General features: G+C 72.2%; 51 protein-coding genes and 1 pseudogene (1 of these 52 running past the window's edge). 15 read left to right on the top strand and 37 right to left on the bottom strand.

The annotated features are described in order from the left end of the window. Window positions 1-392, bottom strand: the beginning of a protein-coding gene (locus tag ACFYW7_RS19545) for a DUF5685 family protein (protein WP_389503861.1). The gene continues 865 nt to the left of window position 1, outside the view; only the first 392 of its 1,257 coding nucleotides appear in the window; it begins with the start codon at window positions 390-392; the stop codon falls past the left edge of the window. 289 nt (window positions 393-681) lie between these two features. Between ACFYW7_RS19545 and ACFYW7_RS19540 the strand changes: the two genes are divergently transcribed. Then, window positions 682-1,119 carry a cell division protein SepF gene (locus tag ACFYW7_RS19540; RefSeq protein WP_389503859.1) on the top strand — a complete coding sequence of 146 codons (438 nt, stop codon included), beginning with the start codon at window positions 682-684 and terminating at the stop codon, window positions 1,117-1,119. A 50-nt stretch (window positions 1,120-1,169) separates the two neighbouring features. Here the strand turns inward: ACFYW7_RS19540 and ACFYW7_RS19535 are convergent, their stop codons facing one another. After that, window positions 1,170-2,360 carry an acyl-CoA dehydrogenase family protein gene (locus ACFYW7_RS19535; RefSeq protein WP_389503857.1) on the bottom strand — a complete coding sequence of 397 codons (1,191 nt, stop codon included), beginning with the start codon at window positions 2,358-2,360 and terminating at the stop codon, window positions 1,170-1,172. 170 nt (window positions 2,361-2,530) lie between these two features. Beyond that, entirely contained in the window at window positions 2,531-4,150 is a 1,620-nt protein-coding gene (locus ACFYW7_RS19530; protein ID WP_389503854.1) for an MFS transporter, read from the bottom strand. A 256-nt stretch (window positions 4,151-4,406) separates the two neighbouring features. Between ACFYW7_RS19530 and ACFYW7_RS19525 the strand changes: the two genes are divergently transcribed. Further along, entirely contained in the window at window positions 4,407-5,588 is a 1,182-nt protein-coding gene (locus ACFYW7_RS19525; RefSeq protein ID WP_389503850.1) for a glycosyltransferase family 39 protein, read from the top strand. 249 nt (window positions 5,589-5,837) lie between these two features. Next, a complete protein-coding gene (locus ACFYW7_RS19520) occupies window positions 5,838-6,875 on the top strand; it encodes a phosphatase PAP2 family protein (RefSeq protein WP_389503848.1) in 1,038 nt (345 codons plus the stop codon). A 165-nt stretch (window positions 6,876-7,040) separates the two neighbouring features. On the opposite strand, the gene ACFYW7_RS19515 is transcribed toward ACFYW7_RS19520, so the two are convergent. The 4 genes from ACFYW7_RS19515 to ACFYW7_RS19500 form a co-directional block, all read right to left on the bottom strand. Further along, on the bottom strand, window positions 7,041-7,256 hold the full coding sequence (locus tag ACFYW7_RS19515; protein ID WP_389503846.1) for an I78 family peptidase inhibitor: 216 nt from the start codon (window positions 7,254-7,256) through the stop codon (window positions 7,041-7,043). Between the two features lie 353 nt (window positions 7,257-7,609). Further along, window positions 7,610-8,611, bottom strand: a complete 1,002-nt coding sequence (locus ACFYW7_RS19510) for a helix-turn-helix transcriptional regulator (RefSeq protein WP_389503844.1) — start codon at window positions 8,609-8,611, stop codon at window positions 7,610-7,612. A 391-nt stretch (window positions 8,612-9,002) separates the two neighbouring features. Continuing rightward, window positions 9,003-9,599, bottom strand: a complete 597-nt coding sequence (locus tag ACFYW7_RS19505) for a transglycosylase family protein (RefSeq protein ID WP_389503841.1) — start codon at window positions 9,597-9,599, stop codon at window positions 9,003-9,005. A 117-nt stretch (window positions 9,600-9,716) separates the two neighbouring features. Next, on the bottom strand, window positions 9,717-10,427 hold the full coding sequence (locus ACFYW7_RS19500; protein ID WP_389503838.1) for a transglycosylase family protein: 711 nt from the start codon (window positions 10,425-10,427) through the stop codon (window positions 9,717-9,719). A gap of 542 nt (window positions 10,428-10,969) precedes the next feature. Here ACFYW7_RS19500 and ACFYW7_RS19495 point away from each other — a divergent pair. Together ACFYW7_RS19495 and ACFYW7_RS19490 are read left to right on the top strand one after the other, a co-directional pair. Next, window positions 10,970-11,743: a hypothetical protein gene (locus ACFYW7_RS19495; protein ID WP_389503836.1), complete on the top strand. Its 774-nt coding sequence runs from the start codon at window positions 10,970-10,972 to the stop codon at window positions 11,741-11,743. Between the two features lie 283 nt (window positions 11,744-12,026). Continuing rightward, the gene (locus ACFYW7_RS19490; RefSeq protein WP_389503834.1) at window positions 12,027-12,365 is read left to right on the top strand and encodes a hypothetical protein; all 339 of its coding nucleotides are present in this window, start codon (window positions 12,027-12,029) and stop codon (window positions 12,363-12,365) included. Between the two features lie 67 nt (window positions 12,366-12,432). Here the strand turns inward: ACFYW7_RS19490 and der are convergent, their stop codons facing one another. The 5 genes from der to aroH all read right to left on the bottom strand — a co-directional run bounded on the left by der (window position 12,433) and on the right by aroH (window position 17,091). Next, window positions 12,433-13,911, bottom strand: a complete 1,479-nt coding sequence (gene der / locus ACFYW7_RS19485; protein ID WP_389503832.1) for a ribosome biogenesis GTPase Der — start codon at window positions 13,909-13,911, stop codon at window positions 12,433-12,435. Between the two features lie 78 nt (window positions 13,912-13,989). Beyond that, window positions 13,990-14,703 (bottom strand): lysophospholipid acyltransferase family protein, encoded by a 714-nt coding sequence (locus tag ACFYW7_RS19480; RefSeq protein WP_389503830.1) that lies wholly within the window; start codon window positions 14,701-14,703, stop codon window positions 13,990-13,992. Then, window positions 14,661-15,356, bottom strand: a complete 696-nt coding sequence (gene cmk, locus ACFYW7_RS19475) for a (d)CMP kinase (RefSeq protein WP_389503828.1) — start codon at window positions 15,354-15,356, stop codon at window positions 14,661-14,663. Before cmk ends, ACFYW7_RS19480 begins: the two co-directional genes overlap by 43 nt. Before the next feature lie 290 nt (window positions 15,357-15,646). Further along, entirely contained in the window at window positions 15,647-16,732 is a 1,086-nt protein-coding gene (locus tag ACFYW7_RS19470; protein ID WP_389503826.1) for a prephenate dehydrogenase, read from the bottom strand. Then, window positions 16,729-17,091, bottom strand: a complete 363-nt coding sequence (gene aroH, locus ACFYW7_RS19465; RefSeq protein ID WP_389503824.1) for a chorismate mutase — start codon at window positions 17,089-17,091, stop codon at window positions 16,729-16,731. The genes ACFYW7_RS19470 and aroH overlap by 4 nt, the downstream gene beginning before the upstream one ends. 259 nt (window positions 17,092-17,350) lie before the next feature. On the opposite strand from aroH, the gene ACFYW7_RS19460 reads away from it, so the two are divergent. From ACFYW7_RS19460 to ACFYW7_RS19445, 4 genes and pseudogenes are all read left to right on the top strand, one after another. After that, complete coding sequence (locus ACFYW7_RS19460; RefSeq protein ID WP_389503822.1) at window positions 17,351-18,043, top strand: hypothetical protein; 693 nt, start codon at window positions 17,351-17,353, stop codon at window positions 18,041-18,043. A 24-nt stretch (window positions 18,044-18,067) separates the two neighbouring features. Continuing rightward, complete coding sequence (locus ACFYW7_RS19455) at window positions 18,068-18,652, top strand: DUF6529 family protein (RefSeq protein ID WP_389503820.1); 585 nt, start codon at window positions 18,068-18,070, stop codon at window positions 18,650-18,652. Next, a complete protein-coding gene (locus tag ACFYW7_RS19450; RefSeq protein WP_389503818.1) occupies window positions 18,649-19,059 on the top strand; it encodes a Rieske (2Fe-2S) protein in 411 nt (136 codons plus the stop codon). Before ACFYW7_RS19455 ends, ACFYW7_RS19450 begins: the two co-directional genes overlap by 4 nt. A 21-nt stretch (window positions 19,060-19,080) precedes the next feature. Next, window positions 19,081-19,785 (top strand): annotated as a pseudogene (locus ACFYW7_RS19445) (DNA polymerase beta superfamily protein); the annotation flags it as partial. A gap of 75 nt (window positions 19,786-19,860) precedes the next feature. On the opposite strand, the gene ACFYW7_RS19440 reads toward ACFYW7_RS19445, so the two are convergent. From ACFYW7_RS19440 to ACFYW7_RS19370, 15 genes are all read right to left on the bottom strand, one after another. Beyond that, entirely contained in the window at window positions 19,861-20,676 is an 816-nt protein-coding gene (locus tag ACFYW7_RS19440) for a DNA polymerase beta superfamily protein (RefSeq protein ID WP_389503816.1), read from the bottom strand. A 3-nt stretch (window positions 20,677-20,679) separates the two neighbouring features. Continuing rightward, on the bottom strand, window positions 20,680-21,702 hold the full coding sequence (locus tag ACFYW7_RS19435) for an ADP-ribosylglycohydrolase family protein (RefSeq protein ID WP_389503814.1): 1,023 nt from the start codon (window positions 21,700-21,702) through the stop codon (window positions 20,680-20,682). Next, window positions 21,702-22,457: an NUDIX domain-containing protein gene (locus tag ACFYW7_RS19430; RefSeq protein ID WP_389503812.1), complete on the bottom strand. Its 756-nt coding sequence runs from the start codon at window positions 22,455-22,457 to the stop codon at window positions 21,702-21,704. The genes ACFYW7_RS19435 and ACFYW7_RS19430 overlap by 1 nt, the downstream gene beginning before the upstream one ends. A gap of 180 nt (window positions 22,458-22,637) precedes the next feature. Continuing rightward, on the bottom strand, window positions 22,638-24,116 hold the full coding sequence (locus ACFYW7_RS19425) for a DHA2 family efflux MFS transporter permease subunit (protein ID WP_389503810.1): 1,479 nt from the start codon (window positions 24,114-24,116) through the stop codon (window positions 22,638-22,640). Between the two features lie 24 nt (window positions 24,117-24,140). Beyond that, complete coding sequence (locus ACFYW7_RS19420) at window positions 24,141-24,731, bottom strand: TIGR03086 family metal-binding protein (protein WP_389503808.1); 591 nt, start codon at window positions 24,729-24,731, stop codon at window positions 24,141-24,143. Beyond that, the gene (locus tag ACFYW7_RS19415) at window positions 24,728-25,696 is read right to left on the bottom strand and encodes a sigma-70 family RNA polymerase sigma factor (RefSeq protein ID WP_389503806.1); all 969 of its coding nucleotides are present in this window, start codon (window positions 25,694-25,696) and stop codon (window positions 24,728-24,730) included. Before ACFYW7_RS19415 ends, ACFYW7_RS19420 begins: the two co-directional genes overlap by 4 nt. A gap of 170 nt (window positions 25,697-25,866) precedes the next feature. Further along, complete coding sequence (locus tag ACFYW7_RS19410; RefSeq protein ID WP_389503804.1) at window positions 25,867-27,141, bottom strand: pseudouridine synthase; 1,275 nt, start codon at window positions 27,139-27,141, stop codon at window positions 25,867-25,869. Then, window positions 27,141-27,797, bottom strand: coding sequence for an SMC-Scp complex subunit ScpB (scpB, locus tag ACFYW7_RS19405; protein ID WP_389503802.1), 657 nt, complete (start codon window positions 27,795-27,797; stop codon window positions 27,141-27,143). Before scpB ends, ACFYW7_RS19410 begins: the two co-directional genes overlap by 1 nt. Then, the gene (locus tag ACFYW7_RS19400) at window positions 27,794-28,777 is read right to left on the bottom strand and encodes a segregation and condensation protein A (RefSeq protein ID WP_389503800.1); all 984 of its coding nucleotides are present in this window, start codon (window positions 28,775-28,777) and stop codon (window positions 27,794-27,796) included. The genes scpB and ACFYW7_RS19400 overlap by 4 nt, the downstream gene beginning before the upstream one ends. Before the next feature lie 603 nt (window positions 28,778-29,380). Beyond that, complete coding sequence (locus ACFYW7_RS19395) at window positions 29,381-29,959, bottom strand: hypothetical protein (protein WP_389503798.1); 579 nt, start codon at window positions 29,957-29,959, stop codon at window positions 29,381-29,383. Next, window positions 29,944-31,080 (bottom strand): ParA family protein, encoded by a 1,137-nt coding sequence (locus tag ACFYW7_RS19390; RefSeq protein ID WP_389503796.1) that lies wholly within the window; start codon window positions 31,078-31,080, stop codon window positions 29,944-29,946. The genes ACFYW7_RS19395 and ACFYW7_RS19390 overlap by 16 nt, the downstream gene beginning before the upstream one ends. A 424-nt stretch (window positions 31,081-31,504) precedes the next feature. Then, entirely contained in the window at window positions 31,505-32,620 is a 1,116-nt protein-coding gene (gene ald, locus ACFYW7_RS19385; protein WP_389504629.1) for an alanine dehydrogenase, read from the bottom strand. A 171-nt stretch (window positions 32,621-32,791) separates the two neighbouring features. Then, window positions 32,792-34,873, bottom strand: a complete 2,082-nt coding sequence (locus ACFYW7_RS19380) for a tetratricopeptide repeat protein (RefSeq protein ID WP_389503794.1) — start codon at window positions 34,871-34,873, stop codon at window positions 32,792-32,794. A gap of 156 nt (window positions 34,874-35,029) precedes the next feature. After that, a complete protein-coding gene (locus tag ACFYW7_RS19375) occupies window positions 35,030-35,656 on the bottom strand; it encodes an NUDIX domain-containing protein (protein ID WP_389503792.1) in 627 nt (208 codons plus the stop codon). 111 nt (window positions 35,657-35,767) lie between these two features. Then, a complete protein-coding gene (locus ACFYW7_RS19370; RefSeq protein ID WP_389503790.1) occupies window positions 35,768-37,435 on the bottom strand; it encodes a CTP synthase in 1,668 nt (555 codons plus the stop codon). Between the two features lie 547 nt (window positions 37,436-37,982). Here ACFYW7_RS19370 and ACFYW7_RS19365 point away from each other — a divergent pair. The 3 genes from ACFYW7_RS19365 to ACFYW7_RS19355 all read left to right on the top strand — a co-directional run bounded on the left by ACFYW7_RS19365 (window position 37,983) and on the right by ACFYW7_RS19355 (window position 43,149). After that, window positions 37,983-39,785 (top strand): glycoside hydrolase family 15 protein, encoded by a 1,803-nt coding sequence (locus ACFYW7_RS19365; protein WP_389504627.1) that lies wholly within the window; start codon window positions 37,983-37,985, stop codon window positions 39,783-39,785. Between the two features lie 111 nt (window positions 39,786-39,896). Further along, entirely contained in the window at window positions 39,897-41,288 is a 1,392-nt protein-coding gene (locus ACFYW7_RS19360; RefSeq protein ID WP_389503788.1) for an FAD-binding oxidoreductase, read from the top strand. A gap of 232 nt (window positions 41,289-41,520) precedes the next feature. Continuing rightward, window positions 41,521-43,149, top strand: coding sequence for a PucR family transcriptional regulator (locus ACFYW7_RS19355; protein WP_389503786.1), 1,629 nt, complete (start codon window positions 41,521-41,523; stop codon window positions 43,147-43,149). 81 nt (window positions 43,150-43,230) lie between these two features. On the opposite strand, the gene ACFYW7_RS19350 is transcribed toward ACFYW7_RS19355, so the two are convergent. Beyond that, on the bottom strand, window positions 43,231-44,358 hold the full coding sequence (locus ACFYW7_RS19350) for a glycosyltransferase family 4 protein (RefSeq protein ID WP_389503784.1): 1,128 nt from the start codon (window positions 44,356-44,358) through the stop codon (window positions 43,231-43,233). A 360-nt stretch (window positions 44,359-44,718) separates the two neighbouring features. Here ACFYW7_RS19350 and ACFYW7_RS19345 point away from each other — a divergent pair, with 360 nt between their 5' ends. Further along, complete coding sequence (locus ACFYW7_RS19345; protein ID WP_389503782.1) at window positions 44,719-45,108, top strand: signal peptidase I; 390 nt, start codon at window positions 44,719-44,721, stop codon at window positions 45,106-45,108. 174 nt (window positions 45,109-45,282) lie between these two features. Here the strand turns inward: ACFYW7_RS19345 and recN are convergent, their stop codons facing one another. From recN to ACFYW7_RS19325, 4 genes are all read right to left on the bottom strand, one after another. Beyond that, window positions 45,283-47,025 carry a DNA repair protein RecN gene (gene recN / locus ACFYW7_RS19340; RefSeq protein ID WP_389503780.1) on the bottom strand — a complete coding sequence of 581 codons (1,743 nt, stop codon included), beginning with the start codon at window positions 47,023-47,025 and terminating at the stop codon, window positions 45,283-45,285. A gap of 157 nt (window positions 47,026-47,182) precedes the next feature. Next, the gene (locus tag ACFYW7_RS19335; RefSeq protein WP_389503777.1) at window positions 47,183-48,088 is read right to left on the bottom strand and encodes an NAD kinase; all 906 of its coding nucleotides are present in this window, start codon (window positions 48,086-48,088) and stop codon (window positions 47,183-47,185) included. Continuing rightward, a complete protein-coding gene (locus tag ACFYW7_RS19330) occupies window positions 48,085-48,900 on the bottom strand; it encodes a TlyA family RNA methyltransferase (RefSeq protein WP_389503774.1) in 816 nt (271 codons plus the stop codon). The genes ACFYW7_RS19335 and ACFYW7_RS19330 overlap by 4 nt, the downstream gene beginning before the upstream one ends. A 90-nt stretch (window positions 48,901-48,990) precedes the next feature. After that, entirely contained in the window at window positions 48,991-49,299 is a 309-nt protein-coding gene (locus ACFYW7_RS19325) for a hypothetical protein (RefSeq protein WP_389503772.1), read from the bottom strand. A 42-nt stretch (window positions 49,300-49,341) separates the two neighbouring features. On the opposite strand from ACFYW7_RS19325, the gene ACFYW7_RS19320 reads away from it, so the two are divergent. Further along, on the top strand, window positions 49,342-49,689 hold the full coding sequence (locus ACFYW7_RS19320; RefSeq protein WP_389503770.1) for an SCP2 sterol-binding domain-containing protein: 348 nt from the start codon (window positions 49,342-49,344) through the stop codon (window positions 49,687-49,689). On the opposite strand, the gene ACFYW7_RS19315 is transcribed toward ACFYW7_RS19320, so the two are convergent. The 4 genes from ACFYW7_RS19315 to ACFYW7_RS19300 all read right to left on the bottom strand — a co-directional run bounded on the left by ACFYW7_RS19315 (window position 49,673) and on the right by ACFYW7_RS19300 (window position 54,035). After that, a complete protein-coding gene (locus ACFYW7_RS19315; protein WP_389503768.1) occupies window positions 49,673-50,614 on the bottom strand; it encodes an ABC transporter ATP-binding protein in 942 nt (313 codons plus the stop codon). The two genes, ACFYW7_RS19320 and ACFYW7_RS19315, sit on opposite strands and share 17 nt — an antisense overlap. After that, complete coding sequence (locus ACFYW7_RS19310) at window positions 50,611-51,687, bottom strand: FecCD family ABC transporter permease (RefSeq protein WP_389503766.1); 1,077 nt, start codon at window positions 51,685-51,687, stop codon at window positions 50,611-50,613. The genes ACFYW7_RS19315 and ACFYW7_RS19310 overlap by 4 nt, the downstream gene beginning before the upstream one ends. Before the next feature lie 11 nt (window positions 51,688-51,698). After that, window positions 51,699-52,742, bottom strand: a complete 1,044-nt coding sequence (locus tag ACFYW7_RS19305; RefSeq protein WP_389503764.1) for a FecCD family ABC transporter permease — start codon at window positions 52,740-52,742, stop codon at window positions 51,699-51,701. A gap of 264 nt (window positions 52,743-53,006) precedes the next feature. Then, window positions 53,007-54,035: an HAD hydrolase-like protein gene (locus ACFYW7_RS19300; RefSeq protein WP_389503762.1), complete on the bottom strand. Its 1,029-nt coding sequence runs from the start codon at window positions 54,033-54,035 to the stop codon at window positions 53,007-53,009. Between the two features lie 72 nt (window positions 54,036-54,107). Here ACFYW7_RS19300 and ACFYW7_RS19295 point away from each other — a divergent pair, with 72 nt between their 5' ends. Then, complete coding sequence (locus tag ACFYW7_RS19295; protein WP_389503759.1) at window positions 54,108-55,400, top strand: DUF1015 domain-containing protein; 1,293 nt, start codon at window positions 54,108-54,110, stop codon at window positions 55,398-55,400. A gap of 88 nt (window positions 55,401-55,488) precedes the next feature. Here the strand turns inward: ACFYW7_RS19295 and ACFYW7_RS19290 are convergent, their stop codons facing one another. After that, window positions 55,489-56,409, bottom strand: a complete 921-nt coding sequence (locus tag ACFYW7_RS19290) for a hypothetical protein (protein WP_389504625.1) — start codon at window positions 56,407-56,409, stop codon at window positions 55,489-55,491. Between the last annotated feature and the right edge of the window lie 480 nt (window positions 56,410-56,889).

The raw sequence follows: 56,889 nt of genomic DNA, 5'->3' as shown, positions 1-56,889 counted from the left end.
CTGTCCCAGCTCGCGGCGACCCGGCGCGCGGCGACCGCCACCGGCCCGCGCGCCAGGAGCCCGTCCCCGTCGGCGACGTGGTCGCGCACCTTCGCGGAGGCGAGCACCAGCGAGACGGCGGCGGCGAGCCGCGCGCCCTCGCCCCGGGCGACGGAGGCGGTCCGCATGCCGCGCAGCGGACAGGGTCCGGCGGTGCGCCGCCATCCCGTCGCACGCTCGGCCTGAGCCTCCGTCAGAACCGATATCAGCAGCCCGTCGTAGTTGGTGACCACCCGCGCGAACTGGCCGTGGTCCCCGCGCAGTGCGAGACACAGCCCGCACAGATGGGCCATCCACTGCGTCTTGAGTCCCTCACCCAGGCGGTGACTGCATGGCCTCACGATTCCGAACACGACACTCCCCCGTGACACGTACGACGTTGAGGTGCGGCATCGTATCGACGGTCCCGTTCACCCGTACGCACCGCCCGTCACCCGATCGCCGCCAGAAATCATATTTCACTCTCAGTCAGCAGCCTTACCCCGTACGACCCTTGGGGCACGCGGGCTCTCGACGGATTCGCTGTGCACCAGTACCGTCACGAAACCCCAGCGCGGCGTCTATCCACTTGGCGCGACATCCGCATCATGGTCGACCATGGGGATGCGGAAGCACGAAAGACCGCTGTGAGAGGAGGCGTCCATGGGATCGGTGCGCAAGGCGAGTGCCTGGCTTGGCCTCGTCGACGACAACGATGACGAGCGTTACTACGACGACGACTACAACGAGGGTCAGGACTCCGGCAACGCCTGGGTCACCGACCCGCGCGTGAAGGTTGCTTCCGAGACGGCGGAGGAGAAGGGCCGCCGGATCGGCACGGTCACCCCGGACAGTTTCCGGGACGCACGCGGGATCGGCGAACTCTTCCGGGACGGCGTCCCGGTCATCATCAACCTCACGGCCATGGAGCCCGCCGACGCCAAGCGCGTGGTGGACTTCGCGGCCGGCCTGACCTTCGGACTGCGCGGCACCATCGAGCGGGTCGCGACCCGGGTCTTCCTGCTGACCCCCGCCCACACGGAGATCGTCAGCGGCGAGGCCGCGAGCCGCCCGGCGGACGGCTTCTTCAACCAGAGCTGAGGCAGGGCCGCTCACCGGCCCTGCCCTGCCGGGGCCCACGAGCGGGATCTTTACCTGAAGGCGTCGAGCCCGGTGAGCGCCTTGCCCAGCACGAGCTGATGCATCTCGACGGTGCCCTCGTAGGTGAGCACCGATTCGAGGTTCGTGGCGTGCCGCATCACGGGGTACTCCAGCGAGATGCCGTTGGCGCCGAGGATCGTACGCGAGGTGCGGCAGATCTCGATGGCCTCCCGTACGTTGTTGAGCTTGCCGAAGCTGACCTGCTCGGGGCGGAGCCGTCCCGCGTCCATGCGGCGGCCCAGGTGATGGGCGAGCAGGATCCCCTTGTGCAGTTCGACGGCCATGTCGGCGAGCTTGGCCTGGGTGAGCTGGAAGCCGCCGATGGGGCGCCCGAACTGCTCACGCGTCTTCGCGTACGCCACGGCGGACTCGAAGCTGGACCGTGCCGCGCCCATCGCTCCCCACACGATCCCGTAGCGCGCGTGCGACAGACAGCCGAGCGGACCCTTCAGACCGACGACGCCGGGCAGGACGGCGTCCTCGGGCAGTCGTACGTCGTCGAGGACCAGCTCGCTGGTCACGCTCGCCCGCAGTGACCACTTGTGCTTGATCTCGGGGGCGGAGAACCCGGGCACGTCGGTGGGCACGACGAAGCCGCGGATGCCGTCGTCGGTCTGCGCCCAGACGACGGCGACACCGGCGACGGATCCGTTGGTGATCCACATCTTGCGGCCGTTCAGGACCCAGTCCGTGCCGTCGCGCTTGGCGTGCGTCCGCATGGCGCCGGGGTCGGAGCCGTGGTCGGGCTCGGTCAGTCCGAAGCAGCCGATGGTCTCGCCGGCGGCCATGCCCGGCAGCCAGGCGAGCTTCTGCTCCTCGCTGCCGAACCGGTGGACGGCGTACATCGCGAGGGAGCCCTGCACGGAGACGAGCGAGCGGATCCCGGAGTCGGCGGCTTCGAGTTCCAGGCAGGCGAGGCCGTACTGCACGGCGCTCGCCCCGGCGCACCCGTACCCCTCCAGCGACATGCCGAGGGCGCCGATCGCGCCCAGCTCGCGCGCCAGCTCCCGGATCCCGGGCAGCTCGCCCTTCTCGTACCAGTCGGCGACGTACGGCAGCACCCGGTCGGCGGCCCAGTTCCGCACGGTGTCGCGGACGGCCAGGTCCTCCGCGTCGAGCAGGTCGTCGATCCCGAGCGGATCGGCGGGGTCGAAGGGCGGGAGCTTCGAGGACGCGGACATACGACAGCCTCCGGCAAGGTGATAACTAGCACCGCTAGTCAGAATCTCGGCCCGACGTTACGACGCGGTGTCCCGCAAGTCCAGGCCGCTGCGGCGCGCCCCGCGGGCGGGTCACCGGAGGGGCGGACGTCGGGGGAACGGCGAGGAGAGGGGGAAAGGCACGGGCTGACCTACGCGGAGACGCGGGTCTCGGCGACGTCCCGGGGGCCCGGGATCTCGGCCGGGATCGCGGCCGGACCCGTCTCGGGTACCTCGCAGTCCATGATCCTCGGCAGCCGCAGCGCCATCACGGCGCCCAGCAGCAGCAGCCCCGCGCTCACCAGCAGCGTCACGTGCAGTCCGTGCACGAAGGAGTTCCGGGCGGCCTGCCGCAGGGCGTCGCCGGACGCCCCTCCGAGGCGTGCCGCGACCTCGTACGCCTCCCCCAGCGAATGCCCGGCCGCCACCGAATCGGCCGCGGGGACCCCGGGCACGGAGGACAGTCCGGGCGCGTACGCCCGGTTCATGACGCTCCCCAGCAGCGCGATCCCTATCCCGGCGCCCAGCTGGTACGAGGTCTCGCCGATCGCCGAGGCGCCGCCCGCCTGTGCCTGGGGTGCCTCGCTCAGCATCGACTCGTACGCCCCGAAGAGGGTCGTCTCCAGACCGAAGCCGAGCAGCACGAAGCCGAAGAGCAGCAGCGTGGTGTTGTCGTTCTGGCCCATCGCGGTCAGCGTGACCACGGCCGCCGCGGTGAGGCAGAAGCCGAAACAGACCATCGCGCGCGGCCCGAACCGGCGCAGCAGCTTCGCCCCCGCGAGCCCGGCGGCCATCGCCGCGACGGTGAGCGGCAGCAGCCGCAGTCCGGTCTGCAACGGTGAGAGTCCGAGCACGAGCTGCAGGTACTGCGCGGCGATCAGTTCGAGGCCGACCAGGGCGAGCATGGCGAGGACGATGCACCCCACCGACGTACTGAAGGCGGGCCGCGAGAACATGCGCAGGTCCACCAGGGGATGCTCGCGCCGCCGCTGGCGCCGTACGAAGCCGGCCGTCAGCACACCGCCGACGAGCAGCGGCGCCAGGGTGAGGGGGCTGAAGGGGGCCTCGCCGCCGCCGAGGCGCTTCACCCCGAGGACGAGTCCGAACAGGCCGGCGGCCGCCATGAGCGCCCCGACCACGTCCCAGGGACCGTCACGGTCACCGCGGGACTCGGGCAGCAGCAGCCGTCCGACCGGCAGGCTGACGATCATCAGCGGGATGTTGATGAGGAAGACCGATCCCCACCAGAAGTGTTCGAGGAGGAAGCCGCCGAGCAGGGGGCCGACCGCCGCGCCGACGGCCGCGACCGCGCTCCAGATGCCTATCGCGAGCGCCCGTTCGCGCCGGTCGGGGAAGACCTGGCGCAGGATCGACAGGGTGGCGGGCATGATCATCGCGCCGCCGACCCCGAGCAGGGCGCGGGCGCCTATCAGGACCTGGGCGTTGTCCGAGAGGGCGGCGACACCGGAGGCGACTCCGAAGAGGGCGTACCCGAGGAGGAGGACACGGCGGCGGCCGACGCGGTCACCGAGCGTGCCGAAGAGGATGAGGAGCGAGGCGCAGACGAGCGGATAGACGTCGACGATCCAGAGCAGTTCTATCGCGCCGGGCTTCAGGTCCTCGGTGACGGCCGGCACCGCGACGTGGAGCACGGTGGCGTCGAGGGCGACCAGCAGCAGGCTGACGCACAGCACGACGAGGACGACCCAGCGGTTGGCACCGGCCCCGGTCTCCCGACGGCATCGCGCAGCGGCCGTGGTCGTCCCGGACATGTACGTACCTCCAGAGGTTCCCTCGCGATCGGCGGATCCGCAGGGTGGGGACTCCCTGGGGGCTGCGGCCCGAAGAGTGGAATCCCGGGCCCACGCAACAAAGGCGAGTGAGCCGTCAGCGTACGCGAGTTCCCCCCGATGACACGTGGTGGACCTCTCACGTTCTCCGGCCGCGGGTGTGGTGTACGCCACGCTCCCGCACGTCGCCACGCCCCGCGCGGCAGCCCGGTTACCGGGCCCGCCGATAATCGGCCCCGTGACCGATCTCGAGACGCCCGTCGCGACACCGCCCCGCGCGAGCGCCCTGCGCCGTGCCGCACCCGCCCTCCTCGGGTACGCGGCCGTCCGCGCCCTGGGCCTGCTCACCCTCGTCGTGTGGAGCGCGGCGCGGGGCACGAGCGCCCACCGGCTGCTGTCGGCGCGCTGGGACTCGCTCTGGTACACCCGGGTCGCCGAGCTCGGCTACGGCTACGAGGTCCGCCTCCCGAACGGCGACGTGCACGCGAACCTCGCGTTCTTCCCTCTGCTGCCCTGGCTGGAGCGACTCGGGGCGGCCGTGACACCGCTGTCGTCCGCGGACACCGGCCTGCTGGTCTCCGCGGTGGCCTCGCTCGCGGCGGCGTGGGGGATCTTCGCGGTCGCCGACCACCTCCACGGCCGCCGGGCCGGAGTGTGCGCCGCGCTGGTGTGGGCGGTCCTGCCCATCGGCGTCGTGCAGTCGATGGCGTACAGCGAGTCCCTGTTCACGGCGCTCGCCGCGTGGTCGCTCTACGCGGTGCTGACCGGCCGCTGGCCGACGGCGGGCCTGCTCGCCGCGCTCGCCGGGCTGACCCGGCCGGTGGGGATCGCCGTGGTCGCGGCCCTGTGGGTGACGGCGATTACCTCGTTCGTGGGAGAACGCCGGCGGAACGGAAGCACGCCCGGGACGGACGGCGCACGCGTGCGGGAGCGCGCCCTGGGCATGATCATCGCGCCGCTCGGCGCCGCCGGTTACGTGCTGTGGGTGGGCCACCGGACGGGGAAGGGACCGCTGGGCTATCTCGACGTCCAGGCGGGCTGGCGCAACGGCTTCGACGGGGGGTACGCCTTCGCCCGCTTCGTCGCCGGGAAGCTCGCCTCCTTCCCGTCCGCCCTGGCCGGCCTCGGGCTGATCCTCGGCGTCGCGCTGCTCCTGTGGCTCTACGTGACCTGCGTCCGGCAGGGGCAGCCGCTGCCGCTCCTCGTCTACGCGGGGGTCGTGGTCGCGCTCGCCCTGTGCGCGTCGAGCTACTTCGGCTCGAAACCCCGCCTCCTGCTGCCCGCCTTCCCCCTCGTGCTGCCTCCCGCGCTGGCCCTGGCCCGGCTGCGCACCTCCAGGTCGGCGCTGGTGCTCGGGTGCGCCGCGGTGGCGTCGGCGGCCTACGGGGCCTTCTGGCTGAACGGCTCGGGTCCTCCGTGACCGGCCCCGGCGGGGCCCGCGGGGGCCGGTGAGCGGCCGGATAATTCCACACCATCATTCGGTGAACGAATATATAAGCGCCATAAAACCGAAGCCCCGCGAGATCAAAGGAATTAAAGGTTCCGCGTACCAGGGATTAGGGATTCATTGGAAATGAACATGATCCTGAGAGGAATCCCACATCACATCGTCATCACAAACCGAGTGAATCGTCCTGGAACGCAGCTCACTCGCTGTAACGTCGATTGGGTGCGTACCGAACGAAACCTCACCCGTCTGGACCGGGTCTTCGCCCGGCTGGACCGTGAGCCGGAACGGCCGGCCAACATCGACGTGCCGAGGATGAGTCGGCACAGGGTCGTCCTCTTCGCGGCGACCCTGGCCTTCTACCTGGCGATCGTGTGGGCCGTGGCGATCACGTCGTGGCTGGTCCGGTTCGACTGGCAGGTCATGTTCTTCCGGCCCTACCAGCAATGGCCGGAGATCCACGCGTTCCTGGACTACTACGTGGTGCTCGGCCAGCGCGGCCCCACCGCCGTGATGGTCGCCTCCTGGCTGGGCTGGCGCGCCTGGCGGCAGCACACCCTGCGTCCCCTGCTCACCCTGGGCGCGTCCCTGCTGCTGCTCAACCTCACGGTCGGCGCCGCGAAGCTCGGCATGGGCCGTCTCGGCCCGCACTACGCCATCACCATCGGCTCGAACGAGATGGGTCTGGGCGGCGATATATTCCCTTCCGGCCACACAGCGAACGCCGTCGTGACCTGGGGAATCCTGGCCTATCTGGCGTCGACCCCGAGAGCCAGGCGCTGGCTCTCGGCCCTGTCCGCCGTGACCTCCCTGGGCGTCGGCCTCACCACCGTGTACCTGGGCACGCACTGGCTGAGCGACGTCCTGCTGGGCTGGGCCGCAGGCCTGCTGATCCTGCTGGCGCTCCCCTGGGTCGAGCCGCTGATCGCCCGCGCCGAGGCCCTGATCTTCTCGCTGCGCGACATCTGGCGCGCCCGTCTGCGCGGTACGGCACCCGCGCCCCTGCCGGTACCGGCCCCCTCTCCGGTCGGCGTACCCGTCATGGCCACGCGGCCCTCCGCCGTGGACGGCGAGGTGCCGGCCCGCGAGACCGTCGCGTCCCGGCCGGGCAGGTCCTCCGTCCACCTGGCCCCGGGTCCGCACACCGCCCGCTCGGAGCGCACCCCGGTCACACCGGTGGGCAGCCGTCGCCCGCCGCACCCGGACCGCGCCGCGCGCGCCGCCACGGCCGCGACGGCTCGCCCCCTAGCCGGCGGCTGAAAGAGCGCGGGGTCGGTACGCACAGACTCTCCCCGCACCGCGAAGGCCCCGGCTCATCGAGCCGGGGCCTTCGCGCTTCCCGTCGCGGCGTCCGGTGTCAGGTCACGTTCCATCGGGGCGGCGACACGACCGTGACCCGGCTCCCGCGCGGGCCTTCCGTGGTGCTCAGCCCTTCCAGCAGCGCGTCACCGTGCCGTCCGTGACCTCGAAGTTCAGCCGCCCCACGAGGTACTCCATCGTGATGATCGCGCCGGGCGGCAGCGAGCGCACCGAGGACCATCCGCGCTCCCGCGCGCGCTCCTCCGCCCCGCCCACCTCCAGCCCGACGTAGCTCTCCGGACTGTCCTGCGGCTCTGCGTGTGAGGGGTGAATGGGTGCCATGACCGCCACGTTAGGCGGCGCGTCCCGGCGGTGGAAGCCCGATCGGCAACCATGCGTCACCTATCCGTCGCCGGTCACACTTTTGTCACAGGATCACGACACGTGTTTCGCCGAACTCCGTCACACGCATGAGGGGCCCGCTACGTGTTTCGCACGCCTTCGAACGTAATTCCGAGCAGGGCGAGAAAACTCCGAATACCTCTGCGAAATGCGCGGATCCGTACGTCCCCCGACGCCTTTCGATTCCGGCCCGCTCCGATTCCACCGCGCGGCGATAAAACTGACGGCACATAAGAAATACACGGTTCCGGCACAGAACCGCCGCACGGCTTCCGACGGATCCCGGGAGTCCGCTACCGCGCCGCGCCGGTGATCGTCCGCGGCCTGGGCCCCTGCCTCTCCAGCGCCCTGGACAGCCGGTCCCGGGCCGTTCTGATCGCGTCACCGAGCTCGGCCGGTTCGATGATCTCGAACTCGAATCCCGTCATCGTCACGTGGATGACCATGACGTCGAGGGTCGCCGCCCCGGTGCGCAGGACGCAGCTGTCCTCCCCGGAGGCCTCCAGGGTGCCGGCCGAGGGGGAGATCCGCGCGGCGGCCTCCTCCAGCGGCACCAGCAGCCGGACGACCGCCTCCGTGGCGTAGGCACGGGTGGAGACGCCCTTGGAGACGTACGCGGCGAGATCCTCAGCCGGTGGCGTGCGGGGGGTGAAGCGCGGTCCGTGCGGCGGCCGGGGCGTGATCCGGTCGGCCCGGAACGTACGCCAGTCCTCCCGGTCGGTGTCCCAGGCGACCAGGTACCAGCGGCGTTCGGTGCAGACCAGCCGGTACGGCTCGACGGTGCGGCGGGTGGCGGAGCCCTCGTGGTCGCGGTACTCGAACCGCAGCCGCTCGCTGTCGCGGCAGGCGTTGGCCAGTTCGGTGAGGACGGCCGGATCGACGGGGGACGGCTCCGGACCCCGCAGCATCGGCACGGTGAAGGCGTTCAGGGCGCCGACCCGGCGCCGCAGCCGGTTCGGCAGGACCTGCTCCAGCTTGGCGAGGGCGCGCACCGAGGACTCGCCGATGCCCTCGATGCCCTGCCCCGCCGCCGTGCGCAGTCCGACGGCCACCGCGACCGCCTCGTCGTCGTCCAGCAGCAGCGGGGGCAGCTCGGCCCCGGGACCGAGCTGGTAGCCGCCGCCCGTCCCCGGGCTGGCGTTCACGGGGTAACCCAGTCCGCGCAGCCGGTCGACGTCCCGGCGGACCGTGCGCGGGGTGACGCCGAGCCGCCCGGCGAGGTCCGCGCCCGACCATTCGCGGTGGGCCTGCAGCAGGGAGAGAAGGCGCAGCAGTCGTGCGGAGGTCTCCAACATGCGCCCGAGTCTGGCACCCCTCGCGGACAGCCACTGTCCGCGATCCCGCGCCGCGAAGCGGTCGTAACCGGCGCGGGGAGCGGCCGAGGAACGCTGCGCGGAGGGGCCGGGGAGCGGCGCAAGGCGGGGCGCCGGGTCCGGGGCCCGGACCGGACGGCGGGGGCCCAGGCCGGCCACCGGGGGCCGCCAGCCTGGCACCGGGGGCAAGGCCGGGCACAGCGGGGGCCCGCCAACCTGGCACCAGGGTCCCAGGCCGGCCCCTGAGGGCCGTCGGCCGGGCTCCGGGCTCCGGGCTCCGGGCTCCGGGCTGCTGACTCCCGGCTGCTGACTCCCGGCTCCCGGCTCCCGGCTCCCGGCTCCCGGCTCCCGGCTCCCGGCTCCCGGCGGCCGCCTACGGGATGACGAGTCGGAGACCCTTCCTCAGTCGGTCCGGGCTGCGGCCGATCTTCTTCTTGTTGGCCTTGTACAGCGCCTGCCAGCCGCCCTTGACCCGGTGCTTGCGGGCGATCGACACGAGCGTCTCGCCGGTCTTCACGACATGGACGGCCACCTGCAGCGCGTACACCTTGGAACAGGCGGGCCAGGCCCTCCACCCCTGGACGGCCTGCACCTTCTTGGCGACCTTGATCTGCTGCGCGCGGGTGGCGAGATCGGCGCGGGGAGCGTAGGCGAGCCCCCCGAACTCCACCCAGGTGGGCTGCCAGAACTGAAGCCCCCCGTAGAGGCCGTTCCCGGTGTTCGCGTGCCAGCGCCCGCCGCTCTCGCACTCGGCGAGACAGCCCCAGGGCCATTCGTCGTCCGCGCAGTCCTGCGGCACCACCGCCGCGCGGGGACCGGCGGACGGCGACGCCTCCACGGCGGCCGCGCCCTGCGGTACGAGAGCGGCCAGCAGGGCGGCGACCACGGCCGCGTACCGGACGCGTCCGCTCGGCAGCCGGGCCACGGTCCACGTGGTCGGCGGGGTCCGGCTGCTCTGCGTGGGAGGCATCGGGCCACGCTAAGCAGCGCGGCCCGCCCGCCCGTCCAGCCACGCCCGGCGGGCAGGGGGCTCCACCCGGTCGGACGACCGGGTGGAGCCCCCTGCCCGGGACGACGGGAACGGGGCTCAGATGTCGAGCCGCTGCCCGGGCACGATCAGATCGGGATCATCGCCGATGACGGCCTTGTTGGCTGCGTAGATCTTCTGCCAGGTGGTCCCGTGCCGCGCGGCGACGGCACTCAGGGTGTCGCCCTCGCGGACGGTGTAGTCGCCGCGGGACGAGCCGCGGCCGGTGTGGCCCGGGGAACGGTCCGGCGTCTTCGCCGGCTGCTCCGCCGGGGCGGACTTCGGTGTCGGCTTCGGGTGCGACTTCGGTGTCGATCCGGTGGCCGACCCCGTGGTCGCCGAACCCGCGGCCGACCCGGCGCCCGCGGCGGGCGCGTTTCCGTAGGCTCCGGCGCGGGCCGAGCAGGTCGGCCAGGCACCCCACCCCTGCGCGCGCTGGACCTTGCTCGCCACGGCTATCTGCGCGCCCCTGGACGCCTTGTCGGCGGTCGGCGCGTAGGCCGTCCCGCCGTAGGCGCGCCAGGTGCCCGCGGAGAACTGGAGCCCCCCGTAGTAGCCGTTGCCGGTGTTGATGTGCCAGTTGCCGCCGCTCTCGCACCGGGCGATGCGGTCCCACACTCCACTGTCCGCCGCGGCGGCCTGGCCGGTCGCGGCGAGCAGTCCGAGCGGGGCGAGCAGTGCCGCCCCGGCCAGGACCGCCGTCGTACGCGTCTTGTTCGGCGTACGAGCCTTGTGACTGTTCTCGTGAGTGCTGTCGGCACATACGGACATGTAATTCCCTCTCGAAACACCCGGGATCCCCCAAGGCCGGGACGCGACGGCCCGCGTGTAGGACACGACCGTCGCGCTCCGCCCCCGTCCGCCGAAGGTGGTGCTGTGCTGCGATCTGCTGTGGTTCGGCCGGCGGACCCGCCCGAGCGGTGCTCTCTGCACACGGCGAAGGAATCTAGGGAGCCGGGCGCCCCGATATCAACCAACTCCTTGTCATTCGAGGCCAGTTCGCCGTTACCGTGGGTATCGTCGATTTTCAGCCACCCGTTTCATTGGGTGATTTCCGGATTTGTCGACCAGTGACCCTGGTGATCTGTGACCCACTTCACCCAATCAACTTCCCTACGACTCCTTGAAGTTGACTTGGAGTAACCAATTCCGGGGGCGCTCTCACCCTCGGCGTCGGATGGTTCGATTCCGTTCGCTCCCGAGCGTGACTCCGGCCACAGATCACCCGTTGACATCTTCATGAGCCGGGAACCCCCGGCCCATGGGCCGGGAGCCACCCGGCACCGCCACGCACCGCATCCCGAGGAGCCACCGTGCCGCGCATGCTCGACGTCAGCGACGACGTACGCGCCGAGATCGGCGACGAAGAAGCCGACCGGCTGCTCGCCGGAGAGAACGCCCCGGGCAGTTACGACTGCACGTCGTGCCGCACCCAGGGCGACTCGGAACAGGAGCGCACCAGCACCGTCCTGTTCATCGGCGACGAGACCGCCGTCCTCGCCTTCGCCCACGCCACCTGCCTGCCCTCCCAGGTCGTGCAGGTCACCGAGGAACAACTCCAGGGCGCCGTCCGCTCGATCCACCCCGACGGCCCACCCACCGACTCCACCCCCGAGCAGGCCGTGCTCGGTGTCACGAGCGGACTCGTCCTGATCAAAGGCGAGTTGCACCCTGCGCTCGTCGTCGAACCGACCGGGCCGATCGTGCGCCCCGGCTCGACCGACATCGGCGACGACTTCCTGCCCCTGCTGATCGAGCAGGGCTTCATGCCCGCGATCGAACTGAACTCGGTGCCGCCGGTCCTGCACGGCTGGTCCGTCCTGCTCGCCGCGGGCCAGCTGCACGCCGTGCTCCAGCCGGGCACCGGCGGCGGCTCCCCCGTCGCCTGGTGGCAGGCCCACCAGGCGCTCCAGGTCACCGACAGCTGGCGTGCCGCCGCCAACAAGCACCAGCAGGTGCTCCTGTTCGCGGCACCGGTCGGCTCGATCGGGCGTCAGCCCAGGGAGGACCTGCTGCGCGACGCGCTCGACAAGGCGGCGGCCAACGGCAAGCTGGTCGCGGCCGCGATGCCGCTGGCCGGCACCTGAGGTCACCGCGGCACGCGCACGCCCGGCGGGGTTCGCCGGGGAACCGAGGACAACCCGACCTGCTCCGGCAGGAAGGGTCGCTTGACCGGTTCCCCGCGCCCCCGCGCGCGCCGCTCGCTCCCGGTGACCTGCGAAATCACCGTTCCGACCGCATCTGTTGGGGGACGGGGTCGTTGGCACGTACGTGCACACCTACGACGTCCCCGGCCGCCGGCCCTTCCAGCCGGTCCCTCCCTCGGGCACTCCCGTCCGCTCGAGCAGAGAGGTGCCGGCGTCGCGACCGGTGCAGAACCCTCAGGGCGGCCCGTCCCCCACACCGATCTACGACGCGATCTACGCCGAGTGGGTCAGTTCCTTCCGGACCCTGCCCGGCGACCGGTACGGCGAGGAGGATCTCGGCTTCAAGGCCTTCGGGATCCTCGGGCGCGGTTCGAACTCGTACAGCTCGTCGAACTCGTACAGCTCGTACAGCGCGGGAGCGCACACGGCCCGGCAGATCGCCGCGCAGCACGGACCGACCACGACGACGACCGCCGCGTGGCAGCCGGGCACGCGTCAGCACGGCACCGGGATGCACCACATCCCGGCCGCCCTGCCGCCCGCGCCGCGCAGGGGTCATTGAGCGGCGGGACCTGAACGACGCGAAGGGGCGGCTCCCGTGGGAGCCGCCCCTTCGCGTCGTTCAGGCGTTACTTCTTCTTGTTGGCGCCGCGCTTCTCGCGCACCCGCACCGAGATGTGGATCGGCGTGCCCGCGAAGTCGAACTCCTCGCGCAGGCGGCGCTCGATGAAGCGCCGGTACCCGTGCTCGATGAAGCCGGAGGCGAAGAGCACGAACCGCGGGGGCTTGGTGCCCGCCTGCGTGCCGAACAGGATGCGGGGCTGCTTGCCGCCGCGGACCGGGTGCGGGTGGGCGGCGACCAGCTCGCCGAGGAAGGCGTTCAGGCGGCCGGTCGGGACGCGGGTCTCCCAGCCGTCCAGGGCCGTCTCGATCGCCGGGACCAGCCTCTCCATGTGACGGCCGGTGCGGGCCGACACGTTCACCCGGGGCGCCCAGGACACCTGGGCGAGCTCGGTCTCGATCTCCCGCTCCAGGTAGTAGCGGCGCTCCTCGTCGAGGGTGTCCCACTTGTTGAAGGCGAGGACGATGGCACGGCCCGCCTCGACCGCCATGGTGACGATCCGCTGGTCCTGCACGGAGATGGTCTCGGACGCGTCGATCAGGATGACCGCGACCTCGGCCTTCTCGACGGCGGCGGCGGTGCGCAGCGAGGCGTAGTAGTCGGCGCCCTGCTGGAGGTGGACCCGCTTGCGGATGCCCGCGGTGTCGATGAACTTCCAGGTGATGCCGCCGAGTTCGATGAGCTCGTCGACCGGGTCACGGGTGGTGCCCGCGATCTCGTTGACGACCACGCGGTCCTCGTTCGCCACCTTGTTCAGCAGCGAGGACTTGCCGACGTTCGGGCGGCCGATGAGCGCGATACGGCGGGGGCCGCCGACCGCGGTGCCGAAGGTCTGCGCCGGGGCCTCGGGCAGCGCCTCCAGGACGGCGTCCAGCATGTCTCCGGTGCCGCGGCCGTGCAGCGCGGAGACCGGGTGCGGCTCGCCGAGACCGAGGGCCCAGAGGTACGAGGCGTCGGACTCGCCGCTCAGGCCGTCGACCTTGTTGGCGCACAGGACGACGGGCTTGGCGGCCTTGCGGAGGAGGCGGACGACGGCCTCGTCGGTGTCGGTGGCGCCGACCTTGGCGTCGACGACGAAGACGACCGCGTCGGCGGCCTCGATCGCGTACTCGGCCTGCGCGGCGACGGACGCGTCGATGCCGAGGACGTCCTGCTCCCAGCCGCCGGTGTCGACGAGCTTGAAGCGGCGGCCCGCCCACTCGGCCTCGTAGGTCACCCGGTCACGGGTGACGCCGGGCTTGTCCTCGACGACGGCCTCGCGGCGGCCGATGATGCGGTTCACCAGGGTCGACTTGCCGACGTTCGGGCGGCCGACGACGGCGAGAACGGGCAGCGGGCCGTGGCCCGCCTCACCGATCGCGCCCTCGACGTCCTCGACGTCGAAGCCCTCTTCCGCGGCGAGCTCCATGAACTCCGCGTACTCGGCGTCGCCAAGCGCCCCGTGCTCGTGCGCAGCCGAGCCGTCGGGCTGGATGTGGTCGTTCATGAAGTCCGTACCTCGTCGTTCATTCGTGGTGATCGGTGGAGCAACCGCAAACCGGCTGATCCACTACTCAAGTGTCGCCTAACGCCCGGCGGGGCGCCCGACGTTTTCCGGGCGTCCGGTCAGACGCCTGGCGTGGTCCAGGTGGGCGCTGAGCTGCTTCTGGATGCGGCCGGTGGCCTCGTCCAGTGCCTTGCGCGTACGCCGTCCGCTGCCGTCGCCCGCTTCGAAGGGGTCGCCGAAGACGACGTCGACCTTGCTGCGCAGCGGGGGCAGCGCCTTTATCAACCGGCTGTTCTTCTCGGAACTTCCCAGTACCGCCACCGGGACGATCGGGGCTCCGCTGCGCACCGCGAAGTACGCGAGCCCGGCACGCAGCGAGGCGAAGTCGCCCTCGCCCCGGGTGCCCTCGGGGAAGATCCCGAGGACGCCGCCGGCCGCCAGGACGCCGAGGGCGTCGGTGATGGCCGTGCGGTCGGCGGTGTGACGGTCGACCTTCAGCTGGCCGATGCCCAGCAGGAACGGGTCGAGCGGGCCGATGAACGCTTCCTTCTTGATCAGGAAGTGCGTCGGCCTGGGCGCCACACCCATGACCATCGGCCCGTCGATGTTGTGCGAGTGGTTCACGGCCAGGATCGCCGGACCGGCCGCGGGAACCTTCCAGGCGCCCAGAACACGGGGCTTGAACAGCCCGTACATCAGGCCGACGCCGATGCGGCGGCCCACCTCGGCGCCTCTCTCGGAAGGTGCGGTCACTTGGCGTCCCGCTTCTCCTCGACGAGGGTGACGACGCACTCGATGACCTGCTGGAGCGTGAGGTCGGAGGTGTCCACCTCGACCGCGTCGTCGGCCTTGGCCAGCGGGGAGGTCTTACGGCTGGAGTCGGCCGCGTCCCGCTTGATCAGCGCCTCACGGGTCGCGTCGATGTCCGCGCCCTTCAGCTCACCGCTGCGGCGGGCGGCACGCGCCTCCGGGGAAGCGGTGAGGAAGATCTTCAGGTCGGCGTCGGGCAGCACGGTGGTGCCGATGTCCCGGCCCTCGACGACGATGCCGAGGGGAGCGGACCCGGCGAGGGCGCGCTGCAGCTCGGTGATCCGGGCGCGGACCTCGGGCACGGCGCTGACCGCGCTGACCTTGGAGGTGACCTCCTGGGTGCGGATCGGGCCCGCGACGTCGGTCCCGTCGACCGTGATGGTCGGCGCGGCCGGGTCGGTACCGGAGATGATCTCCGGCTTGCCGGCCACGTCGGCGATCGCCGCGGGGTCCGTTATGTCGATGCCGTTGCTGACCATCCACCACGTGATCGCGCGGTACTGCGCCCCCGTGTCCAGGTAGCTCAGGCCGAGCTTCGCGGCCACGGCCTTCGAGGTGCTCGACTTGCCCGTGCCGGAGGGGCCGTCGATGGCGACAATCACAGCCGGAGCGGTACGGGCGGCGCCGTTGTCCACGGTGGGAACACCTTCCTGGTGCGGGATGGAGGTCTGTGCGGAGCGCGAGCGCGCCCCGCACAAGGTTACTGGCTCCGCGGACCCCGTATTACTGGCCCGTCCCGGGAGCGGTCGCCGAGCCCCGCCGCCACGGTGCCCGGCCCCTCCCCGATTCCCCTCACGCCGGGCTCGCGCCTCCGGGCGCCCGGCGCCTCGGCGCCCTCGCCCGGACCCGCCGCCCACGGCCGACGGAGATCACCGGCGGCGGGCGCACGACCCGCCGGGCGGGCCGCCCGGGGCGGCCCCGGCGGTCACTGCCGCAGCGCCCAGCCCCGGTCCCGCAGCGCCGCGGCGAGCACCGGCACCGCCTTCGGCTCGACCATGAGCTGCACCAGACCGGCCTGCTGACCGGTCGCGTGCTCGATGCGCACGTCCTCGATGTTGACCCCGGCCATCCCCGCGTCGGCGAAGATGCGGGCCAGCTGGCCGGGCTGGTCGTCGATGAGGACGGCCACGACCTCGTACGTACGGGGCGCGGAACCGTGCTTGCCGGGGACCCGGACCTGGCCCGCGTTGCCGCGGCGCAGGACCTCCCCGATGCCGGTGGCGCCCTCGAACCGCTTGGCCTCGTCGGAGGACTGGAGGGCGCGCAGTGCCTGGACCGTCTCGTCCAGGTCGGCGGAGACGTCCGAGAGGAGGTCCGCGACCGGTCCCGGGTTCGCGGAGAGGATGTCGATCCACATCCGGGGGTCGGACGCCGCGATCCTGGTCACATCGCGGATGCCCTGCCCGCAGAGCCGTACCGCCGACTCCTCCGCGTGCTCCAGGCGCGCGGCGACCATGCTCGACACCAGGTGCGGCATGTGCGAGACGAGCGCCACGGCACGGTCGTGGGCGTCCGCGTCCATCACGACGGGGACCGCGCGGCAGTGCGACACCAGTTCCAGGGCGAGGTTCAGCACCTCGGTGTCCGTGTCCCGGGTCGGCGTGAGCACCCAGGGGCGTCCCTCGAAAAGGTCGCCGGTCGCGGCCAGCGGGCCGGACTTCTCCCGGCCCGACATGGGGTGCGTGCCGATGTAGGGGGCGAGGTCGAGGCCGAGCGCCTCCAGCTCGCGGCGCGGACCGCCCTTGACGCTGGCGACGTCCAGGTAGCCGCGGGCGAGACCGCGCCGCATGGCGTCCGCGAGGGTCGCGGCGACATGCGCGGGCGGTGCGGCGACGATCGCGAGGTCGACGGGTCCCTCGGGCGCCTCGTCCGTCCCGGCGCCCAGCGCGGCGGCCGTACGGGCCTGCTCCGGATCGCGGTCGGTGAGGTGGACGGTGACGCCGCGGGCGGCGAGCGCGAGGGCCGCGGACGTGCCGATCAGCCCTGTTCCGATGACGAGTGCGGTCCTCACTGGGCGATGTCCTTGCGGAGCGCTCCCGCGGTGCCCAGGTAGACGTGCGCGATGTCGGCGCGCGGCCGGTCGGACTCGATGTGCGCGAGAACACGGACGACCCGGGGCATAGCGCCCTCTATGTCCAGTTCCTGCGCGCAGATCAGGGGGACGTCGACGATGCCGAGCCCCCGCGCCGCGGCGGCCGGGAAGTCGCTGTGCAGATCCGGTGTCGCCGTGAACCAGATGCTGATCAGGTCGTCCGTGGTGAGCGCGTTGCGCTCCAGGATGGCGTTGAGCAGCTCGCTGACCTGCTCGTCCATGTGGCCGGCCTCGTCCCGTTCCAGTTGGACGGCGCCCCGGACCGCTCGTACCGCCACGGTGATACTCCTCGCTGATCTGCGTACACGTCGTGTCCCACCAGCGTAGTCAGCCCCTCACCCGGGGGCGCGGGCCGCCCGCCTGACGAGACGGCCCCGCGCCGGGTTCCGAGGCCGTCACCGGCCGGTCCCGGACTCCGCCGATGTCACTTGAATCGCCCTGTTCCGCTACTTTTGGTGAGAACACGCCCGTACGCCTCTGGACGTGGGCGCGACGGTCCGTTCTCATTGCAGGAGACTCGCCTCGGGGGAGGCTCGAATGAAGCGTCCAGGACCCCTTCTCACTCTTCTCGCGGGGCTTGTGCTCGGCGTGTTCCTGTTGTCGCTCAACGCGACGACGGGGACGAAGAACGCGTCGTCGTACCAGGAGGAGCCGCCCGGCGCCTCCGTGTCACCCGGCGCGCCGTCGGCCTCCGTCTCCGCGTCGGCCTCGGCCTCGCCGTCTCCCGGAGTGTCGCCCAGGCCGTCGCCGACCCGCGGGGCCGTGGCCAACGCCGACTACGCGGGCCGTACCGACGACGACTCCTCGGCGGTCGCCGTGTCCGTGCGCGGCGGCAAGGCGATCGCGTACTTCTGCGACGGCCACGACAAGGAGTCCTGGCTCAAGGGTGACGTGAAGGACGACGGCACCATGAAGCTCACGGGCGGCCACGGCGACGTGCTGGACGGAAAGCTCCGGGACGGCAAGCGGATCGACGGCACCGCCGCGGTCGGCGGGCAGCGCTACGGCTTCAGGGCGGACAAGACGGTCAAGCCGTCCGGGCTGTACCGGGCGACGGCCACCGTGCGCGGCGCGAAGGTCGACGGCGGCTGGATCGTGCTGCCCGACGGAAAGCAGGTCGGTGTCGTCGAGCGCGACGGCACGCCGTCGGCGGCACCGGAGATCGACCCGGAGACCGGCGCCGTGACGATCGACGGACAGAAGATCGTCGCGCGTCCCGTCGTCCCCTGACCCTCTTCCGCAGGGAGCAAGTTCATGACCGTGGACCCGAACTCCGCCACCCAGGGCTTCCCCTCCGCACCACCCGGCCGGGACGGCCCGAGCCCGGCCCGCTATCTCGTCCCGGCCCTGGTCGCCGCGGCGGTCGCGGTCGGCCTCGGCGCCTACGGCAAGGCGCACGACCCGGCCGGGACGGCCTTCAACCTCGCCGGCTTCAGCAGCACCGGCGCCGTGAAGTCATGGCTCGCGACGACGGCGTTCTTCTTCGCGCTCGTCCAGTTCGTCTCGGCGCTCATGATGTACGGAAGACTGCCGGGCCCTGGCTGGGCGTCGACCCTGCACCGGTGGTCGGGGCGGATCGCGTTCCTGGTGGCGGTGCCGGTCGCGGTGCACTGCCTGTACGCGTTGGGCTATCAGACGTACGAACCGCGCGTTCTGTGGCACTCGCTCCTGGGTTGCTTCTTCTTCGGTGTCTTCAGTGCCAAGATGCTGCTGCTCCGCTGGGAGCGCCTGCCCGGCTGGCTGCTGCCGATCGTCGGCGGCCTGGTCTTCGCCGTACTCACGGCCCTCTGGCTGACGTCCGCCCTCTGGTTCTTCCGCACCTTCGGAGTGACGACATGACCGACCGCTCGACGCGACGCACGGTGATTCTCGCGGCGGGGGCGTCCGCGCTGCTCGCCGGGTGCAGTTCGTACGGCGAGGGCGACAGCTCCTCGGACTCCTCCCCGAAGGCCTCCAGCGGCGAGCGGCTCGCCGCCACGAGCGAGATCCCGGTCGGCGGCGGCAAGATCTTCAAGGACCGGAAGATCGTGGTCACCCAGCCGGTGAAGGGCGACTTCAAGGCGTTCTCGGCGATCTGCACGCACCAGGGATGCACCGTGGACACCGTCGCGGACGGAACCATCGACTGCCCTTGCCACCAGAGCAGGTTCAGCGTCCAGGACGGGGCGGTGAAGGGCGGTCCCGCGCCGCGTCCGCTGCCCGCGGAGAAGATCACCGTGGAGGGGGACTCGATCCGGCTGGCGTGAGCCGGCCCGTACGCTCCGGGCATGCCTTCCGAGCCTCGCGCACCCCTGGCGCCCCCGTCGTCGACCGCGTCCCCGGCGGCGGGGCCCCACGGGTCCACAGCGCCGTCCGGGTCCTCCTCGCCCGCCCTCTCCTCCGTGCCGGGCGGCCTGGTGCGGGACCACACGGTCTACTCCTGCGTGATGGGGTCACGCGCGTTCGGGCTGGCCACGGACGACAGCGACACGGACCGCCGGGGCGTCTTCCTCGCCCCGACCGCCCTCTTCTGGCGTTTCGAGAAGCCGCCGACGCATGTCGAGGGGCCGGCCGAGGAGCAGTTCAGCTGGGAGCTGGAGCGGTTCTGCGCGCTCGCGCTGCGCGCCAACCCGAACATCCTGGAGTGCCTGCACTCCCCGCTGGTCGAGTACGTGGACGACACGGGAGAGGAACTCCTCGCCCTGCGGGAGGCGTTCCTCTCCCGGCAGGCGCACGAGACGTTCGCCCGGTACGCCGTCGGCCAGCGGAAGAAGCTGGAGGCGGACCTCCGCACGCACGGCGCGCCGCGCTGGAAGCACGCCATGCATCTGCTGCGCCTCCTGATGAGTTCGCGCGACCTGCTGCGCACCGGTTCCCTGACGATCGACGTACGGGAGCAGCGCGAGCCGCTGCTCGCGGTGAAGCGGGGCGAGCTCTCCTGGGGCGAGGTCGACACCTGGATGTCCCGGCTGGCGGCGGAGGCCGCGGAGGCGGCCGACCGCAGCCCGCTCCCGCCGGAGCCGGACCACGCGCGCGTGGAGGACTTCCTGATCCGGGTGCGCCGCGCCTCAGCGCTCCAGGACGCCGAAGCCGTCCTCGCGGATGCCCGGACCGGCCGCCCCGCCCCGGACGCCGTCGCGGCGGACCCGGACGACGAAGTCGTGCAGGGCGTCGTACGCGGACGGGGCGTCCGGCAGCGCTGAGGCGTCCTGCGCCTCGTCGAGGAGGGTGTGCAGCCGCGCCATGTCCTGCTCCACGCGTGCCCGGGGGACGTCGGCGGCCCCGTGCTCCCGCTCGGCCTTCGCGGCGATCAGGTCCGGCAGGTAGGCGGGCGAGGAGATCTGTCCGGCCAGCGTCGGCAGGTCCGCTTGGACCTCGCCGGTTCGCATGAGGTGGATGCCGGTGAGCAGCACGCGGAACGTGTAGAGCAACGGCTTGAGTTCGCCGGTCCTCTCGAAGAGCCGCCACTGCGTGGTGGCGAAGCCCCGGTAGTGGTGGGCGTGGTGGCGGGTGAGCACGCCCGGCGCGAACGAGATCAGCTCGCGGTGGTCGTCGCCGGTGCGCACGACGAGCGGGGAGAGCAGCTGCTCCAGCACGTATCCGTTGCGCCGCAGCATCAGGCGTACGAACTTGCGCAGGTCGTGGGTGACCAGGTCCATCTCGACCCCGGCCTCGTCCCACATGCGCGACCGGGTCTCCTCCGGCTCGCGGAGCCCGACCAGGTCGGCCGTCGGCAGCAGGTGGACGCCGCGCAGGTCGACGTCGGAGTCGCGCGAGGGGAAGCCGTACAGGTGCGCCCCGGAGACGGTGGCGAAGAGCACGGGGTCGGGCTGTTCGCCCACCAGGCTCGCGAGGTCGGTACCGATGCCGAGGACGTCTGTCATCCCTCAAGCGTCCCAGAGCGCCCCCAGTGACATCAGGTCGCCCTGGTACTCGATGCGGTCGGCCCAGGACGTCGGCCAGGCGTCCGAGCCGTGGTAGGCGCCCGCGAACGCCCCGGTCAGGCAGGCGATCGAGTCGGAGTCGCCCGAGGTGCAGGCGGCCCGGCGCAGGGCCGTGACGGGTTCGTCGACGAACAGCAGGAAGCACAGCAGGCCGGTGGCGAGGGCCTCCTCGGCGACCCAGCCGCCGCCGGTGGCCATGCAGGGGTCGGTCTCGGGCGAGACGGTGCGTACGGCGTGCCGGAGGTTGTCCAGGGCGCCGAGGCACTCGTCCCAGCCGCGGGAGATGTACTGCTCCGGCGTGCCGTCCTCGCTGAAGGTCCACAGGTCGCCGAGCCAGCGGGAGTGGTAGCGGTGCCGGTTCTCGTACGCGTACGAGCGCAGCCGGCCGACCAGCCCCATCGGTTCGACGCCCTGGGTGAGCAGCCAGACCGCGTGCGCGGTGAGGTCCGCGGCGGCCAGCGCGGTGGGGTGGCCGTGGGTCAGCGCGGCCTGCAGCTGCGCGGCGCCCGCGCGCTGTTCGTCGCTGAGCCCGCGGACGAGTCCGACGGGGGCGACGCGCATGTTGGCGCCGCAGCCCTTGGAGCCGATCTGGCTGGCCTCCTGCCAGCGGCGCTTCTCGTTCTTGAGGAGGTTGCAGGCCACGAGGCACGTCCGGCCGGGGGCGCGGTTGTTCTCGGGCGACTGGTACCAGTCCACGAACTCCTCGCGCACCGGCCGCTCCATCCGCAGCGGACCGAGCAGGCCGCGGTTCATCGCCGTGCGCAGCCCCCGCGCCAGCGCCAGCGTCATCTGGGTGTCGTCGGTGACGATCGCGGGCCGGGGCAGCGCCATCTGCCGCCAGGGGCCGCACTTGTCGAGGATGGCGGGCACGGAGTTGAACTCGGTCGGGAACCCGAGCGCGTCACCGAGGGCCAGGCCTATCAGGGATCCGGTGGCGGCGCGCTTCGCGAGGGTCGTGGTGGTCATCAGGGCCGTCCTTCCGAGGTGGGTCGCAGCAGGGGTGGGTGCAGGACTTTGGCGCCGCCCGCGCGGTAGAGGGCGGCGGGCTTGCCCCGGCCTCCGGTGAGGCGCGCGGCGCCGGGGATCTGTTCGACGAATCCCGGCGTCGCGAGCACCTTGCGCCGGAAGTTGGGCCGGTCGAGCACGGTGCCCCACACGGTCTCGTAGACCTGCTGCAGTTCTCCGAGGGTGAACTCGGGCGGGCAGAAGGAGGTGGCGAGGCAGGAGTACTCCAGCTTGCCGCCGACGCGATCGTGGGCGTCGGCGAGGATCCGGTCGTGGTCGAAGGCGAGCGGGCCGAGCGCGTTGAACCGCAGCCACTGGGCCTGCGCCGCGTCACCGCCGCCGTGCGGCTCGGGGGCGTCGGCCAGCAGCGCGGCGAACGCCACGGAGACGATCCGCATACGGGGGTCGCGGTCGGGTTCGCTGTAGGTGCGCAGCTGCTCCAGGTGCAGGCCCGAGATGTCCGACAGGCCGGTCTCCTCGGCGAGTTCGCGGCGGGCCGCCTCCTCCGCGGACTCGTGGGGCAGCACGAAACCGCCGGGCAGGGCCCAGCGGCCGGCGTACGGTTCCTGGCCCCGCTCGACGAGGAGCACCTGGAGTGCGCCCGCGCGCACCGTCAGGACGGCCAGGTCGACGGTGACGGCGAAGGGCTCGAAGGCGTACTTGTCATACCCCTCGGGCGCCGAACCGCCCGGCGCGCGACCTTGTCCTGTCGGCACTCCCCGCCCCCTTTATGGTCACACTGACTATGGTCAGTACGACTATAAAGGGGGCGGGAGGATACCAACAAGGTCCTCAACTCGGGAAGTTGCGGTTTCTCGAACGCGCGCCGGGAAAATCGTGGGCGTCTGCGGCGGGGGCGACGGAAGGTGTGCGGCGACGGCCGGAGACCGTTCGCGTCACCCCTGGACCCTGGCGCGCGACACCTCCGGCCGCCGGACCTCGGCACGGCGCGCGCCTGACTCCCGCGCCCGGGTGCGCGCCGGAGCGAATGCCGCGACGAGCGCCCCCAGGGCCGCGACGCCCGCCGAGACCCACAGCGCCGGACCGCAGCCGTCGACGAAGTCCTCCGCCGAGCCGTAGCCCCCGTCACGCGTGAACACGGCCGCGGCCACGGCGACCCCGAAGACTCCGCCCAGTTCACGCAGCGCGTTGTTGACACCGGCGGCGACGCCCGCGTCGGCGGGCGGCACCGAGGAGGTGACGGCGTTCGCGACGGTGGGGAAGACCATGGAGATGCCGATGCCCGCCACGATCAACGGCAGCACCAGCTGTCCGTAGTCGACACCGGGCCGCACCTGCCGAGCCAGCAGCGCGAGGCCGGCCGCCTGGAGGACGAGCCCTCCGAGCATGAACGGCCGGTTCCCGATCCGGTCGGCGAGGGCGCCCGCGAGCGGTGCCACGAGCAGCGGCATGCCGGTCCACACCAGGATGCGGACCCCGGTCTGCAACGGCGAGTTCCCGAGCCCCAGTTGGAACAGCTGCGTGATCATGAACAGCGAACCGAGCAGCGACATGAACGTCAGGAACGCGACGCCGTTGGCGGTGGAGAAGGCACGCTCGCGGAAGTACCCGAGGGGCAGCATCGGGTACCGCGCCCGCGACCGCTCCCAGCCGAGGAAGGCCGCCACGAAGACGACTCCGACGGCCAGCGCGCCCAGCACCTCGGCGCTCGCCCAGCCCGCCTGCGGGGCCCGCACCGGCGCCCAGGCGAGGCCGGTCAGGCCGACACCGGCCAACAGCAGCCCCACGACGTCGAGTTGCGGACGCGGACCATGGCTCTCCCGCAACTTGGCGGCGGCCAGGGGCAGCATCGCGAGCCCCGTCGGCACGTTCAGCCAGAAGATCCACTGCCAGGACAGGCCCTCGGTGACGGCGCCGCCGAGCACGGGCCCGGCCGCGACGCCGAGGCCCGTCACGCCACCCCACACCCCGATGGCGACGCCCCGCTTCTCGGCCGGGAACGCCTCGCTGATCAGGGTCAGCGTGAGCGGCAGCAGGACGGCGGCGCCGGCGCCCTGGAGCACCCGCGCGGCGATCAGCTGACCCGGTCCCCCGGCCAGGGCCGCGAGAGCCGAGGCCAGCGTGAAGACGGCGAGCCCGACGACGTACATGCGGCGCCGCCCGAAGCGGTCGCCGAGCGCGGCGCCGGTCAGGGTGAGACAGGCGAAGACGAGGTTGTACGCGTTGATCGTCCACTCCAGGTCGGACAGGCTCGCCCCGAAGTCGGCCCGCAGGGCGGGCAGCGCGGTCGCCACGACGACCACGTCGAGGGAGCAGAGCAGCGCTCCCAGTCCGGCCAGGACGACCGTCCACGCCCGCCGTGCGGGCGCGGCGGGCCGCCGGCTGACGGGGGCGCGTGCGGTGGTGTCGGTCATGACGGTTCCTTCCGTGAGGATCACTCACGGAGGACCGACCGGCGCCGCGCCGAAAAGGAATCGCGCCCGGGGTCTCCGTCCCAGGAACGCGAGGAGCACGTCACCGGGACAGGCCGACGCGGGCGGGTCCACCGGATCGGCGAAGCGCACCCCGCGGTCGGCGTCGGTCACCACGAGGTGCGCCACCGTCAGCAGTTCGACGGCGAGTCCGGACGGGATCGGCCGCGGTCGCCCGCAGGACCGCGCGACGTCCCAGCCGTGCACCGCGATCTCCAGGGCGCCGACAGCCGCCAGCAGTCCCCGGTCCATGGACCGGTCCCCCACGACCGGGGTGGACGGCTCGCCGGACCCGGCGGCCCAGGCGCCGAGGAGGGCGCGGGCCCGCTCGCGGAAGGCGCCCACCGGATCGGCGGCCGGGGCGCCGGGACACAGCCCGATCCGCCCGTCCGCGACGCCCTCGTGGAGCGCGTCCACCGAGTCGTCGAGGTGGCGGAGCAACTCCCCCAGGTCCCACGCGGCGCACGGCGTCGGCCGCCCCAGGCCCTCGCGCGGCACGGCGGCGACCCCGCCCAGCGCGTACGCGAGCGACCGGTCCAGGAGCTCCCCCGAGTTCACGGGAGGTCCAGGGGGAGGCCGAATCCCGCGAACCGCCCCGGGTCCAGGAACACGGTGAGCCGCGCGACCCGGCGCTCCTCGACGGTGAGCACCTGCACCGAGTGCGCCCGGAGCACCCCGTCGGCCCCGCGCTCGTACGCCGCCACCGCGGGCTGCCCGTTGGCCCGGACCGGCAGCATGCGGATCCAGCCCGCCTCGCGCCCGGACAGGACCCGTACGCGCAGGAACCGCAGGACGTCCTTCGTGCCGCTGAACCACTCCAGGTGGGGCGGCATCTCCAGCTCCACCCCGTCCCGCAGCAGCCCCAGCAGCGCGTCCATGTCGGCGTTCTCGAAGGCCGACATGTAGCGGTCGAGGAGTTCCCGGTCGTCGGCCCCCTCGGGCTCGACCACCAGATCCTCCTCCGGGGCGACCTCGTCGAGCCGGGCACGCGCGCGCTGGAGGATGCTCTTGACCGCCGCGGTCGAGGTGCCGAGCAGGGCGGCGACCTCGGACGCCCGCCAGGCCAGCACGTCCCGCAGGATGAGCACGGCCCGCTGCCGGGCGGGCAGGTTCTGCAGCGCGGCGACCAGGGCGAGCCGCAGGCTTCCGCGCGCCGCGACGACCGTCGCGGGGTCGACGAGCGTGTCGGGCAGCGGCTGGAGCCAGGGGATGTCGGTCGCGGGGGCCCGCAGCGGCTCCTCGGGCCCGCCGGACGGCCCGCCGAGCCCGGTGGGCAGGGGACGGCGCCCCCGCCCCTCCAGCGCCGTCAGACAGGTGTTGGTGGCGATCCGGTAGAGCCAGGTGCGCAAGGAGGCCCGGCCCTCGTACCCCTCGTAGGACCGCCAGGCCCGCAGATACGTCTCCTGGACGAGGTCCTCGGCGTCGTCGGCCGAACCGAGCATGCGGTAACAGTGGGCGAGCAGCTCCCGCCGGTACGGACCGGTCAGCCGGACGAACTCGTCGCGGTCCGTCGTCGCGGTCATCGCCGCTCCCTTCGTCGCACCGGGACGCGTCGGGCGCACCGGTGGTCCGTTCACGGGTACAGACCGGCCCGGCGGCGAAAACGAATCGGCCGGCCCCGGAAAAGGTTCCGGGACCGGCCGTCGTACGCGTGGGGCTCCCGGCGGCCGCGCGGGCCGCCGGACTCCGGGATCTAGAGACCGACCTCGGCCATCAGCATGCCGACCTCGGTGTTCGACAGGCGGCGCAGCCAGCCCGACTTCTGGTCGCCCAGGGTGATCGGGCCGAAGGAGACGCGCACCAGCTTGTCGACCGGGAAGCCGGCCTCGGCGAGCATGCGGCGCACGATGTGCTTGCGGCCCTCGTGCAGGGTCACCTCGACGAGGTAGTTCTTGCCGGTCTGCTCGACGACCCGGAAGTGGTCCGCCTTGGCGTACCCGTCCTCCAGCTGGATGCCGTCCTTGAGCCGCTTGCCCAGGTCACGCGGGATCGGGCCCACGATGTGCGCGAGGTAGACCTTCTTCACGCCGTACTTGGGGTGGGTCAGCCGGTGCGCCAGCTCGCCGTGGTTGGTGAGCAGGATGACACCCTCGGTCTCGGTGTCGAGCCGGCCCACGTGGAAGAGCCGCGTCTCGCGGTTCGTCACGTAGTCGCCGAGGCACTGACGGCCCTCGTTGTCCTCCATCGTGGAGACGACACCGAACGGCTTGTTCAGCGAGAAGAACTGGTACGACTGCGTCGCGACGGTCAGCCCGTCGACCTTGATCTCGTCCTTCTCCGTGTCGACCCGGAGACCCTGCTCCAGGACGATCTCGCCGTTGACCTCGACCCTGGCCTGGTCCACCAGCTCCTCGCAGGCGCGCCGGGAGCCGTAGCCCGCTCGCGCGAGGATCTTCTGCAGGCGCTCGCCCTCCTCCTCGGCGCCCGGGAAGGTCTTGGGCGTCTTGATCTCGGGCTTGCCCGCGTACCGGTCGCGGTTGCGCTCCTCGGTCCGGGTCTCGAACTCGCGGGAGCGCGCCGGCTCCGTACGGCCGCCGCGCTGCTGGCCCTGCTTGGGGCCGCCCTTGGCGCCACCGCGCGCCGAGGCGCCACGCCCCGACTTCGGGCCTTCGTGCGTACCCCCGGGGCCTACGTCGTAGCGACGCTCCTCGGGACGGGGCTTGCTGGGACGCTTCGGCTGGTCGTCACGGCCTGCCGCCGCGCTCCTCGGCTGCGAGCCGCCGCCGGTCCCCCACGAGCCGCCGCCACCGGTACCCCTGGGGTTGCCGCCACCGCGCGCGCCACCGCTGCCGCGCGCGCCACCGCTTCCCCCACTGCCACCGCCGCGCGAGCCGCCGCTCCCACCGCTGCCGCGCGAGGGACCGTCACCGCGCGAGCCGCCGCTGCCGCGCGAGCCACCGCTCCCGCCGGCGCCGCGCGGGTTACCGCTCCCGCTGTTCCTGCCACTGCCACTGCCACTGCTTCGCATCAAAGTTCCGTCGTCGTCGTGTCGTCTACGTCTGCATCCGGTGCATCCGGATCGAACGACGGGACCCCTTCCAGCGTCTCTGCTTCGATCGCGTCCGCCTCGGGGAGGAAGGGCGCGAGCTCCGGGAGCTCGTCCAGACCGCGCAGGCCCATTCGCTCCAGGAAGTAGTTCGTCGTCGTGTACAGGATCGCACCTGTTTCGGGTTCCGTGCCCGCCTCCTCGACCAGACCGCGCTGGAGGAGGGTGCGCATCACGCCGTCGCAGTTGACTCCGCGGACCGCCGAGACCCTGGATCTGCTGACCGGCCGGCGGTACGCGACCACGGCGAGCGTCTCCAGGGCCGCCTGGGTGAGACGGGCCTGCTGGCCGTCCAGGACGAAGCGTTCGACGGCGCTCGCGAAGTCGGGACGTGAGTAGAAACGCCAGCCGCCCGCGATCGGTCTGAGCTCGAATCCGCGGCCCTGGACGGTGTACTCGTCGGCCAGCGCGCGCAGCGCGTCCGCGATCTGCCGCCTGGGCCGCTCGAGGATCTTCGCGAGGTGTTCCTCGGTCGCGGGCTCGTCGACCACCATCAGGACGGCCTCCAGGGCGGGCCTGAGATCGAGGTCGGCGACCGTGCGCGGCCCCGCGGGGGTGTCGTCGGTCTCCTCGCTCACGTTTTCTCCTCCTCGGTCCCGCGCCCTGTGGCGTCCTTCACCGCTTCCGCGGGCCGGTCGAACTCGTCGGTCACCCTCGGCGGGCCGGCGTCCTCCCCGCCCGTCCAGCGCACCATCAGGTCCCCGAGCGCCTCTTCCTGGTCCAGGGCGACGACCTTCTCCCGGTAGAGCTCCAGCAGGGCGAGGAACCGGGCCACCACGGTCAGGGTGTCGTCGGTGTCCTCGACGAGCGAACGGAAACTGGCCTCGCCGAGCTCCCGGAGCCGTGCCACGACGATCCCGGCCTGTTCCCGCACGCTGACGAGCGGCGCGTGGATGTGGTCGACGTACACCTGCGGCTTGGGCCGCGGCTGCATCGCCTTCACGGCGAGTCTGGCGAACCCCTCCGCCCCGATGCTGATGACGACCTCGGGCAGCAGGGCGGCGTGATGGGGCTCCAGCCCGACGGTGCGGGGGTAGCGGCGGGCCTCCTCGTCGAGGCGGGCGTTGAAGATGTCCGCGATCTGTTTGTACGCGCGGTACTGGAGCAGTCGCGCGAAGAGCAGGTCCCGTGCCTCCAGAAGGGCCAGATCGGCCTCGTCCTCGACCTCGGCGGTCGGCAGCAGCCGGGCCGCCTTCAGATCGAGCAGGGTGGCCGCGACGACCAGGAACTCGGTGGTCTGGTCGAGGTCCCAGTCCGGGCCCATCGCCCGGATGTGCGCCATGAACTCGTCGGTGACCTTGGACAGCGCCACTTCCGTGACATCGAGCCGGTGCTTGGAGATCAGCTGGAGCAGCAGGTCGAAGGGGCCCTCGAAGTTCGACAGCCGCACCTTGAAGACCCCGTCACCGGCTCCCCCGGAAGCGGCACCGGAGCCGTCCGCCGCCGTCTCGGGGGCGTCCGCCGCCGTATCGGGGGCGCCGACCGCCGTCCCGGAGGGGCCGGTCCGTACGCCGGAGGGCCGGACCGCCGACTCAGGCTCCGGCCCCGGTACGGACACCCCGCCGGGCGTCCCCTGCCGCTCGACGGGCGTCCGCGGTGGTGTGTCCGGCGACGTCCCCGGCGGCGCGGTCGCCACGGAGGCGGTGGCGGAGAGCGGCCCGACCGTCCCGGTGGGCGTCTCGGAGGGTCCTCCGCCCGCTTCGGGCGGCCCGGAGGGATCGACCGGCGTCGCGGGCTCCCCGGACGGCCCGGCGCCTTCTCCGGGCGCCTCGGCCGGTTCGGAGGGCGGTACGGCCGGACCGGTGGGATTCCGCGGAGGTCCGTCGGCTCCCACGGGCCCCTGAGCCGCCTCGGCGGGCCCCCCGGGCGTCCGGGGCCGGTCGGCCGGCCCCGTGGGCGCAGCGGGCGGCTCAGTGCTCTTTCCGGGCGTCCCGGAGGACTCGGCCGGCGCCCCGGGTCCCGTGGACGGCCGGCGCCCCTCCTCGGGTTCCCCTGACGTCCCGGGCGGCTCGGCACCCTCCGCGGGTTGCTCCGGCGGTCCGCCGGGCGGCTCGGGCGGTGCCGGCGCCGTTCCCGGCCCGCGCCCCAGCGCACGCCGACGACCGCCGGAGGCGGCGGACGGAGGCGGGACATTCGAGGTCATAGCCGTCGCAGGCTACCGCTACCGCCCGCGCAGCCTGCGTACGAGAATGCTCGCGTCCCCGCGGGATTCCAGATCGGCCAGGACGACGGCGACCGCCTCCCGGACGATCCGCCCGCGGTCGACGGCGAGGCCGTGCTCGCCGCGGAGCACCAGGCGCGCGTGCTCGAGGTCCATCAGCTCCTCGGCGGACACGTACACGGTGATCTTCTCGTCGTGCCGCTCCCGCCCGCTGGGCCGGCGGTTGGCGGCGCGCTGCCGCTTGCGCGACTGCTGGCCGGCGGCGGAGGCGGCAGAACCTTCCTGCGCCGTCTGGCGGCGCGCCGAGCGGTCCGCGGCGGTGCCCCGGCTGCGGGACTCCCCCGAACCGCCCGACTCGGTGTCGGCGGCGACGTGTTCGTCGCCCTCGCCGTCACCGCCCTGGACGGGCACCGACTGGGGCGTGTCCTCCCCCGCGGCCGCCGCGTCGCTCTCGCCGGCCGGAGCCGGCACCCGGGCCTCGCCGTTGGTCCGGCGTGAGGGCGTGGACGCCTGGAGCGCCATTCCCCCGGTGGTACGGAACAGTTCGTCGGCCCCCGGCAGACTCACTCGGCGTGACACCGGGCGAGCACCTCCCTGGCGAGCTGGCGATAGGCGGCGGCGCCGACGGAGTTGGAGGCGTACGTGGTGATCGGCTCACCGGCGACGGTGGTCTCCGGGAAGCGGACGGTCCGGCCGATCACGGTGTGGTAGACGTGCTCGTCGAAGGCCTCGACGACGCGCGCGAGCACCTCACGGCTGTGCACCGTGCGGGAGTCGTACATCGTGGCGAGGATGCCGTCGAGTTCCAGCTCGGGGTTGAGCCGCTCCTGGACCTTCTCGATGGTCTCGGTGAGCAGGGCGACCCCGCGCAGCGCGAAGAACTCGCACTCCAGCGGCACGATCACCTTGTGGGCCGCCGTCAGCGCGTTCACGGTGAGCAGGCCGAGCGAGGGCTGGCAGTCGATCACGATGTAGTCGTAGTCGGCCATCAGCGGCTTCAGGGCGCGCTGCAGGGTGGACTCGCGGGCGACCTCGCTCACCAGTTGCACCTCGGCGGCGGACAGGTCGATGTTGCTGGGCAGCAGGTCCATGTTCGGGACCGCCGTCTTCAGGAGCACCTCGTCGGCCGCCATGCCCCGCTCCATGAGCAGGTTGTAGACGGTGAGGTCGAGCTCCATCGGGTTGACGCCGAGACCCACGGACAGCGCGCCCTGCGGGTCGAAGTCGACGAGCAGCACCCGGCGTCCGTACTCCGCCAGCGCGGCACCCAGGTTGATGGTCGACGTGGTCTTGCCCACGCCGCCCTTCTGGTTGCACATCGCGATGATCGTCGCGGGGCCGTGACTGGTCAGCGGACCCGGGATCGGGAAGTAGGGCAGCGGGCGCCCCGTCGGGCCGATGCGCTCACGGCGCTGACGGGCCGCGTCGGGCGCGAGCGTGGCCGCGTACTCCGGATCGGGCTCGTATTCGGCGTCGGGGTCGTAGAAGTGCCCCTCGGGCAGTTCGTCGTAGTCGGCGAAGTGGGTGTGGTTCTCGCCACTTCCGTTGCCGGCCATGGCGTTCACGTGATGGCCATCCATGCTCGGGTGTGCTGGCTGGGTCAGCCCTGTTCTGGGGGGACTCTGATGGGCCGCGAAGGTGCGGACAGCGACGGAGCCGACAGCCTCGAGCCCCGTGGGGGCCTGGCCCCGCGCCGGCATTCCTGGTTGACCACCCCCGGGAGTAAATGTCGACTCATTCACAAGTCGTCTTACCTCCTTGGTGACCAGGAAACTTCTAGATAGGTCAGCGTGGCACCATGCCGACGATTGGCGACTCTATGGCGTGTCACCGCTCCGCAGCAACACAATCCGCCGGACCCGACCCGATGTGTCGGCAACCGAACACCCCTCTGTCAAGGGCGTAAGGCCGTCGCACGGCAGGTTTCACCGGTGTGCGAATCGGTTGAAGAGTTACGTTCGCGGCGAGTTGAACGAGTGTCCCCCAGTGACCCGACACACACCCGGCCGGACCCTGTCTGGCAAGGTCCGGCCGGGTGTGTGCTGTTGACGACCTGTGTTGACGTATCGCCTTTTGCCGGAGCGGAGTCGGCCGCGATGTCGACTCCTGGGAGCCGCCGGGCTCTCAGCCGAGCAGGCTCTCCAGCTCGACGTGCTCCAACCCGTGCGCCTCGGCGACCTCACGGTAGACAACCTTGCCGTCATGGGTGTTCAGACCCTTGGCCAGCGCGTCGTCACGGCGCAGGGCCTCGACCCAGCCGCGGTTCGCGAGCTCGACGATGTACGGCAGCGTGGCATTGGTCAGCGCGTACGTCGAGGTGTTGGGCACCGCGCCGGGCATGTTGGCGACGCAGTAGAAGACCGAGTTGTGGACCGGGAAGGTCGGCTCGGCGTGCGTGGTGGGACGCGAGTCCTCGAAGCAGCCGCCCTGGTCGATCGCGATGTCGACAAGAACACTTCCCGGCTTCATCCGCGCGACGAGCTCGTTGGTGACCAGCTTCGGGGCCTTGGCGCCGGGGATCAGCACGGCACCGATGACGAGGTCGGCCTCGAGGCAGGCCTTCTCCAGCTCGAAGGAGTTCGAGACGACGGTCTGGATCTTCGTGCCGAAGATCTTGTCCGCCTCCTTCAGCTTGTTGATGTCGCGGTCGAGCAGGGTCACGTGGAAGCCCATGCCGATGGCGATCTGCGCGGCGTTCCAGCCGGAGACACCGCCGCCGATCACGACGGCCCGGCCCGCGAGCACGCCGGGGACACCGCCGGGCAGGACACCGCGGCCGCCGTTGGCGCGCATCAGGTGGTAGGCGCCGACCTGCGGGGCGAGACGGCCCGCGACCTCGGACATCGGGGCGAGCAGCGGCAGCGCGCGGCTGGGGAGCTCGACGGTCTCGTAGGCGATGGCCGTGGTGCCGGACTCCAGGAGGGCGTCCGTGCACTCCCGGGAGGCGGCCAGGTGCAGGTAGGTGAAGAGCGTCTGGTCCTTGCGGAGGCGGTGGTACTCCTCCGCGATGGGCTCCTTGACCTTCAGCAGCAGGTCGGCGGTGGCCCAGACCTCGTCGGCCGTGGGGAGGATCCGCGCACCGGCGAGGACGTACTCCTCGTCCGTGATCGAGGAGCCGACGCCGGCGTTCTGCTCGACGAAGACCTGGTGGCCGTGGCGCACCAGCTCGTGCACGCCGGCGGGGGTGATGGCCACCCGGAACTCGTTGTTCTTGACCTCGCGGGGGATGCCGACCTTCACGTCGATCACGGTCCTTGACTCAGAGGGCTCTGGGGCTATGCATGCCGAGGCGATGCAAGCCAGGCAATGCATGTCATACCCGACGTACGGGAGCACACCGGGAGACACCACGGAAGAACGCGGCAGAGCCAGTCTAATGAAGGGGTTCTCTCTGTCTAGCCTTTCAATGCATCAATCTTCAGCCGATGCACTACGGATTTCGTAGGCGTTAGCGTCGTGTTCCATGCCGGATACGCTCTCCGACAGCTCATCTCCCAGCATGCGCTCGGCCGCCGCGCGGTGCAGCCGGGCGGCGGCCGGGTCGCCGAGCCGGTCCAGGGTGTCGGCCAGCCTGAGCTGCAGCGCGGCCTGCAGGCGCGCGTCGTCCGCGCGGCGCGCCCACTCGACGGCCTCCTGGCAGGTGCGCAGCGACTCCTCGGGCCGTCCCGCGTACTCCTGGACGCGTGCCATCTCGCTCAACGCCCGCGCCTGGGCCGCGACATCGCCCTCCTTGCGGTGTCCCGCGACCGCGGCGCGCCAGTTGACCAGCGCTTCCCCGTAGCGGCCCGCGTAGGTGTGCGCGGTGGCGATACGGCCGTACAGCCGGGCCGCGTCCACCCGCTCGCCCCGCGCGAGCCGCTGCGCGAGCGCCCTGCCGTACCAGTCGGCGGCCCGGTCGTGGTCCCCGAGCTCCTGGTGGGCACCGCCTACGGATTCCATCGCGCGGCCCGTCGCGTAGGGATCGTTCGCCTCGCGTCCGGCGTCCAGCGCGGCCCGGTAGCGGGCGAGGGCGTCGGTCCTGCGGCCGGTCTGCGCGTCCAGGTCCGCGAGATTGAGCAGGGCCGCGGCCTTCTCCCGGGGCAGGTTCCGGCGCTCGGCGACGTCCAGGACGAGCCGGTGGACGCCGTACAGGTCGGATGCCGCGGCCCTGGTGCCGAAATGGACGACCATCGCCCGCACCAGGGCCGCCATCAGCCGTCGGGCCAGGGTGTCCAGTTCCCCGTCGGCGACCGCGAGCCGGGCCGAGGCGAGCAGCGCCGGGCCGCGGACGCGCAGCCAGTCCTCGGCCGCCCGGGGGCTGGCGAAGCGCAGCGCGCGCGGCATCCCGGCGAGCTTCTCGCGGGCGGGCGAGCTGTCCGTCTCGGTGATGGCACGGCAGGACACCAGCAGCCGTACGGTCCTCTCCAGCATCCGGGCGCGGGCCAGCTGTACCTCGGCGGGCCGGTCGTGGGTCTCGACGAGGGCCCGGAGCAGGGGGTGGAAGCAGCCGGGGACCTCGTACTGCGGCAGTTCCGACGGGACCGACCGGATCAGGCCGAGGGCGACGAACTCGTCCAGCGTGGTCTGCGCCGCCTGGACCGAGCAGCCGGCCAGGGCGGAGGCGGTGTGCGGGTCGACGAGGCCCGCGGGGGCCAGCGAGAGCAGGCGCAGCGTCCGGGCCGCGGCGCTCGGCAGCGAGGCGTACGAGAGCCGGAAGACCCGCTCCATCGGTGTGCCGTCCTCGCCCTCGGTACGCAGCTGCTTGGCGAGGTCGGCGACGGCGGAGGCGGGACGCGCGGCGAGCCAGCCGCCGGCCAGCACCAGCGCGGTGGGCTGGCCCGCGCACAGTTCGACCAGCCCCTCGGCGGCGAGCGGGTCGACGGTGATCCGCACCGAGCCGGTGAAGTGGCCGAGCAGTTCGAGGGCGGACTTGGTGTCCAGGCCGCCGAGGGTGCAGGGGCGGACGTCCGCGATACCGGTCAGCGGCCCGCCGGAGACGGCGACGACCAGGCACCGGGGGGAGTCGGGCAGCAGCGCGTCGACCTGTTCGGCGTCGGCCGCGTCGTCGAGCAGGAGCACCGCCCGGCGGACGGCGAGGGCCTCCCGCAGCCGCTCGCCGAGGTCGTCGGCCCCGGCGCCGGGGGGTGCGGCGATGCCGAGCGCGGCGAGCAGCTCCCGCGCGGTGGCCTCGGTGGGCACCGGGGTGCCGTCGGGTTCGGTGAGCCTGGCGCGCAGTATGCCGTCGGGGTAACTCTCGGCGACCTGCTCCGCGAGCCGGGCGGCGAGCGCCGTGCGCCCGGAACCGGGTCTGCCCGCGATGAGCAGCACCCGGGCCCGCGGCGCCTTGCGGCCGGCGATGGTGTCGAGGCCCGCGCGCTCGATGTCGGCCCGGAGTTCCTTCAACTCTCTTGTACGGCCCAGGAACTGACTCTCCGTAGGAGCGGACCCGGCAGCCGGGCGCTGCCGTTTGGCCGACACCTTGGTGCCGCCGTCGTCCACCGCCTGATCCGCCACGGGCCACGCTCCCGTTCCACTGCGCGCGCAAGCCCGCCGGGACTCCGGTTCGGGCGTTTCCAGAGCCTAGTTCACGCTCTGCGACGATCCGTGCGGAGCGCGGCGGGAAGGTCCCCCGATCGGATCAGGTGATCGTAGGACCGGCATCCTCCGGGGTCAGGACTCGAAGGGGCGCGCGGGCCACGGCGCCTCGGCCGGGCGCAGCGCGTCGAGTCCGCCGCCCGCCCGCGCGGCGAGGAGCGCGAGGGCGCCCACGACCAGACAGTTGTTGTGCAGGTCGCCGACGAGCGCGCCGCGGACGAGTTCGTCGAGGGGGACGCGGGCCAGCTCCATGTCGGCCTCCTCGTCCTCGACCACGAACCGCTCGCCCGCCGCCTCGGAGAGGTCACGGGCCAGGAAGATCCGGATGGCCTCGTCGCAGCCGCCGGGAGTGGTGTAGATGTCGGTCAGCACCCTCCAGGTCTCCGCCTTGACGTGCGCCTCCTCGTAGAGCTCGCGCTGGGCGGCGTGCAACGGGTTCTCGCCGGGGATGTCGAGCAGTCCCGCGGGGATCTCCCACAGCTTGTGGCGCACGGGGTGGCGGTACTGGCGCAGGACCAGGACACGGTCCTCGTCGTCGAGGGCGAGGACGGCCACCGAGCCGGGATGGACCTGGTAGTCGCGGCGGACCACGGATCCGTCGGGCATGACCACGTCGTCGGTGCGCACCGAGGTCTTGTTGCCCTTGAAGGGAGTCTCGGTCGCCCGGACCTCCCACTCCTCGGGGGTGTCCTTGATCGTCATGGCTGTCCTCCCACGCGCGCAAAAAGAAACCGGCCCGCCTACGGGACCGGGGCACGTGCCCGGCGGGAAACCCCCGCGGACACGCACCCCGATCACCGTACAGCGCTGGTGCTACTTGCCCGTCTTGCGCTCCACCGCGGCCTTGACCAGGCCCGCGAAGAGCGGGTGCGGCCGGGTCGGACGGGAGCGCAGCTCGGGGTGCGCCTGGGTCGCGACCAGGTACGGGTGGACGTCACGCGGGTACTCGACGTACTCGACGAGCTTGCCGTCCGGGGAGGTGCCGGAGAACTGGAGGCCCGCCTTCTTCTCCAGCTCGGCGCGGTAGGCGTTGTTCACCTCGTAGCGGTGACGGTGGCGCTCCTCGACGTACTCCTTGCCGTCGTACACCTCGCGCACGATCGAGCCCTCGGCGAGCTTGGCCGGGTACATGCCCAGGCGCATGGTGCCGCCCATGTCGCCCTCGCCCGCCACGATGTCGAGCTGCTCGGCCATCGTGGAGATGACCGGGTGCCCGGTGCCGGAGTCGAACTCGGTGGAGTTGGCGTCCGGGATGTCGGCGAGGTTCCGCGCGGCCTCGATGACGATGCACTGCAGACCGAGGCAGAGGCCCAGCAGCGGGATGCGGTTCTCGCGGGCGTACTGGATCGCGCCGACCTTGCCGGACACGCCGCGGTCGCCGAAGCCGCCGGGGATGCAGATCGCGTCGACGTCGCCGAGCTGCTTGGCAGCGCCGACGGCGGTCTTGCAGTCGTCCGAGGCCACCCACTTGATCTTGACGCGAGCCTTGTTGGCGAACCCGCCGGCGCGCAGCGCCTCGGTGACCGAGAGGTAGGCGTCGGGCAGGTCGATGTACTTGCCGACCAGCGCCATGGTGATCTCGTGGACGGGGTTGTGGACGCGGTCGAGCAGATCGTCCCAGGTCGCCCAGTCCACGTCGCGGAAGGGCAGGTCGAGCTTGCGGACGACATAGGCGTCCAGGCCCTCGGTGTGCAGGACCTTCGGGATGTCGTAGATCGACTTGGCGTCGATCGCGGCCACGACGGCGGCCTCGTCGACGTCGCACATCAGCGAGATCTTGCGCTTGATCGCGGTGGGCACCTCGCGGTCGGCCCGCAGCACGATCGCGTCCGGCTGGATACCGATGTTCCGCAGTGCCGCGACCGAGTGCTGCGTCGGCTTGGTCTTCAGTTCACCGGACGGGCCGATGTACGGCAGGAGCGAGATGTGCACGACGAACACGTTGTCGCGGCCCACCTCGTGACGGACCTGGCGGACCGTCTCCAGGAAGGGCAGCGACTCGATGTCGCCGACCGTGCCGCCGACCTCGGTGATGACGACGTCGACGTCGTCGGTCGCCATACGGCGGATGCGGTGCTTGATCTCGTTGGTGATGTGCGGGATGACCTGCACGGTGTCACCGAGGTACTCGCCGCGCCGCTCCTTGGCGATGACGGTGGAGTACACCTGGCCGGTGGTCACGTTGGCCGAGCCGTCCAGGTCCACGTCGAGGAAACGCTCGTAGTGACCGATGTCCAGGTCGGTCTCGGCGCCGTCGTTGGTGACGAACACCTCGCCGTGCTGGAACGGGTTCATGGTGCCCGGGTCGACGTTCAGGTACGGGTCGAGCTTCTGCATCGTGACCCGCAGACCCCGCGCCTTGAGCAGCGCGCCGAGGCTGGAGGCGGTCAGGCCCTTGCCGAGGGAGGAGGCGACACCCCCGGTGACGAAGATGTGCTTGGTCGTCGTGGCTGTGCTGTTTCGAAAAGCACTGGGCGGCATGGCCAAGAGGGGGCTCCCGTGGTCGGTCTGGGGTGCGTGCCGGCGTGGGACCCGGTGAATTCCGGGGGTGCCGTCGCTGCGGTTCGGGGGTTTCTTGCCCACCGGTCCACGGGCTACCAGGGTATCAGCGACCGGACGAGGCCGCTTCCGGCCACGCTCCGGGCACGCTCCGGGCACACCTCGGCACACACCTCGCACACCGCTCACTCGATCGGCTCAGCCGGGTTGCCCGGAGCGGCACGCGGATCATCCACGTGCGTCGTATCCTGCTCGGACACTCGCTGCCGAGGCCGTCCGGCACACGGCACCATCCCCGCACGTATCCGGAACAAAGAGGGCTTGTCAGTTCGTTTTCAGACGACAATCACATCGCCCGACGCACTGACAACCGACGTTTCGCAGCGACGCAGGACGGACGTCCCCACCATCGACGATCCGCAGTCACCGACTTTCCCCATCACCTATTTCCGCACTACCTACGTTCCCTTTGACCGCAAGAGCGACCGCCCCGCGAAGGGGCGACGTGGCCGTTCGACTGGAGATGCACGTGGCCGGGCGCATCGAGGACTACGCACTCATCGGAGACATGCAGACAGCCGCGCTGGTCTGCCGGGACGGCACAGTCGACTGGCTGTGCCTGCCCCGCTTCGACTCCCATGCCATCTTCGCGGGACTGCTCGGCACGGAGGAACACGGATTCTGGCGGCTCGGACCCGCGCACGCGGCCGACGCCCCGCCACCCACGGCGGCGCGCCGCCGGTACCGCGGCGACTCGCTGATCCTCGAGTCCGAGTGGGACACGCCGCGCGGCACCGTCCGGGTGACCGATTTCATGCCCCCGCGTGACGGCGCGCCCCAGCTGATCCGGATCGTCGAGGGCGTCACCGGCCGGGTGCCGATGCGCTCCGCGCTGCGGATGCGCTTCTCGTACGGCCGGGTGGTGCCCTGGGTGCACCGGCACGAGGGGCGCACGGTCGCGGTCGCCGGACCGGACTCGGTCTGGTTCGACACGGCCTGCGAGACCTACGGCAAGGCGCTGACGACGTACGCCGACTTCACGGTGGCACCGGGCGACCGGATCGCCTTCACCATCTCGTGGGAGCCCTCGCACAAGCAGCCGCCCCCGCTGCCCGAACCCGAGCAGTCCCTGGAGGCGACCGAGGAGTTCTGGCGCGACTGGGTCGACCAGTGCACCTACCACGGCCCCTACCGCGAGGCCGTCGTCCGCTCCCTGATCACCCTGAAGGCCCTGACGTACGCGCCCACGGGCGGCATCGTCGCCGCGCCCACCACCTCCCTCCCGGAGGAGATCGGCGGCGCTCGCAACTGGGACTACCGCTACACCTGGCTGCGCGACGCGGCCATCACCCTCTCCTCGCTGCTGCGCACCGGCTACCGCGAGGAGGCCCGCGCCTGGCGCGAGTGGCTGCTGCGCGCGGTCGCCGGCGACCCGGAGAACCTCCAGATCATGTACGGCATCGCGGGGGAAAGGGAGTTGGGCGAGGCGGAGCTCGACTGGCTTCCCGGGTACGAGGGTTCGGCACCCGTGCGCGTCGGGAACGGCGCCGCGCACCAGCTCCAGCTCGACGTCTACGGCGAGGTCACCGAGGCCCTGCACCTCGCCCACATGACGGGCCTGTCCCGCAACGACTACGCCTCGCTGCTCCAGTTGAAGCTGATCCGCTACCTGGAGACGCACTGGGATCAGCCGGACGAGGGAATCTGGGAAGTCCGGGGCCCGCGGCGGCACTTCGTGCACTCCAAGGTGATGGCCTGGGTCGCCGTCGACCGCACGATCAAGCTCATCGAGTCCGGGGACGCGGACGGCCCGCTGGAGAAGTGGCGCGAACTGCGCGACGACATCCACCGGGACGTGTGCGAGAAGGGCTACGACAAGGAACGGAACACGTTCACGCAGTCGTACGGCTCCAAGGAGCTCGACGCCTCGCTGCTCCTGATCCCGCAGATGGGCTTCCTGCCGCCGGACGACAAGCGGGTGATCGGCACGATCGAGGCGATCCAGCGTGAGCTGTCCACCTCCGACGGCTTCATCCTGCGCTATCCGACCTCCGGCGAGGACACGGGCGTGGACGGTCTCGAGGGGGACGAGGGAGCCTTCCTCGCCTGTTCGTTCTGGATGGCCGACGACCTCGCGATGATCGGGCGGGTCGACGAGGCCCGCAAGCTCTTCGAACGGCTGCTGGCCCTGCGCAACGATCTCGGCCTGCTGGCCGAGGAGTGGGACCCGGTCCTCCAGCGCCAGGTCGGGAACTTCCCGCAGGCCTTCAGCCACGTCCCGCTGATCGACACGGCCCTGCGGCTCACCGCGAGCGGGGCGTACGGCGGCTGAACACGTCGTGATCGGGCGCGCCGGGGCGTACAGCCTTCCCGGCGCGCCCGATCCGTCGTTCCCCTCTAGCCTTGAAGGAGTCCTGTCCCCTCATGGAAGGGGGCGGCTGCCATGGCTCCCCTTTCGAAGGCGGGCGTGGCACTCGCCGCGCTCCGCGCCGATCTGTCGGGTGACGTGGTCACCCCCGAGGATCCGGGGTACGACGAAGCCCGGACGATCTTCAACGCGATGATCGACCGGCGGCCCGCCGTGATCGTGCTGTGCGAGGGCGAGCCCGACGTGATCCGAGCGGTGCGCTTCGCGCGTGAGCTCGATCTGCCCATCGCCGTACGCGGCGGCGGCCACAGCGTCTCCGGCATGTCGCTCAACGACGGCGGTCTGGTCATCGACCTGAGCCGGATGCACAAGGTCACCGTCCACCCCGGCTCCGAGACCGTACGCGTCGAGGGCGGAGCCCTCATGAGCCATCTCGACCGGGCCGCCCAGCCGTACGGCCTCGCGACCACCGGCGGCCGCGTCTCGACGACCGGCGTCGGCGGCTTCGTCCTGGGCGGCGGCAGCGGCTGGCTGGACCGGTCGCTCGGTCTCGCCGTGGACAACCTGCTCGGAGTCGAACTGGTGACCGCCGACGGTTCGCCGGTGCGCGCCACCGACCAGGAGAACCCGGAACTCTTCTGGGCCCTGCACGGCGGCGGCGGGAACTTCGGCGTCGCCACCGCGCTCACCCTCAAACTGCACCCGCTGCCCGAGTTCTCGATCGCCCTGATGCTCTACCCGACGGACAGCGGACCCGACGTGGTCCGCGTCTACCGCGAGATCATCGAGAACGGGCCGCCGGAGGCGAGCGGCGGCGTCATCTATCTGACCGGCCCGCCCGAGGAGTTCATGCCCGAGCACCTGGTCGGCACGCGGCTGTGCGGCGCCCTCGTCGCGTACGCGGGCGGTGAGGACGACATGCGCAAGACCGCCCAGCCGCTGCTGGCACTGCCGCACGAGGTCGAGATCGTCACCGGGCTGCCGTACCCCGACTTCCAGTGCATGCTCGACGACCCGCCCGGCATGCGGAACTACTGGTCGGCGGAGTACCTGAGCGGCGCGCCCGACGACTTCGTGGACGTCTTCTGCGCCCTCGGCGACGCCATGCCCGTCCCCACGGGCAACCAGCACGTCCTGTTCCCCCAGGGCGGTGCGATCGCCGCCGGACCGTCCCGGTTCCCGGTCCCCTACCGGGACGCGCCCTGGGCCGTGCACCCCTTCGGGATCTGGGAGGACCCGGCCGACGACGAACGGTGCGTCGAGTGGGTCCGCAAGGTCCGCGCCGGCGTCCGGCCGTGGAGCACGGGAGCGGTGTACCTGAACTTCATCGGGAACGAGGGCGCGGACCGCGTGGTGGCCGGCCTCGGCGCCGACAACCTGCGGCGACTGGCCGCGGTGAAGGCCGAGTACGACCCGGACAACGTCTTCCGTTTCAACCACAACATCGCCCCGGTACCGGTCGCCTGACCCCGGCGACACCGCACCCGGCGCCCGGCGCCTGCCCGACGCTCCGGTGCCGCAGCCGGCTCTCGGCGCTCCCCGTACGCTCCGGCGCCGCGCCCGGACACCTCCCCGCCGGCCCGCCGGGCGTCTCCGGCCGGCTCCGGGCACGGCACAGGACCGGGCCCGCCCGGTCGCGACGGCTCTCCCCTCCGACCGGAGATGCCCCCGGAACCCGTCCACGGGTAGCGTCCGCTGCATGGACAGCCGTTACGACACCCAGGGCGCCGGGATCACCGTGCGGCGGGCCCTCGAACTTCCCGGGCTGCGCGGTGGGCTGCCGGAGATCATCGCCGGGGCCGACCGGCTGAACCGGACCGTGCGCTGGGTGCACGCGGGCGAGGTGCCGAACATCGCCTCCCTGCTCAAGGGCGGCGAACTGCTGCTGACCACGGGATACGGCCTGGGCACCCGGCCGGCCGAACAGCGGGCGTTCGTCCGCACCCTCGCCGAGCGCGGCATCGCGGCGCTCGTCGTGGAGCTCGGCCCGCGCTTCACCCGACTGCCCGCCGCGCTCGTGGAGACGGCACGGTCCACCGGTCTGCCGCTGGTCCAGCTGCACCGCGAGGTGCCCTTCGTGGCGGTCACCGAGGAGATCCACACCGAGATCGTCAACGGCCACTACGCCCTGCTCCAACAGGCCGAGGAGGTGCACCGGCGCTGTACCGAGGCCCTGCTCGGCGGCGGCGGAGTCCCCCAAGTGCTGCGCATCCTCGCCGACTTCAGCGGCAACCCGGTCTTCCTGGAGACGGCCGAGGGCCAGCTCCTGTACGCCGCCGGGGCCGGCTCCGCGGGCGCCGACCCGCTCCAGGTCTGGGAGGGACTGCGCGGCCAGCACAAGGAGGAGCCGCCCGCCGGGACCATCCTCGTGGACGTGCCCGGGGGCGGCCCTGGCACCGGTTCCGTACGGGCCCGCCTGGTTCTGCTGCCGGTCGGCACGCCCGTCGCCCCGGTGCACCGGATCGCCGCCGAGCGGGCCGCCGGCATCCTGGCCGTCGTGCTGATGCAGGCCCGCCAGGAGGAGGAACTGGCGGCACGCGGGCGCGGCGACTTCCTCACCGACCTCGCCGAGGGCCGCATCGAGGCGGAGGACGCGCCCGCGCAGGCGCGGGTGCTCGGCTTCAAGCCCGGCGCCGGCCCGCTCCTGCCGGTCGTCATGCGGCTCGCGGACGGCCTCGCCCCCGGTGGCGGCTGGGCGGTCCTGGCCCGCGCGGTCGCCGAGGAGCTGGCCTCGGTGGGCGTCCCGGTCCTACTGGGCGTACGTCCGGTCGAGGGCCGGGTCCCGCTGCTGCTCGGCCTGCGCTCGGAGTCGGAGCGGGCGGCCGTCGCGGACCGGGTGGCGGCGGCGCTGCGCGCAGGGGTGGAGCGGGCCGGCATGCAGCGGCCCGGGGCCCATCCGCCGGTGGTGGTGGTCGGCGTCGCGGGCGGCTGGGCGGCCGCCTCGGCGGGGCTGCGGCACGCGGCGGAGACCGCGACGGCGGCGCAGGGCCTGTCGGACCGACCTTGGTACGACGCCCGCCGTCTGGACATCGACCTGCTGCTGTGGCGGCTGCGCGAGCACCCCGACCTGGCCGCCTTCGTGGACCGCGCGATCGGCCCGCTCCGCGACCACGACCTCCGCTCCAAGCCGCCCCTGCTCCCCACCCTGCAGACGTACTTGGCGCACGCGGGCCGCAAGGCGGAGACGGCCCGCGAACTGCATCTCAACCGGCAGACCCTCTACAACCGCCTCGCCAGGATCGGCGAGTTGCTGGGCACGGACCTGGACGACCCGCAGACGGTACTGGCGTTGAGCCTGGCACTCCGGGCCCGCCGGCACGTTCCCTAGGTCCTTCCGGTCGAAACGGCACCGGACACCGGCACCGACACGGAGCGGCGCGGCACGCGCGTGCCCTGGTCAGCCCAGTGGTCAGCCCAGTGGTCGGACCTGGGTCAACTCGTCGTAGACACTCAGGACCTGTGCGACCGTCTCGTCCTCGGTCGGCCAGCCGGCCGCCTGCCGGGTCCCCTTCTCGCGCAGGACCTCCTGGCGCGCCGGATCGGCGAGCAGCCGTACGACGGCGTCCGCGAGCGCCTTCGCGTTCCCGTACGGGACGAGTTCGGCCGCGTCGCCGACCAGTTCGGGAATTCCCCCGACCGCGGTGGCGACGAGCGGGACGCGAGCCCGCAGGGCCTCCTGCGCCAGCACCGAGCGGGACTCCCACCTGCTCGGCAGCAGCATGAGGTCGGCGGCCGCGAGCAGGTCCGTGATGTCCTCGCGGCGTCCGATCAGCCGGACCGGCAGCTCCTCGTCCTCGATCCGGCGCTGGAGGACGGTGCGCAGCGGCCCCTCCCCCGCGATCACCAGCAGCGGCACGGGATCGAGACGGCACCACGCGCGCGCCGCGTCCAGCAGGGTGTGGTAGCCGCGGTGCCGTTCGAGCGAGCCGACCGCCATGAGCAACGGGCGGTCGGTCGAACCGAGTTCGGCTCGTGCCTTGTACCGGCACCGGTCGGGTTCGGCGGACTCTGCGGGCGGGCTCGGCGCGGGGAACGCGACGGCGGCGAGCCGCGCGTCCCGCGCTCCCCTGCGGCGCGCCCGGTCCACCAGATCGGACGAGGTGCCGAGCACCACGGCGGCGGCTCTGGCGACCCGCCGCTCCAGGAGGCGCAGTACGTGGGCCCGGGCGCCCTCGGCCTCCGAGCGGGTGTGCCAGGTGACGACGAGGGGAACGCGCCGCCCGCTCAGTGCCAGCGCCGCCCGCAGCGCCGCGTGCAAGCCGTGGGCGTGCACGAGATCGGCGTCCGCGCAGGCCGTCCGCAGCGCGGCCACGGAGGCGGGATCTGTGCTGCGGGGCACCGGAACATGGCGCGCGCCCACCCCGGTGAACCCGTAAGCGCTGTCCGCCTCGGCCGGAGCGCACACCGTGACCCGCACCCCCCTTGCGACCAGCCCCAGGGCCAACGACCGCACGTGCGCGCTGCTGCCCGCGCTTCCGCCGCCGAGCACCTGCACGGTGCGCAGCGGCGACTGGCCGTGCGGTGGGTGGCTGCTCACGTGGCCGGGGCTCCTGGTTCGGCGTAGGGCGGTCGCGAGGAAGTACGGGGAGGGGGGCCGTGCGGAGAGGGCTGTACCGCACGTCTGTACCGCACGTCGCGCCCCCGGGTGCTACGCCAAGGATGCCAGGCCGCACGGGCGTTCCGGCACCGCCATCGCGACGAGGGCACGTCAGACGGGGCAACTCGGCGACGACGGTCACCCGCACGAGTGAGTAATAGGCCATTCGGGGATCACGTGAACCACACGAGGACACACCCGGCACGCACAACCCACGCATCACGAGGCGCCGAGGTTGGTTCCTCCCCGTGGCGGAGGAGCCGATCAGGCTGATCGAACCTGCTGCTAGTGTCCGAATACGTGAAGAACAGCGTGTATGTGGGGAACGCGGGCAAGGACGCGGCGCTCGACCGAGGGTGGCTGCTGGGGCACTTCAAGGGTGTCGACGATCCCCGGCACAGTACGGACGTGGAGATCAAATGGGGCGTTCACCCGCGCGGTGACGAGCGGGCCGAGTGGGTGAGGGGCGAGGAACGCACCGCCCTCCTGGTCCTCGTCAGCGGGCGCTTCCGCGTGGAACTCCCGGGCCGCAGTGTCCTCTTGGAAGAACAGGGTGACTACGTCGTGTGGGGGCACGGAGTCGATCACTCCTGGTTCGCCGAGGAGGAGTCGGTCGTGCTGACGGTCCGGTGGCCCTCCGTGCCCGGTTACGCGGTGTCGCGGACGGATCCGGCGCCAGGGCGCGGCTGACCTCGGACACCGGGCGCGGCGACACGGGAACCGACGCGCGGACGGGACCGGCACACACGCCGGCCCGGCGTCCGATCCGCACCCCCCGTGAGGATGGAGCGGTACCTGCACGAAGCGCCCGGCCGACCGGCCGGGCGCTTCGGGTGTCCCCGGCTTCAGGGCCGGGGATCGATGTCAGGCGTCGGACCGTGCCGTCTCCAGCAGTTCCTCCGCGTGGGCCCGAGCCGTCTCGGAGTCCTCCTGGCCAGCGAGCATCCGGGACAGCTCGCGGATGCGTTCCTCGCCCTCCAGCACCTTCACGCCGGACCGGGTCACCGACCCGTCGTTGGTCTTCTCGACGAGCAGCTGGCGGTCGGCGAACGCGGCCACCTGCGGCAGATGCGTCACGACGACGACCTGCGCGGTCTTCGCCAGCCGGGCCAGCCTGCGCCCGATCTCGACGGCCGCCTTGCCGCCGACGCCCGCGTCGACCTCGTCGAAGAGATACGTCGGCACCGGGTCCGTGCCCGCGAACACGACCTCCACCGCGAGCATCACCCGCGAGAGTTCCCCGCCCGACGCCCCCTTGGCGATGGGCCGCGGCGGTGCGCCGGGATGCGGGGCGAGCAGCAGCTCCACCTCGTCGACCCCGGCCGGGCCGTAGGCCACCGGGCGTCCGCCGACCTCGACCCCCTCCGGGTCGTCGGTCTGCCGGATCTCGAAGGACACGCGCGCGTGCGGCATGGCGAGCGAGGCCAGTTCGGCGGTGACCGCGGCGGCGAACCGTTCGGCCGCCTCCGCGCGGGCGTCCGTCAGCGCCTGGGCGAGCCCGCCCAGTTCGCCGCGCAGGGCGTCCCGCTCGGCGGTCAGCTCGTCGAGCCGGTCGTCGTCGCCGTCGAGTTCGGTCAGCCGTGCGGCGCTCCGCTCGGCCCAGGCGAGCACGGCGTCGATGTCCTCGCCGTACTTCCGGGTCAGCTGCGTGAGCGCGGCCCGGCGCTCCTCGACGGCCGCCAGCCGCAGCGGGTCCGCGTCGAGGTCGTCGGCGTAGCCCGCGAGTTCGCCCGCGACGTCGCCGAGCAGGATGGCGATCTCCCCGATCCGCCCGGACAGCACGGCGAGGGCCGAGTCGTGCGACCGTACGGCCTCCAGGGCCCGGTGGGCGCCCGCGACGAGCGTGGCCGCGTCGATGCCCTCGAGGTCCTCGGGGTTGCCCACCATCGCCGCGTGCGCGATGGTGGCGGCCGACGCCAGCGCCTCCGCGTGCCCGAGCCGCTCGGCCTCCGCCGCCAGCTCCACGTCCTCGCCGGCCCGCGGCTCCACGCCCGCGACCTCGTCGAGGCCGAAGCGCAGGAGGTCCGCTTCCTGGGCCCGTTCCCGCGCGCGGGTCGTGATCTCGTCGAGTTCGGTCGAGATCGCCCGCAGCCTGCGGTAGGCGCCCCCGTACTTGGCGAGCGGTACGGCGACCGCGTCACCCGCGTACCGGTCGAGGGCCTGCCGCTGCCGGGACAGCTTGAGCAGCCCCTGCTGGTCGGTCTGGCCGTGCACCGCGACGAGTTCGTCGGCGAGTTCGGCGAGCACGCCCACCGGCACCGAGCGCCCGCCCAGATGCGCGCGTGAGCGGCCCTCCGCCGAAACGGTACGGCTGATCAGCAGCACACCGTCCTCGAGCTCGGCGCCCGCCTCCTCCGCCCGTACGACGGCCGTCCCGCCCGCGGGTACGCTGATCCGCCCCTCCACGACGGCGCTCTTGGCGCCGATCCGTACGAGGGCGGGGTCCGCGCGCCCGCCCAGCAGCAGCCCGAGGCTGGTGACCACCATCGTCTTGCCCGCACCGGTCTCACCGGTCACGGCGGTGAAACCTGGTGACAGCTCCACGACCGCGTCGTCGATGACTCCGAGCGACCGTATCCGCATCTCCTCCAACACGCCCCCGACCATACGAGGTTTTCCCAGCCCCGTGCGACGCCGCCCCCCGCAAAGAGAACCGAGCGTTACCTTCCGGGGGTGATCTCGTTCGCCGAACGCGTGTGCCGGAACGTGCGCGGCACCCGGGCGGGACCCGGGTGCCGCGTGCACGTTTCCAGGTTCTGCCTGCCTAGTGCGGTGCCCCGCGCCACCCGGAGACGGGCAGCGCGAACTTGGCGACGAGCCGATCGGTGAAGGACGCGTGGTGCAGCCGGGCCAGCCGCACGGGAACGGCCCCGCGCCGCACCTCGACCCGGGCGCCGGGCGGCAGCTCCACCGTCCGCCTGCCGTCGCACCACAGCACGCCCGGCGGGACGTGCGGCAGCACCTCGACGGCCAGCACCGAGTCCGGTGAGGTGACCAGCGGCTTGGCGAACAGGGCGTGCGCGCTGATCGGCACCATCAGCAGCGCCTCGACCTCGGGCCAGACCACGGGCCCGCCCGCGGAGAACGCGTACGCGGTCGACCCGGTCGGGGTCGCGCAGACGATCCCGTCGCAGCCGAACCCGGTGACGGGCCGCCCGTCGATCTCCAGCACGACTTCCAGGAGCTTCTCGGCGGACACCTTCTGCACGGCCGCCTCGTTCAGCGCCCAGTCGGTGTGCACGATGTCGCCGTTCCGATGGACGACGACGTCGACGGTCATGCGTTCCTCGACCTCGTAGGCCTTGGTGACGACCCGGTCGACGACCTTGTCCAGGTCGTCGCGCTCGGCCTCGGCGAGGAAGCCGACCCGGCCGAGGTTGACCCCGAGCATCGGCACCCCGGAGGCCCGGGCGAACTCGGCGCCGCGCAGCAGCGTCCCGTCACCGCCGAGGACGATGAGCAGCTCGCAGCCGTCGAGACACTGCGGCGTCGCCTCCTCGACCAGTTCGACCTCGTCCGGCAGCGGCAGGTCGGCGGCCTCGGCCGCGAGGACCCGTACGCCGATCCCGGAACGCAGCAGTCCCTGGACGACCAGCTCGGCACTGCGGATGGCCGCCGGCCGTCCGGTGTGGGCCAGCAGGAAAACAGTACGAACTCGGCTCTGTGTCAACGCGGCCCCTCCGTCACTGCACGGTCAACGTCGGCCGGGTCGAGTTCGGGTGCCCCGGCGCACAGCCACAGAAAGTATTCGACATTGCCCGAGGGTCCGGGCAGCGGACTCGCGGTCACGCCCTTCACCCCGAGCCCCAGCTCACGGGCTCGCCCCGCCACACCGCGCACGGCCTCGGCGCGCAGCTCCGGGCTGCGCACGACACCGCCGCTGCCCAGCCGGTCCTTCCCCACCTCGAACTGTGGTTTGACCATCATCACCAGGTCGGCATCCGGCGCCGCGCACCGCACAAGGGCGGGCAGCACCAGTCCGAGCGGGATGAAGGACAGATCCCCGACAACAAGGTCCACGGGCTCCCCATCGATCGCCTCCAACGTCAACTCGCGTACGTTCGTACGGTCCTTGACGGTGACGCGTTCATCGCTCTGGAGAGACCAGGCGAGTTGTCCGTAACCGACGTCGACGGCGAGGACGTGGGCGACGCCCGCGCGCAGCAGTACGTCGGTGAAGCCTCCGGTGGACGCGCCCGCGTCCAGCGCCCGGCGTCCCTCGACCTTCAGCCCCTGGGGCACGAAGGCGGCGAGCGCGCCGGCCAGCTTGTGTCCGCCGCGGGAGACGTAGTCGGGGTCGTCGTCGTCCTTGCTCACCACGATCGCCGCGGCGGTCTCCACCTGCGTGGCGGGCTTGGTCGCGAGGGTCTTGCCCACGCTGACCCGGCCCGCGGCGATCAGCTGTCCGGCGTGCTCGCGCGAGCGGGCGAGCTTCCGGCGGACCAGTTCGGCGTCGAGGCGGCGGCGTGCCACTCCTGCCACGTTCGGTTCAGCTCCTGCGGTCGTACGGCGATGGAAGGACGTGCCCCGAAGGATCTCATTGCGGGGCGGTGAACGGAACGGGGGTACCGCTCAGCGGTGGCCCGGGGAGGGTGGGCCCGGGGGTCCCTGGCGGACGTCGAGCGCGGTGAGCGTGTCCCGCAGGCCCCGGTGCACCTCCTCGTACACCTCGACGTGTCCGTCCGTGGCGAGGTGGTCGGCGTCGGCCAGCCGGTCGAGCCGGGCGTCCACGTCGGCGTCGCCCGTGGGGACGCGCGGGACGTTCAGCGGGGCCGGTGCGGCGGGGTCGCGGACGGGTTCCGGCTCCGCCTCGGCAGGCGTGCCGGGCACCGCCGCCGTCACGGCCGGCGGGGCCTCGCCCTCGGGAACTGAGTCGCTCATGCCCCGACGCTACCGCGAAGGGCTGCGGTACCGTCGATCACGATGGCGACGATCGAGGAGTGCCGCAGCGCGCTCGACAGGCTTTCGGAGAACATGGCGGGCGCGAAGGGCGACGTGCGCGCCGCCGCGGCCCTGGACCGCTCGCTCAGCTGCCGGGTCACCGACCTCGACATCACCTTCGTGGGCCGTCTCGCGAACGGCCGGATCGAGGTGCAGGACACGCTCCAGGGGCCGCCCCCGGAGAGGGCTCAGATCCGTCTCACGATGAGCGGCGACGACCTGGTGTCCATGGTGAACGGCGAACTGAACTTCGCGAAGGCCTGGGGCTCCGGCAGGGTGAAGCTGGAGGCGGGCCTGCGCGATCTGTTCCGGCTCAGGACCCTTCTGTGACGGCCGTGGCCGCCACGGCGGTCACCCGTGGCCGGCGGGCGGCGGGCACCACGAGCGGCGTCCCCGTCTCCGGGTCGTCGATGACCTGACAGCGCAGCCCGAAGACCTCCTCGACCAGCCCGGCCGTGACGATGTCGTTCGGCGCGCCCTCGGCCACGACCTCGCCGCCGCGCAGCGCGATCAGATGGGTGGCGTAGCGGGCCGCGTGGTTGAGGTCGTGCAGGACGGCGACCAGGGTCCGGCCCTGTGTCTCGTGGAGCTCGGCACACAGGTCGAGCACGTCGATCTGGTGCTGGATGTCGAGATAGGTCGTCGGCTCGTCCAGGAGGAGCAGGGGCGTCTGCTGCGCGAGCGCCATGGCGATCCACACCCGCTGGCGCTGGCCTCCGGACAGTTCGTCGACATAGCGGTCGGCGAGGTCCGCCACACCGGTCGAGGCCATCGACTCCTGGACCACCCGCTCGTCCTCCGCGGACCACTGGCGCAGCAGACCCTGGTGGGGGTAGCGGCCCCGGCCGACGAGGTCGCCGACCGTGATCCCGTCCGGCGCGATCGAGGACTGCGGCAGCAGCCCGAGCGTGCGGGCCACCTTCTTCGCGGGCATCGACTGGATGGCCTGCCCGTCGAGCAGGACGCGCCCCTCGGAGGGCTTCAGCATGCGCGAGAGGGCGCGCAGCAGCGTGGACTTGCCGCAGGCGTTCGGACCGACGATCACCGTGAAGGAGTGGTCGGGTATCTCCACCGACAGCTTCTCCGCGATGACGCGCTGGTCGTAGCCGAGGGTGACGTTGTCGGCGGACAGGCGGTTCACAGTGCTCCTTGGGATGTTCTCGTGCGCCCGGTCGTTCGCCCGCGCCGCGTTCTTCGGTCCGTCCGGGGCCCGGTCCGCCGGGCCGCTCGTGTCCGAGTGGGTCGGACCGCTCATATCCGGCCCGCCTTGCGCTCGGTGACCAGCAGCCACAGCAGGTAGACGCCGCCGAGGACCCCGGTCACCACGCCCACGGGCAGCTGGTCGGCGCCGAACGCCCGCTGCGAGGCCCAGTCCGCGACGATGAGCAGCGTCGCGCCCATGACCATCGACGGCACCAGGTTCGGCCCGGGCGCCCGGGTGAGGCGTCCGGCCAGTTGCGGCGCGGTGAGCGCGACGAAGCCGACCGGTCCCGCGGCGGCCGTGGCACCCGCGGTGAGCAGGACGGCGGCCACCATCAGCAGCAGCCGGGTCCGCTCGACACGCACTCCGAGGGCGTACGACACGTCGTCGCCCATCTCCATCATCCGCAGTCCGCGCGCGTTGCCGAGGACGAGGGGGACGAGGACGGCGCACATGATGAGCAGGGGCCAGACCTGCGTCCAGTCACGGCCGTTGAGGGAGCCGGTCATCCAGACGACGGCGCGGGTCGCGTCGATGATGTCGGCCTTGGTGAGGAGGTAGCCGTTGACCGCGGTGACGATCGCGGAGACACCGATGCCGACCAGGACCAGCCGGTAGCCGTGCACGCCCCGCTTCCAGGCGAGCAGGTAGATGGCGAGCCCGGTCACGAGTCCGCCGGCGAGCGCGCCGAGGGCGACCTCGGTCGCGCTGCCCGAGAACAGCACGATCATGATGAGCGCGCCGGCCGCGGAGCCCTGCGAGAGCCCGAGCACGTCCGGACTGCCCAGTGGATTGCGGGAGATGGACTGGAAGAGCGCTCCGCCCAGTCCGAGCGAGGCCCCCACCAGCAGTCCGACGAGGACACGCGGCAGTCTGAGGTCGTTGACGATGAACTCCTGGCCCGCGGTGCCGTGACCGGCCAGGGTCCTGAGAACGTCGCCGGCCGGGATCGGGAAGTCTCCGGTGCCGATGAGCACCACGCTCGCCGCGGCCGCGGCGACGAGCAGCAGCACCACCACGGTGAGCGTCCGGACGTCGATGCGGACCGACAGTCCGCCGGCCGTGCGGACGGCCCGGACGCGGCGCGCGGGGAGCGTCCGGCCACGGGAGGCGCGGAGCGTTCGCATACGTGGGGTCCTCACAGCTGCGTCGCCCTCCGTCGCCGTACGAGAAAGATGAAGACCGGACCGCCCAGGACCGCGGTGACGATGCCGACCTGAAGCTCCGCCGGCCGGGCGACCATGCGTCCGAGCACATCGGCGCCGAGCAGCAGCACGGGCGACAGGACGGTGGCGTACGGCAGGATCCAGCGCAGGTCGGGGCCGGTGAAGGACCGGACGACGTGCGGGACCATCAGCCCCACGAACACGATCGGTCCGCAGGCCGCGGTCGCGGCGCCGCACAGCACGGTCGCGGCGGCCATGGCCAGTGCCCGGGTGAGGTTCAGGTTGGCGCCGAGCGCGCGGGCGGTGTCGTCGCCCATCGCCACCGCGTTCAGCGGCCGGGCGAGCCCCAGGGCGAGGAGCGTGCCGACGACCAGGAACGGCGCCACCTGCTCGATCGTCGAATCGGTCGCCGAGGCGAGCGAACCGACCGTCCAGAAGCGCATCCTGCCCAGCGCCGCGTCATCCATGATCATCACGGCCTGCAGATAGCCGTACAGCGCGGCGCTGACGGCGGTTCCGGCCAGCGCGAGCCGCACCGGGGTCGCGCCGCGGCTGCCGCCCAGGAACCAGACCAGCACCCCGACCGCGGCCGCTCCGGCGAAGGCGAACCAGACGTAGCCGCTCAGCGAGGTGACGCCGAAGTAGGTGATCGCGGTGACGACCGCGGCGGACGCGCCCGCGTTGATCCCCAGCAGACCGGGATCGGCCAGCGGATTGCGGGTGAGCGCCTGGAGGACCGCGCCGGACAGCCCGAGCGCGGCACCGACCATCAGCCCGAGGACGGTCCGGGAGATCCGGTCGGCGACCACGACATCCGAGTACGTCCCCGAGTCGTGGAACAGGCCGTGCCACACCTGGTCCAGGGGCAGGGCCTTCGCACCGATCGCGACACTCGCCACCGCGACCAGCAGCAGGACACCCACGGAGAGGAGGAGCCCGAGGCTCCGTATCGCCCGGCGGGTCGGGGGCGCGGTGACGGTTTCCGCGCGCTGTTCAGGAGGACTGTCGACCAACACGAGGTTAGGTTAGCCTACCCTCGCGTAGCTGATCGATGGGCCTACGCGCCGGCCCGGCGCCGACGCCCAGGTCAGCGCCCCGTCCCACCGACGCAGGCCCGTCCCCCGACGCCACCCCGGCCGAGCACCGCTCCCGCTCCCAACTTCCCCGAGCCCCACGCCGATCCGCCGGCCGACGTCCGGACCGGCCGGTGCGGCGTCCGCACACCGGCTCGGTGTCCACGCCGGTCCCGGGTCCTCATGAGGTCGGAGACCTTCGGACGGCTAGAGGCCCAGCCGGGCCAGCGCCTTGCCCCCGTCCAGCTCGCAGCAGCCCTCTCCGGCGGCCGTCCAGGCCGCCGCGCACAGGGCCCGCAGACCGTCGAGGGGCTCGCCGTCACCGGTCAGTTCGAGCTCCTCGCTCCCTGCCGTCGCCGTCCAGCCGCCGCAGCGGAACCCCGTGCCCGCTTCGACGACCTCGGGCTGCCCGGTGAGCATGCCGCGCAGGTCGGCGTCGACATACGTCGGCCGGTGCCGCGGCGGCGCCGCGAGCAGCTGCGCGCCGTCCGTCACCCCGGTGAGGACGAGCAGCGAGTCCACCTCTCCGTTGAAAGCGCCCTCGATGTCGGTGTCCAGCCGGTCACCGACCACCAGCGGCCGCTCGGCACCGGTCCGCAGGATCGTCTCGCGGTGCATCGGGGGCAGCGGCTTCCCCGCCACCTGGGGATCGCCGCCCGTGGCGATGCGCACGACCTCCACGGCCGCGCCGTTCCCGGGCGCGATCCCGCGCGCACCGGGAATCGTCAGATCGGTGTTGGAGGCGAACCAGGGCACGCCGCGCGCGATGGCGTAGCACGCCTCCGCGAACCGCGACCAGGCCAGATCGGGACCGCCGAATCCCTGCACGACCGCCGCCGGCTCGTCGTCCGCCGAGTCGACCGGCTCCAGCCCGCGCTCGCGCAGCGCGACCCGCAGCCCCTCGCCGCCGATGACCAGCACCCGGGATCCCGCGGGCACCTGCTCGCTGATGAGCCGGGCCACGGCCTGCGCCGAGGTGATGACGTCCGACGCCACCGTCGGTATGCCCAGCTCGGTGAGGTGCTCGGCCACCGCGTCCGGGGTGCGCAGCGCGTTGTTGGTGACGTACGCGAGGTGCATTCCGCCCGCGCGGGCCGTCCCGAGGGACTCCACGGCGTACGCGATCGCGTCGCCGCCCGCGTACACCACCCCGTCCAGATCCAGCAGCGCGGTGTCATAGGCCTCGCTCAGGGCCTGGCCACTGCCTTCGGGCCGCGTCCTGACGGTCTGGCTCATTGCACATCGCTCCTCGTTCGGTCTCTTTCCCCCGATCATCGCTCATCCCACCGACACACTTACGATGCCCCAATGAACTATGCGGGTCCCGAGGAGGAAACCCCGGCAGGCAGCGGCCTCGAACTCACCCCGTTCCGAGGCCTGCGGTACGACCCCGACCGGGTCGGCAGCCTGGCCGCCGTGACATCGCCGCCGTACGACGTCGTCGTACGGCCCGACGGACTGCTCGAACTCGAATCGGCCGACCCGTACAACATCGTCCGGCTGATCCTCCCGCAGGACGGCACGCCCGCCGCCCGCAACCAGCAGGCCGCCGACACGCTGCGCCGCTGGCTGTCGGAGGGCGTCCTGACGACGGACCCCGAGCCGGGCCTGTACGTGTACGAGCAGCGCGACGGCGACCTGCTGCAACGGGGCGTCATCGGCACCCTGCGCCTGTCCGATCCGGCCGACGGCGTCGTCCTCCCGCACGAGGACGTGATGCCGCACGTGGTCGCGGACCGCGCGGCCCTGATGCGGGCCACGTCCGCGAACCTCGAACCGCTCCTGCTGACCTATCGCGGCGACGGTTCCGGGTTCGGCGCGACCGCCGTCATCGAACGCGCCGCCACCCGGCCACCGCTGCTGTCCACGACCACGGAGGACGGCATCGGCCACCGGCTGTGGGCGGTCACGGATCCGGCGGAGCTGTCGGACATCCGCAAGGACCTCGGCCGGCACCAGGCCCTGATCGCCGACGGCCATCACCGCTGGGCCACCTACCTACGTCTACGCGCGGAGCATCCTTCGCCGAGCCCCTGGGACTACGGTCTGGTCCTCCTGGTGGACACCGTCCGCTACCCGTTGCGCGTCCGGGCCATCCACCGCCTGCTGCACCGGCTGCCGGTCGCCGAGGCGTTGGCCGCCGTCGGGGACTCCTTCCGCGTACGCCGTCTGGGTGTGCCCCTCCCCGAGGCGCTGGAGGCCCTCTCCTCGGCGGCCGCCGAGGGAAACGCCTTCCTGCTCGCCGGGGACGGCGACTTCCACCTCGTCGATCGCCCGTCACCGGACCTCCTCGCCCGTACGGTCCCGCACGACCACCCGGAGGCCTGGCGCACGCTGGACGCGACGGTCCTGCACGCCGTGCTCCTCGACCACGTGTGGGGCATCCCCGAGGACTCGCCCGAGCACATCGCGTACATCCACGACACGGCCGCGACGGTCGAGAAGGCGGAACGCGACGGAGGCACGGCGGTCCTGATGCACCCCGTCCGCGAGGAGGTCGTACGCGATCTCGCCCGCCAGGGTGTCACGATGCCGCGCAAGTCGACGTCCTTCGGCCCGAAACCGGCGTCGGGACTGGTCCTGCGGGCCCTCACCCCCTGAGGCGCGGGGCGTCGCCAGAACGCCACGTGGGCGGCGGGTCACCTTCCGGTGTCCCGCCGCCCACGTGTTCTCCGTCGCCGTACCGGCGTCAGCCCTGCGGACGCTGAGGAGCGTCGTCCTCGCCGTCGTCCTCGGATTCGTCGTCCTCGCCGTCCTCGTCCTCGTCGTCGAGGTCGTCGTCACCAAGGTCGTCGACGTCGTCCGAGACACCGTCCGTGGTCACGGACTCGATCTTCTCGTCATCGACGTCGTCATCGTCCGAGGCGTCCGCGTCGGCCTCGGCCTTGACCGGGGTCGCCCGACCGCTCTCGTCATCGTCATCGCCGAGGGCGTCGACGAACTCGACACCGTCCATCTCGGCGAGCCGGTCGGAGGCGTCCGTGCTGCCGTCCTTGTCGGACTCGACGGCCTTGGCGAACCACTCGCGAGCCTCGCCCTCGCGTCCGGCGGCCAGCAGCGCGTCGGCGTAGGCGTAGCGCAGTCGCGCGGTCCAGGGCTGGACCGAGTTCGAGGCCAGCTCCGGGCTCTGCAGGGTGACGATGGCCGCGTCCAGCTGGTCCATGTCACGCCGCGCACCGGCCGCCACGAGCCGCATCTCGACCTGGCTCGCCTTGTCCAGCTTCTGCACCTCGGGCGCCCCTGCCATCTCCAGCGCCTTCTCGGGCCGGCCGAGACCGCGCTCGCAGTCCGCCATCACGGGCCACAGCTCCACGCTGCCGGTCATCCGGCGCGCGGCACGGAACTCGGCGAGCGCCTCGCTGAACTTCTGGTTGGCGTACGCGGCGAACCCGGCCGCCTCACGCACGGCGGCGACACGCGAGGCCAGCCGCAGAGCGATCCGCGAGTACTCGTAGGCGCCCTCGGGGTCCTCGTCGATGAGACGGGCCACCATCACCAGGTTGCGGGAGACGTCCTCGGCCAGGCCCTTGGGCAGGCTCTGGAGCTCCTGCCGTACGTCCTTGTCGATCTCCTCGCCCGTGACGTCGTCCGGGATCGGCAGCCGCTTGATCGGCTCACGGTCCCGGTCCCGCTCGTCACGGAAGTGGCCGCCGCCACGCCGGTCGTCGCCGCCGCGGTCGTCGCGGCCACGGAAACCACCGGGACGCCCGCCCCGGTCGTCACCACGCGGTCCACCACGGCCACGGTCGTCGCGTCCGCCCCGGTCGTCGCGGCCACGGAAGCCACCACCGCTGCTGCCACCGCGGTTGTCGTCACGGCGGAAGGGAGGACGGTCGCCGTCCCGACGCTCGTCACGACGGAAGTCGCTGCCGGCACGGTTGTCGTCGCGGCGGAAGCCACCGCGGTCGTCGTCACGGCGCGGGGTGCTGGGACGGTCGTCACGGCGCTCGTCACGGCGGAACCCACCACGGTCGTCGCCCCGACGGTCGTCACGACGGAAGTCGCTGCCGCCACGGTTGTCGTCGCGGCGGAAGCCACCGCGGTCGTCGTCACGGCGCGGGGTGCTGGGACGGTCGTCACGACGGAACGG

The sequence above is a fragment of the Streptomyces sp. NPDC002580 genome (assembly GCF_042889485.1).
Taxonomy (GTDB): Bacteria; Actinomycetota; Actinomycetes; order Streptomycetales; family Streptomycetaceae; genus Streptomyces.
Note: the sequence above shows the minus strand (reverse complement) of the source record. Positions and strands in the feature narration are given on the sequence as shown.

Coding starts and splice junctions, on each gene's coding strand:
- ACFYW7_RS19540 (WP_389503859.1), top strand. CDS start 682: ATGGGATCGGTGCGCAAGGCGAGTGCCTGGCTTGGCCTCGTCGACGAC.
- ACFYW7_RS19535 (WP_389503857.1), bottom strand. CDS start 2,360: ATGTCCGCGTCCTCGAAGCTCCCGCCCTTCGACCCCGCCGATCCGCTC.
- ACFYW7_RS19530 (WP_389503854.1), bottom strand. CDS start 4,150: ATGTCCGGGACGACCACGGCCGCTGCGCGATGCCGTCGGGAGACCGGG.
- ACFYW7_RS19515 (WP_389503846.1), bottom strand. CDS start 7,256: ATGGCACCCATTCACCCCTCACACGCAGAGCCGCAGGACAGTCCGGAG.
- ACFYW7_RS19510 (WP_389503844.1), bottom strand. CDS start 8,611: ATGTTGGAGACCTCCGCACGACTGCTGCGCCTTCTCTCCCTGCTGCAG.
- ACFYW7_RS19505 (WP_389503841.1), bottom strand. CDS start 9,599: ATGCCTCCCACGCAGAGCAGCCGGACCCCGCCGACCACGTGGACCGTG.
- ACFYW7_RS19500 (WP_389503838.1), bottom strand. CDS start 10,427: ATGTCCGTATGTGCCGACAGCACTCACGAGAACAGTCACAAGGCTCGT.
- der (WP_389503832.1), bottom strand. CDS start 13,911: ATGAACGACCACATCCAGCCCGACGGCTCGGCTGCGCACGAGCACGGG.
- ACFYW7_RS19460 (WP_389503822.1), top strand. CDS start 17,351: ATGAAGCGTCCAGGACCCCTTCTCACTCTTCTCGCGGGGCTTGTGCTC.
- ACFYW7_RS19455 (WP_389503820.1), top strand. CDS start 18,068: ATGACCGTGGACCCGAACTCCGCCACCCAGGGCTTCCCCTCCGCACCA.
- ACFYW7_RS19450 (WP_389503818.1), top strand. CDS start 18,649: ATGACCGACCGCTCGACGCGACGCACGGTGATTCTCGCGGCGGGGGCG.
- ACFYW7_RS19440 (WP_389503816.1), bottom strand. CDS start 20,676: ATGACAGACGTCCTCGGCATCGGTACCGACCTCGCGAGCCTGGTGGGC.
- ACFYW7_RS19435 (WP_389503814.1), bottom strand. CDS start 21,702: ATGACCACCACGACCCTCGCGAAGCGCGCCGCCACCGGATCCCTGATA.
- ACFYW7_RS19425 (WP_389503810.1), bottom strand. CDS start 24,116: ATGACCGACACCACCGCACGCGCCCCCGTCAGCCGGCGGCCCGCCGCG.
- ACFYW7_RS19415 (WP_389503806.1), bottom strand. CDS start 25,696: ATGACCGCGACGACGGACCGCGACGAGTTCGTCCGGCTGACCGGTCCG.
- ACFYW7_RS19410 (WP_389503804.1), bottom strand. CDS start 27,141: ATGCGAAGCAGTGGCAGTGGCAGTGGCAGGAACAGCGGGAGCGGTAAC.
- ACFYW7_RS19390 (WP_389503796.1), bottom strand. CDS start 31,080: ATGCCGGCGCGGGGCCAGGCCCCCACGGGGCTCGAGGCTGTCGGCTCC.
- ACFYW7_RS19375 (WP_389503792.1), bottom strand. CDS start 35,656: ATGACGATCAAGGACACCCCCGAGGAGTGGGAGGTCCGGGCGACCGAG.
- ACFYW7_RS19370 (WP_389503790.1), bottom strand. CDS start 37,435: ATGCCGCCCAGTGCTTTTCGAAACAGCACAGCCACGACGACCAAGCAC.
- ACFYW7_RS19360 (WP_389503788.1), top strand. CDS start 39,897: ATGGCTCCCCTTTCGAAGGCGGGCGTGGCACTCGCCGCGCTCCGCGCC.
- ACFYW7_RS19355 (WP_389503786.1), top strand. CDS start 41,521: ATGGACAGCCGTTACGACACCCAGGGCGCCGGGATCACCGTGCGGCGG.
- recN (WP_389503780.1), bottom strand. CDS start 47,025: ATGGTCGGGGGCGTGTTGGAGGAGATGCGGATACGGTCGCTCGGAGTC.
- ACFYW7_RS19325 (WP_389503772.1), bottom strand. CDS start 49,299: ATGAGCGACTCAGTTCCCGAGGGCGAGGCCCCGCCGGCCGTGACGGCG.
- ACFYW7_RS19320 (WP_389503770.1), top strand. CDS start 49,342: ATGGCGACGATCGAGGAGTGCCGCAGCGCGCTCGACAGGCTTTCGGAG.
- ACFYW7_RS19315 (WP_389503768.1), bottom strand. CDS start 50,614: ATGAGCGGTCCGACCCACTCGGACACGAGCGGCCCGGCGGACCGGGCC.
- ACFYW7_RS19310 (WP_389503766.1), bottom strand. CDS start 51,687: ATGCGAACGCTCCGCGCCTCCCGTGGCCGGACGCTCCCCGCGCGCCGC.
- ACFYW7_RS19300 (WP_389503762.1), bottom strand. CDS start 54,035: ATGAGCCAGACCGTCAGGACGCGGCCCGAAGGCAGTGGCCAGGCCCTG.
- ACFYW7_RS19295 (WP_389503759.1), top strand. CDS start 54,108: ATGAACTATGCGGGTCCCGAGGAGGAAACCCCGGCAGGCAGCGGCCTC.